The following is a 56,624-nucleotide window of genomic DNA, read 5'->3' as shown; positions in this document are numbered from 1 at the left end:
TCCTTGAAAAGTGCGACCGAGTCCTCGACACATTTATCAAATTTTGCCTGTGTGTCGGTAGTAGCAGTATCATAGCCTATCAAATCGTGATAGGCTACCATGAACCCGAAGTCAAAAAAAAGTTTAAACTCCTTTTCTGACATCCACGGTAGAAAATAACCGAAATCCTGGCCTATGTATTGGTTTTTTAATTTATCCGGCCAAGTAGCAACAGTAGTTGCATATCTTTTCTTTATTCCAGCACCATCAGTACATTGTGCGGGCTTTTCCGGATAATAAGCGTCAGAAACATACTGCTCTATCTGCGGGTCACCCTGCATACCCAAATGCCATGTAAGAATCCTATCATCAGGCAATTTAAATCTTTTAGCTATATATCTTTTATTAATCAGCGAAAATATATACTGGTATATAGCATAGCTATCGTCCGTGATATAGCTAAATACCATCTTCTTATTATACTTCAAAGGTGGAATCTCCAACGAAATAGCCTCCTTATTAACTGAGCTTGGAAGCGTAATATCAAACTCAACCACATCACCCCGGAATTTGCAATATTGAATGTGCATCAGACCGTTTACCTCTTCAGATACCGTATTCCTGCATTTCAGCACAACACACGTCTGCAATTGAGAATTAATGTAAAACCGTGTAATGTCATAATTGAAATTGAAAAACTCCTTATTCAATCCTTTTCCGGTTGAAGCAACGAATGATTCTACGTTAACATACGTCCCAAACCCTAGAGGCTCATCCGCAATCACATAATCTTTCGTTTCTCCGGCAGCCTTTGGCAAGTTGGATAAAGATACTGATCTTTCATAGATATCTATTACTTCTCCATTCATCTTATATTGACCGGCCAATTGTTCGGTACCGGAAATAACAAGAGGTTTGACGACCTTGTCGTTTAAATCCGAACTTAACTGGTTATATAAAGAGCTCTGAATCTTCGATATTTCATCCGGGAACCGTTTATCCATATTAGCTACCGCAGTATCTGCCCGCGCTGCGCCATCCAACGCCGGTTGTTTCAACGATTGAAGCCATTCTTCTTCGCTGCCGGGAAAGCCATTGTCGACTGCCTGCTGATACGCGCTTTTTCCTTGAGACGAAAGTTCGTACCAATATACCCCGTCATCTGCCGGGACTACACCGGTTGAATCTTGTAAAGCCAAATATTTGGCATTTTTATAACGCCAAATATCATTATATTCAACTTCTGTCTTATTGTTCCAGTCTCCTCTGGGAGTGATGGATATCTTGCCTAAATCTATATCATTAGCCATTTTGCTGCAATATTAGGTGTCCATTAGTTACTTTGAATTGATTCTCATAATTATTCGTTGGTACACTTAAAATCAAGTGTCCTGTGCGTACATTGATGCCCATTGTTGGATAAACAATCACGCCGTCTTTACCCTTCATTTTGTCCATTCCGATCGTTTCCCATAGAATTCCGCCTTTCTGCTTAACAAGTACTACGTCTTGGGCGTCAATATCATCTGCTCTATCTGATACATTGTCCAATCCGCCTAAAGTGCCGGTTATTCCCTCGTTTACAGGTAATTCGAGTAATGCAGTAGATAATGAACCCTCATCTCCAAGTTCTGTGATAGAGTCTTTATCCAACTCTGATAACGAATCGGATATTTGAGATTGTAATTCTGATAGTGTTTTACCAGAGCGGACAACCAAACCTCCGTTAGCTGATAATAGAAAATCGGTACTATCAGGTTGGTCCTTACGAAGAAATTTCTCATTCATCGGACTGTCTTCATCCAATTCGTGGGCCTTATCCGCATAGCCTGCTTTTACTTTCTCATGAGTAACAATCAACTCACCTGTTTCATCATCGACAGTACCAACACGCACCATCAAATATTTGTCATCTCCCTCGTCAAAACCGATACGTTCAAGAGCAGGAAGGTTTGTATGAGTATGTCTATCACAGGAAGAATTTCCTTCACCTGCTCCAGATACCAGTACAGCTGCAGAAGAGGCAGATTGTCCCTTTTCACGCATTCTTTTACTGCGTGGGACGGCCTGACGTTCTGATATGACAATATTATATTTTTCTTTCATTGCAAGCAGTTTGTTTATTCGTACTCTATTCCCTCGAAATTATCCGGAGTTATCTCCGCCAATTTCACATTACTTTCATCTTCACGTACGTCCTGAACATCCCCTACCATTAAATATGTGCCGGGTTCGCTAACATCCGTATATGTACCGAACCTGTTTAATAAGCGGACTGTGCCGGAGAGCATATTCATGCGTCTGTTATAGTTACTGTACCAAGTGCCAATCAACAGCTTTTCCAATGATGCGGATACTCCGGCACGGGTAAATATCTGTAACGTTGTACGGCTAGATACATCCAACAACATTCCCATTCCGAAATTTGTGGAGGTACATGGTGTTCCCACAATCGTTTCAATCTTCTTTTCTTCTTTTGCAGAAGAATTGAGCCATGTTTTATATTCAATATCATTACCAACCACTTCTTTTCCGTATTGATTGACCAGAGTCAATTCCGGAATTTTGAACAAAACCCAGCGTGGAATGGTATGCGAGTCAGTTGTAAGACCGTTATGTTTATGTGGATTAACCACGCGGGCGAAACAACTTATAATTGTCAGTTCCAGTGTACATCCTTGGTTTCCGGGAGGAATAGGGATAAGATCACCTTCCCCTGATGCTGTACGCGGAATATACGAGCGCAGACATCCAACCCGATTCATTTGCCAGCCACCCCTCCAACCTGTATATCCACCACTGTCATAATACCTTAGAGAAGTCATTTTAGGAGTACCATATTCTACATCTCCATCCACCCATTTACCGTTTATCTCTTTATAATGCCGGAAAAATCCTTCCTCCTCTGATTCTTTGTCATATACCCTATTTTCATAATGCATCTTTATATTTCCGTCCGTATCAATAATCCGCAAGATATATGATATATTATATTCCTTGATATCCTGCATTTTCTCATAGGCACTTTTTCCGTTTAATGCCGTCGCTTCTTCAAAAGGGTTATATCTGCCATCAATCATCGCTTCGACTTTTAATCGCAGCATTATATCAGTCAAACAGGATTTTCCATCCAGAATTACACCTGGAGAAGAATAATTAAAAACAACACGTGTTTCCGGTAATGACAAAGTACGCCGTACTTTAAAAAGCCACGGTGCTCCATAATCACTTCCGGAGGTATCTATGGGAGTTTCAGTTCCAAAAAGCGGCATCTTATATACATCCCTGATGCGCGATGCTATTCCGAAGGCCTCACTCCCGGAAAAGACAGGAATAATCCTGAAAAGTAAAGCCTTGTCAGGTCTTATCTCCAGTTCTTCACTTACCCCGGCTGTTTTTTTAAGGTCAATCATAAAGCCGATATTATTATCCACAAACGGACTTTTGCTTAGATCCTTGGCTACATAATACCGTTCCGCTCCTTCATCAAGCATTTTTTCTGTCAATGTAGTAGAATAAAGTTTCTTTTGAGGATAAGGACTGAAAGTAAGAGTCACATTCTTATATGTCTTGTCGACTCCCAATACTGCGTCATCACTTTCCCAGCGAATTTGTTCGGGTTTAAATTCTGCTTGTACGGCATTCAAATCATAGATAAACAGTTTTCCTTCACACTGGATCAGACGTAGAGCAAACGGACGAAGAATTTCGTCAAGCACTTCGCGCATCGTCAACGGCACTCCCTCCTCATCATAAAAGTTCTCACAACTGATTCCTACATTATCCAACATTTCACCGGAAACCGAGCTACAAGTAGTTGATATGTATCTTTCAATCCCCCGGTTATTTATTTTAGTCTCAGCAATAAAGTTATCAATCAAGACACTTATCGAACGTGTCCCCCTCAAAGAGAAATTCATCCGGTCAAGCAAGGAAAAGTCACTGAACGTCAGCTTCACCTCATATTCATTTTCATAAGAGAACGGTTCTTCATAAGCTTCTGTATCCAACGTACCGCTCCAGTACAACACATCATCCCGATATGCATCCATGCGGATACTTCCTGCTTCAACAGTATACAGGTCTTTATATTGCCGGTTTACCTTGCTGACTATTTCCAAGGTTGCGGCACTGCCCTGCACCGGCTCCAGTTTATCAGTTTCCGCCCATTCGAATACCAACGGGGTTTCTGCCGGAAAACGAAGTTCCGCAACAGCCGGATAAGGAACATCCGCATCCTGCCATATCTCTACACGCCACAGTACACCTGCCACACTGAAGAACTCCCCCTGATATCTTAATTGCTTTTCCATTGTCTTATCTTGTACGTTGATTATATCGGTCTACCTTATTTAAAACACCACGAAGCATTCTGCCATCTATCTTGAATTCTACAATTCCACCCATACCACCGGAAGGTTGAATCAATTGGCGGAGTTTGTTGAGTGGTGCAACTACTTCCGGATTGTTCCGGGCACCGGAATATTCACCGAAAATCCCCATTGTGGGACCGTATGCCAGTCCACCGTTTGCAAATTTGGGTAAACTCGCCAAAGCAGCCAACACACTCGCCACAGCAGCCACCGCCAGAATAGGACCGACAATAGGGATACTTGATGTAGCTGCTGCAGCACCGGAACCGGCTTGTGCGGTATTGGCTGTCACTTCCTGTCGTTGTACGCCTATTAATGCCAGTATCTGTGGAATAACAGCCCCTATGGACTGGACAACATTTCCTGCCCAGTTCAGCCATTCTCCCGCAGCTCCTCCGACAGCTTGACCTATACTGCCCATTGCACTGCCCACCGCTCCCATACTTTCAACCATATCCTGATTCTTCTGATATGCTTTGTCAACAGCTTCGTTCCATTGTTCAAAACCGGACTTCTTAGGTTCCAACTTCGGCATATCAAATTCAGGGAGTTTCATTTTCTTGATGTAGTCATGTGTTAGTATGTCCGGCTGCTGCTTGGGATGTTTGTTATTCTCTTCATTCTGAAAATCTTCCGCCATTTTTCCAAGCGTACGTCCGGCATCGGAAGCAGGAACCACACCTACATTAATCTCACCATGAGTACTCTTAAAAGCCTCCTTCTCAATCCATATTTTTACGCCTTCGATTTGACTCTTCAACCTGTCAATCTTAACCTGTAACTCTATGGAGGCTTGTCCGACAGGATTAGCGGACAGTTCTTTTTCATATTTAGACAGTTCAGTTTTCATGACATCAATACTGCCACTTATAAAAGCCGGGTCGCCTCCGATACCCATCGCTTTTTCTTTAGCCTTTTTAAGGGTCTCTAGCTGATTGATCTGAACCTGTATGTTACGGCCCTCCTCGTCCGATGCCGTTTGTTGCGCGGCTTGGAGCTCTTCTATTTTCTTCTTGATATCAGACAGAGTAAGAGACTCTTGCTTTAGGTTGTCATTTTTCTTATCCCCTTCTCCCTTCACCGTTTTCAGAGAAACTTTAGGTTCAGGAATAGTTTTGCCGAATACAGAAACAATGCGGTTATATTCTTTCTCATAGTCAGCCCTTGCCTGTTTGATTCCATTAACATACGTCATGACCGGATTAGTTGTATTAACTTCCCCCGCCTGTCCATACACTTCTATTACATCCAGTTTCTTAATAAATTTCGCCCACCGTTCAGGTATTTCCTTCTCGCCTTTACGAATGCTGTTAGCTATGCCATCAAATACTCGTGCACCGGTTTCCTCACCAAACTTTTGAGTGAGCACGCTACGCATTTTAGTCAGCATCTCGCTTTCTTTACCGGCTAATGAGTCCCCCGCAGAAGTTAATGCTTTTTCCCCGGCACGAGCTCGTGCTGTATTGATGATCGCTTCAGACAGCAAATCATACGCCTTGCGCGCATTATCTACCTTAATCTCTTCAATGCCCAATCGTTGCAAGTAATCGCCATAGGTTTCCTGTATCCGGTCACGGGCACGTTTCCATTCATCCGTTCCCTCCTTCGCATTCAACAACGGAGCGAATAGCGCATCCAGTTTCAGACGTTCCGTCGTGACTTCTTTCTGCATGCCAGACATTGCCTCATTTAACTTGTTCTGAGCCTTCTCCGCTTCACTGCTGCGTGTGGCTATTTTATAAATGGCAGCGCCCAAAGCAACGGCAGCGACAGCGGCAAGCACATACGGACTGGCTGCGATTGCTATATTCATCAACTTTGTGGCACCTGTGGTGGAGACTATTGCCGCACGGGCAGCAAGCACCTGCATCTGGTATACATAGAGGGCGCGCTTGCCCAGGTTCACAGCCCCGTTATAAGATAATTGGACTACAGTGGCAACTTTACCGGCTATTCCGACTTTGTTCAGCGCTCCAATGACTTCCCTAGCACTAACGAACATTGACATGAGCAACAGGGAGTTTTCACTTAATACAGCCGCGTAGGCAGAGAATCCTCCCAGCGTATTGGAGATACTGATTTTCAGGTCGTCTACCTTCGCGCGCATCACTTCCAGCTTGTGCGCATTGGTTTCCGTCCGTATAGCCGCCTGTTCCTGCGCAACGTTGGTTCCGGTCAGTTTATGAGTCATTTCATCAACAGCTGTTGCATTCTGAATCAGATACTGGGCGGCGGCAATATTCTCCATACCGAAAAGTTTACTCAAATAAGCGGCATCCGTCAACTTCGGTTTAAGGGCATCTAGGGCGGAAGAAAGGGATGTTTTGCTCAGGTCAACCCCCAATTCCGTATTCAATTTCAGAATGATGTTTCTCAAGGCGGTTCCGGCTTCGCTGCCTTTCAGGTTGGCTTTGGACAGTACTTCAAGCGCTCCTGCACTCTGCTCCACTGTCAGACCCATGGCGGAAGCGGCTGAACCTACTACCTTAAAGCTTTGTGAAAGCTCCCCGATTTCGGCCGCCCCATATTTACTTCCCGCCGCCAGCACATTGATAACCCGTTCCGCCTCATTGGCCGATAATCCGAACTGGTTGATCGTACCTGCCAGAGATGTGGCGGCTGCATCAATGGTCATTCCTGAGGCTTGCGCCAACGTCACGCTCTTTGCCTGCAAGTTGTTCAAACCGGACATACCGATTGTGGCAACATCTATCTGGCTGGCAAGAATCGAATATGCACGGGCGGCCGTATCAGCTCCGAGACCGGAATCTTTTCCGAGTTTACGGGCATTCTCCCTCAGTGCTTCAAGGTCATCACCAAGAATACCGGTAATAGAACTAAGGTCAGCCATAGACTGTCCGAAGGACATACCTCCTTGAGACAATTCACTAAAACTACTGCTAAGGCGTTCCGTCACTCCAAGCAAAGCGTTGACGTCAGGCATTTTCAATTTGCTGCAGAGACTTCCGAACCGGGCGGTTGTCGAACACACTGACTTCGCCGATTTATCAACGCCATCAAACATTTTTCTAACGTTGGCCAATGCACCTGAAATATTATTTTTCAGGTTCAAAACGATGTCAAATGAAACTTTTTCCATATATTTGCGTAGTTAAAGTAATGAGCCTATGACTTTTATCGGATTCTTATTAGTTGTATTCTTCGGAGGTGGAGCGTTGCTATTGCTTTTCCATAGGGAAAAGTGTGAATTAACCGAGAAGGATATCGACGAGCTCATCCACGAACTGGAAGAAGAGAAGAAAAACCTCAAGCCCCATTCCACAGAGCCTTGATTTCGTCAAACCTTTCCTGTGTACTGGGCTCTTCCTCCGCTTCCTTTGCAGGCTGTACATCCCAGGAGAACCGGCATACGTCAGTCAATTCCAGCCCTTTCTTACTGTAAGGTTTCAATATACTGCAAGCCAGAAAACGTGACTGTTCCCACTGTCTGCGTTCCGCATACGTTTCTTTTTGTTGCCAGGCTTCAAAGACGGCTGTAAACTCTAATGGGGTGAGACGGCAGAAATCATTCAGACACATCCCGACACACCCCATAGCCAGTCCTAACAGAGATTCGATTGTTACACTTTCGTCCCCTTCTTTTTTTTTGCCCCGTTTTCTTCCATAGCCATTCCATTCTGAAAAGAGGTGAAATCGTCCAGGTTGATACCGTCAGCAAACTGCTCGAAGGTCAATTGGAAATCCACCTTATCAGCACGGCAAGCGCTACGTACACAACAATACATGAACATTGTCAACTGTTCTATGTCAGCACCGATCTCATTTACATCCTTGCCCGTTTCATGTTTGAAGTCGATCATTGCCCCCATTGTAACACGGGAGGGATATTCTTTCGCGCAAATGATTACTTTATTCATTGTAAGATTCAACTATTAGAAATGACACACTATCCTTGCGGAGCCACTGTTTTAGTGGCTACCGGACCGGAGTTTTCCAACGAAATGGTATAGGTAGAATCATCATCCGAAGGCGATGTCTCGTCAAGACTGGTAATAAGGAACTTTCCTTCACGATACTTCGTTGTTTCTTCACCACGAAGCGCATAACGTACAGTTACGGGTTCACTCTTTTCCCAAAGTTCCAGGAGTTTGTCGTATCCCATTTCATCCCCATAAAATTTAAAACCTTCGGAACTGATTTCAACAGACAAACCGCTTACTGATTTTTCCTTCCACTTGCCGGCACTGGATGCCGCCGCCTTGGTTTCCAAAGTTGGCTTTACAGCACGCTCCTTGGTTTCCGCTTTATTGCTTATCGTACATGTCTTCGAGTGTCCCATAGGAGTGAAGGCATCTTCAAGCATCAGCCCCACCAGCATATCACTGCCATGTATATATCCTTTTTCCATTCTATTACTTTTTAGTTTTGTAAAATCACCGTTTGATTACTATTAGAATGAGACAGATAACGGCGATCCTTCCCGTCCATATCTGAAACCATTGCCAGCCGGTAGGTTCACGTACCACTCCCGGCGGCTTTTCTTCCTTACCGGTTTCATTACGGATCCGTGTTAATTCTTCTTCCAGAATAATCACCTGGCGCGCCAGACTGTCACAAATGGCAGTCACTTCAATATCGCCGTCATCCGTTCGTCTCACATTCACAGTAGCCCGGCCACTCCGGGTGCTATATCCCGCTCCCGTAGGAAGCATCGTTAACTTCGCTTCCGGTATCTTCATTGCCGCGGTATCCGGAGGAACAGGCATCAGGGTCAGCGCGGCTCTTTTTATGCTTTGCAGGCTGTCTGAACGGTGCATTCGTGTCAATCCGTTCGGACTTCTGCAACTCGTCACGCATAGGACAAGAAGCGAAATGAGGACAACTGGTAGCCTTCTGAATAGTCTGGTTAAGTTGCCGGACAGCTTTATACAATCGTTTATTTTCATTCTGAAGTTCGATTAATGTTCCGGAGATGTTGTCATACATATCCTTATAAATGTCATTCTTCTCTTTGGCTTCACGTGCTTTGCGCAGGTCTCTATAAAATATACATCCTATAACAGTTCCGGCACTACCTACAGGAACAAGCCATTGAAGGAGTTGCATTATTAAATCTATAGACATGCCTTCACTGTTTTATCAGATTTTACAATAAGTCCCAGCCGGCTTCCACATCCGCCGTTACTGCCGGGACTCCATTCTCTACACGGCTCATGGCAGCTGCCAGACAACACATGGTCCGCCTGTCGTCAATGTTAATTCGTTTGTCCGGATCAATCCCTGTGAGTTTGGACACAGTGGAAATGTAGCTGCGGGTGTCATTCTCACTCGGAGGAGCCCATCGGCTTATCATTGTCCGGAGCGTATGGCATCCGTTCAACCGGGAGTAATTCTGAAGCAGCTTAATCATGGCACGATAACCGTAAGCCATTGATCTGAACTGCTTGAAGCTGCGGTCGGTAGAGGGAGTTATTTCTCCCTGCCATACCGTTTTGCTGTTCCGGATATTGCCCGGATTGTTGTTGCGTAGTCCTCTCATGAATTATCGGATGCCTTATAATCAGACATAATCGCCGCAATCGCTTCCTTTTTCTTCGGCAATACGATGAAGTAATGCCGGAAGTTGATCAGACTTCTCTGGTTTTCCGGGTCTGTTTTAGCCTCACTGTAATACATCTTGGTAGAACCGGTTGCCTTGAATGTCATCTTCCCGTAGAAAGCAACGGATGCCTGGAACTCATTCGCGCCGGCTGCCGTGCCGAAAGCGACTTTCGTGCCTGCGGCCTTATAGACCGGATTGTTCACGAACTCATACACTTGGAAGCCGTACAGATTGGCAATCTTTCCCGTCGTATAGTTATAGTACTGTTCCGCAAACTTCTGGTCCTGCATAAGCAAATCGTTCACATGATCGGGACAAAGCACCAGGCGGCGGTCTTCTGTCGGAACCTGCATCACGTCAAACTTCTTCTTCAACGCTATAATGTCCGACCGTTGCATCATCCTGCGTCCGGTTGCCGCACCTCCTTCCACGTCTCCGGTAGTCTTCAGTACAGGCGTTTTTGCCGCGTTGCTGTCCGGGGCAAGTGCATGAATCGCCTTTGCGTATTTCTTCACCAATAGTGCCTGCGAATGGCGTTCCTTGACAGAAGCCATTTTGTCATAACTCAGGGCGTACAGCTCATCATCCGTAATCGAAGTCGGTTTCGTCTGGAACTTATCCAGCGAGAAGACCGCATCCGTATCCGTGAGTTGCTGGATCGCTATCGGATAAGTTGTATTATTGACCAGTACATCCGGGTCGCCACCCACGTCCACCATGTGAATCACATCATTTTCCGCATACTGGCTATAGTCGGGAAGACCGTCCAGAAAAGTTGCCTTGTCACCCGAACGGAGCGCTTTGATAAGTTCGCCTGTCCATACTTCCGTCAGTACTCCGTCCATCGCCACACCTTTGGGCATGAACCCGCCCAACATCATTGTTCCGCCCACAGCGGCCACAGCTCCCACAGCAGGAAGCACTCCCAGCACAAAGGCCAGTACAAATCCCATTACGGCATTGAAGAGCAATCCGCTCACCGCCTTTAATCTTAAATTGCGTTTCATCTTTTTACCTTAAAATAATTTCGTTAATAATTCGGGCATTCCACGCCATATTCTGCTTTATAAAGCTTCATATACGTATCCTTGTCCGTGTCTCTCAGTTCCATGAGTTTGTCTGCCGGCACATCTCCCAGCGTCTTCCACCCTTGCGCCCCGGCAAGCTGCATACTGGTTCCCCCACGTATGACATCTGTCGGTTTTACAACCGCCGCCATGGAATCCAGTGTCAGCTTTAAGCTTTCGGCACCCACTTTTTTACCCAGTTCGATAAAATGGTCCTTCTTGTCAGCCGTAAATTTTCCGGCCGTACAAGCATTATTCACCATCGTGGTGATTCCTGCCAGTTGTAGTTGTTCTTTCTCCTGCCGGAGTGTCTCATTCGCTTCCTTGTATCCCAAAAGAATTCCGATGGAAGACAGGATTTCCGTCTCCGTAGCCGTTTCAGGCAACCCTAGTTTCAGGGCAATCGCTTTAAAATCCATTTCGTTTTCTGTTTTTTGATTATTATTGAGCGGTTTTTCGTCACCGCTGTCAGTTTTCAATAAAGGAAGTTCTGGACATTCTTCACCTGCCGCCAGTTTCAGCTCCTTGCCCTGGTAGCTGAGAAGCACGTGCGCGTCATCATTGCCGCCGATATCCACCATGCTCACTTCACTCAGCCTGCATTTCGTCACCGTCGGGCGGGTCTGTCCCGGTTTCAGCATCGAGGGGTCGTCACTCAGTTCAAGCACTTCAAAGTTTGCGCTGCACATCTTCAACGTACCTTTCTCGTATTGCAGCTTCGCCATTTTGGATTCGTCCCTCACCTCGTCGAAGTAAGGTTCACCGGTGATGTCTTCGCCTTCCACCTTGACATCCTTGATGCATCCGATGATATAGCCGCGCCAGTGCATCCAGAGCAACACCGGGTTTTTCTGAAACTGCTCCAGGCTTACGCCGTCGGTTTTTACCCACGTTCCGTAGCAATTCACCTTTTCATTGCTGATTCTTATTCTTTTTGCCATTTCTCGCCTTGTTTTGACGCAAACATATAGGTAAAAGCAGAAGTCCGCAAAAAAGCGTGTAACCATTCCAGACATATACGTAACCGCTCCGTAATACTCTGTAACCGTTCCGTTATTCTTTCCATAACCCTGCGAAAGTTTACAATTTTGCTCAAAAAGTAAAGCTTATGGCAGCAAAAAAGGAACTGGATAACAAGAAGGAACTGGCGCGCATTCTCTACATGAACGGGGAAACGCAGCAAGTAATCGCCGACAATGTGGGCGTAAGCCGGATTACCGTCAACAAATGGGCGAAAGAAGCACTATGGAAAGAGCAGCGGGCGGCAAAAACAATCACCCGCCCGGAACTCATCAACAAAATGCTGCTCAATATCGACATCCTGCTGGAGAAGGCGAACAAGTCCGAAAACCCGGAAGAGATAGCCGGACTGGGGGACAAACTGGCAAAACTGGCGGCGGCAATAGAGAAACTGGACAAGAAGACCGGAGTGGTGGAAACCTACGACGTGTTTATCCGGTTCGGCCGGTGGCTGGAATTACAAATGGATCTGAACAAGGAAGTGACGGCCGAACTGGTGAAGATGGTCAACAAGTATCAGAACCTTTATATACAAAGCCAACTTAACACGCAGGAATCATGAGCAAACTCACCGAAGCACAGCAACGATGGCAGGAACACTGCAAACATGTGGAAACCATCACCTCCGAACAAAGGCAGGAATCATACGAGGAACAAGGAAATAACATACGCCGGGCGCAAAAGGATTATGCCTACTTCTGCCGTCGCTATTTTCCGCATTATTGTAAATGTGATAACGGAAAATTCCAGAATGATGCCGCCCGCTATGTCAAGGAGCATCCCAACATGAAAGGTGTATTCATGTGGCCGCGCGGTCATGCCAAGTCCACCCATTTCGATATCATGATACCGCTATGGCTGAAGTTTCAGGAAACACCTTCCATCCACGTGATGGTAGTGGTGGGTAAAAGCGAGGAAAGCGCAGACACCCTGCTGGGAGACCTGCAGGCCGAACTGCAATACAACAAGTATCTGCAAAGGGACTTTGGCGAACAGTATAATGCAGGATCGTGGGAAACCGGACAGTTCGTTACCCGTGACGGCACGGCTTTCTTTGCCCGTGGACGCGGACAGTCGCCCCGCGGACTCCGCTACCGTGAGCGTCGTCCGGACTACATTGTCATCGACGACCTCGACGACGACGAACTGTGCCAGAACGAGAGCCGTGTCCGGATTCTGACCGACTGGGTGAAAGAAGCCCTCTTCGGAGCTCTTGACGGCGGCCGGGGACGTTTCATCATGGTGGGCAACCTGATCAGCAAGAACAGCGTACTTGCCCATATAGCCAAGACACCGACTGTACATCTGAGCCGTATCGATGCCATTGACAGGAACGGCGAGCCGGTGTGGCGTGAAAAGTGGACACGCGAAGAAGTGGAAACTCAGGCCGCTTTCATGGGATACCGTGCCTTTCAGAAAGAAATGATGAATAACCCTATCACCGAAGGTGCTGTATTTCGCGCAGACTGGATACGCTGGAAAAAGCCGTGCCGCCTTCAGGATTATGACAGCATCGTACTCTATATCGACCCTTCTTGGAAAGGGACGGGCAAGAACGACTACAAGGCGTGCAAAGTATGGGCGCGTCCCCGCAAAGGGTTGAAAAACTACTCGCATACCGAACTGCATCACCTGCGTGCCTTTGTCCGCCAGTGCAGCGTCAGCGAAATGGTACGCTGGCTCTACGACTTTCATGAATCCCTGCCGGAAAACGTTGTCTGCTACTATTACATGGAAGCTAACTTCATGCAGGACATGATACTCGATGAATTTACGGCGGAAGGAAACATCAGGGGATATCAGTTGCCCATCGCTCCGGACACAAGGAAGAAGCCCGACAAGTTTGCACGTATCGAAGCGATATCGCCCCTTTGGGAACGGGGATTCGTATTCTACAGCGAAACGCAGCGGGATGACCCGGACATGAAAGCAGGCATAGAGCAGACCCTTGCTTTCGAAAAAGGTACAAGGGCGCACGATGACGGACCGGATGCAGACGAGGGAGCTGTCTACAAGCTTCAAAAACAAGTAAGACAAGAACAGTTCGTCCCGTCGTTCGGACGGCGTACGAACGCTAAAAATAGCTGGTAACATGAAACTGATTGAAAGAATCAAGAGAACAATCCTGAACTACAGGGTTAAAATGGCTATCCGCCAGGCTGTGGAGTTGGCGGAAGGTAGTGGAAGGAAACATCTGGTGCTCATGCACAAGGAACGCCCGCTGGTCATCAGCAAACAACGGCTGGGAACATTGATACGAAAACGGTATTTCCGCAAGGGAACACGCATACAGGATTTGGAACGGAACGCGTTATTTATCACACGATGACGGATATGGACGGGACAACAGGATTTGTGACCGAAGACGATTATATCGTAGTCGGCTCCGAAGCACTGAAGATTATTCAGCAAAGCAAGGCGGAGAACCGCAACCGGGCGGAATTGGCGGCACGGGAAGAGATAAGCGGTTACTTGCGCGAGCGGTATGACGTGGCGAGAATTTTTGCTGCAAAGGATATCGGACGGAACATGCAGATCGTGCTTTATTACTGCGATATCGCCCTCTATCACATGGTATGCTGGCTTCCGGGACGTGCGGGACTGGAAATACGGGAGAAACGGTATAAGCAGGCGACCGAATGGCTGGAAAAAGTGCAATCCGGAAAAACGATGCCTGACCTGCCCACATTGACAGGTCCGGCAGGAGAAGAAGATTATCATAACCCTATCCGGTATGGAGCCGGACAAAAGAATAGCTATGACTGGTAAAAGACGAACAAACAGAGAAATGACATTGGGCAATATCAACCTGTCCAAACCGTCGGATCGTACAAAACTGAAAAGTATGGTGGTAGAACTGGCACTGCAAAGCCAGGCACTCACAAAGAAGGATATCAAAAGCTGGCGCACTGCATGGCAGCAGGCTATAAACATAGAAAACCCACACCGGGGACCGTTACTCACCATTTACACGGACGCCATGATAGACCTTCACCTGGGCGGATGTATCGGACAGCGGAAAGGAATGGTCATGAAGAAGTCGTTCAAGCTTGTAGACATCAAAGGAAACGAGGAACCGGATGCCACGCAGCTGATGGAAGCGGTGTGGTTTAAAGACTTTATGGATTATGTCCTGGACAGCCGGTACTACGGCCATTCACTCATACAGCTGGGCGACGTGGTGGAAAGGAACGGAAAAATCCAATATGACCGGGTATTACTGGTGCCCCGCCACCACGTAGTCCCGGAACACGGTGTAATCCTGAAAGAAGCTTCAGATGAATGGCAAAAAGGTATCGACTACCGCACCGGGGCAATGGCGGACTGGTGTGTGGAAGCGGGAAAATGGGATGACCTGGGATTGCTTCTCAAACTTGTGCCGCAAACCATTTCGAAAAAGAACATGCTCGCTTTCTGGGATCAGTTCGGCGAACTCTTCGGCATGCCCATACGGGTAGGGAAAACGACCACACGTGATGCCAAGGAACGTAGCAAAATAGAAAATATGCTCAACGAAATGGGAGCTGCCGCCTGGGGGCTGTTTCCGGAAGGGACGGAAATAGATATCAAGGAAAGCAGTCGCGGGGATGCCTTTAACGTTTACGACAAACGGGTGGAACGCGCCAACTCTGAAATCAGCAAGGGAGTACTCAATCAGACAATGACCATTGACAGCGGGAGCAGCCTGTCGCAGAGCCAGACACACTTACAGGTATTCCAAAATGTGGTGGACAGGGATGCGGACTTTCTGCGCGACACGATAAACGGCGAATTGCTGCCCCGCATGCTCAAGCATGGATTCCCCGTAAAAGGCTTGCGCTTCGACTGGGATGAATCCATTGATTACACCCCCGAACAACAGGTGGCTTATGAAACGATGATTGCCGACCGGTTTGAAGTAGAACCCGAATATTTCATCGAGAAATACAATATCCCCATCAAAGGAAAAAAGGCTTCACCCGTGCCCGGGCAAATGCCACAGGCTAAACCTTTTTTCGACTAGGCCCCGATGAATATGCGGGGCTGCACGAAAGAGCGCGTCTGGTTTACGGACCGGAGAAAACGGACATCACGCTGGCGGCTCATGACGGGAAGCCGGAGTATGTGATGAACGCGGAATGCGCTTTCAGTGATTTGATGAAGTTCGTCTACAAGCAGAAAGGAATCACTCCCGAACTGTTGCGCAAGGCGGAAGCCATGGCTTTCACAGACGTCACGGCTTCCGCCCTCAATCAAGCCGTAGAAACAGGAATAACGCAGGCCAGGCCTTCCGCCATTATGATACAACGACTGAAAGAATCAAACTATGTATTCTCAGGATTCAAGACTTTTCACGAGATGAAGGAAACCTTTCCTCTGCTGGTGGATGAGAACGGTAATCGCAAACCCTTCAAACAGTTCCTGAAAGAAGTTCAAACGGTGAACGAGAAATACAACGCCCACTACCTGCGGGCGGAATACAACTTTGCCGTCACTTCCTCTGAAATGGCTGCCAAATGGGAACAGTTCGAAGAGGACGGCGACCGCTACGACCTGCAATACCGGACGGCAGGTGATGACAGGGTACGTGAGAGCCACCGCAAACTGGACGGGGTGACGCTGCCCCCTTCATCGAAGTTCTGGGACGAGTATTTCCCACCCAACGGTTGGAAATGCCGGTGCACGGTGGTACAAGTGCGTAAAAGCAAATACGGTTCCAGCGATGAACACCGGGCAATGGAAGACGGAAACCAGGCAACGGGCGGAAAACATGAGGAAATGATGCGGTTCAATTCAGGAAAGCGAATGGCTTGTTTCCCGGCTTATAACCCGTATACGATCAGTAAGTGCAGCACTTGTCCGAAGGGAAATATGAAGCTGGCTGCGGACATTCCAACCAATGAACTTTGCTCGGCGTGTAAGATGATACGGGAAATGAAGAAGGAAGACGTCAAAACCGCCAGAATTGCCGCTAAGCCTCTTCAGGGAACCGTTGTCTCCAATCCTGACTTCCCCCACGAAATCAGGATATCGGGAAACACCATCAAGGAATGGACCAACCAGCCGCACAAACATTTCAAGGAGAAGAACCGGATGCTGCTGGATATTAAGAAGGTGATGAAAAATGCCAAGTATTTGGGGGCGGTGGGCAATCATAAAGGAGTACCCGGACTTGAACAGTCCCATATATTTCAAGTGCTGCTGAAAGATGAACCCAGTTGGATTATTGTGCGGGAATATGCTTGGGGAGAATTTACACTTCACAGCATTGCAGACAGTGAGAAGATTGCCGGTTCTATAAAGAAAGAATAGCCCGAGAAGCCATTTCAACCGGAACTACAAATCCGGAGCTGTTCTTCTTGAGCTATTCTGATGTCACAAAGATACAACTATTTACTTAAATAGCAAACAAATGGAAGTTGAAAATTTACTTGCCCGACTGATGAGGGACACCTTGAAAGACATAAAAGTGGAGTGTGATGATGAGTTCCAACAGAACTTTCAGCGTGAAGCGTTCTTCAACGAGAAGTGGCAACGACGCAGGCATGATAACCAAAGTGGCCGTAAACTACTTCATGGTCCGGGAACCGGAGGCATACATTTGTCGCAATCTGTTTTTCCCGGAAAAATACAACGGGATACGATAACTTACACCTCAACCCTTCCTTATGCAGCTATCCATAATGACGGAGGAGTAATCATTGTCACAGCCAAAATGAAACGCTACTTCTGGGCGAAGTACATATCCGCAACCGGAGACATTACATACAGAAAGAACGGGGAACGCAGGGCAACGAAAAGAAATCGCCGCCTTGATGCTGATGCCGAATTCTATAAAGCAATGGCTCTTAAAAAAGTGGGAAGTAAAATCATCATTCCCAGAAGAAGATTTATCGGCACACATCCGCAACTGGAAAAACGCATTATAGAGATTATTGAAAAGAATCTGACAGAGTTTCTTGAAGAAAATGACTTTACAAAGTAATTACCCAATAAACAATAAGTATGAGAAAACAACTTTATTTATCTGTTATTGAAAAATTAAAAGAAATTAAGGACATGAAAGGTGATTCGCAATTCCACCATTTTGACCTATGGAACGAACAGGTGGTTTTCCTCGAGCAGGAAGAAGCGTTTGAACTTCCCGCTGCTTTTATTGAATTTCTGCCTGTCAGGTGGAAACAATTGAGTGATGGCATACAAGAGGCTGCCGTACAACTTCGAATACATATAGTTACGAACTTCAAAGGCCTGTCCGCTGACGGTTCCACTTATCAAAAGGATGCTTTGGAGTTATTTGACCTGATAGATCAGGTCAATGCAAGTCTTTCAGGAATGAAGGGGGAAAACTTCAGGGGAATGTTCCGGACAGAAAGTTATACCAATCATAACCACGAAGAAGTTATAGAAAGTATCGAGACTTTTCAGGTCAATGTGACGGATAAAAGCGGAAAACGAGATGAACCGCTTCCCGTATGGGCGCGTTAAAACAAAGACAATTGCATCTCATTTATCTTCGCCATGATATCCGGACGTACTGAAGCGTTAATAATGTTGTAAAAAGTCTTTTCGCAAATGGGATAGACAGGATAAATGAATTGCCGGAGAATCTCACGGTTGGATAATCCGCTATGACAGTGCTCATCATAAATGCGGAGTATATCAGCTACACGGCGGGCGTAACTAAGACCTGTTATTTTCTTACGTTTCTTGCACATAGACGAAAATATGAAACTACTGTGGATTTAAACAACACAAAAATACACAGTTTTTCCCGTTAATGCACCATAAACACGCAAGAAACGATACGCTCCGACAAGAATCGGCCACTTTTGCACCGTCTTTTCGCGAAAGGCAGAGTTAAACGCGACTTGGAAGCGCAGCCAAATCGTAAATTGTAAAATCGTAAATTAAAAAGATGAGTGTAAAGTATTCGCTTGCTCTGATGAGCACAAAGCCGGGAGATAACACGGCAAAGAAAATGTATTATGCCAAGGCGCAAGCCGACGGTGTGGTAACCATGGACGAAATGGCGGAAGAAATTTCGTATGCCACTTCCCTGACGGACGGTGACGTGCTGAATGTGCTCCGTGCACTGATCCGCCAAATGAAGGTGCAGCTGGCAGCCGGCAAAATCGTGAAAATGGAGAATTTCGGGACTTTTCAGATCCAGGTATGTAGCACAGGTACGGAAGCTAAAAAAGAATTCACAGCCAGTAATATCACGGCTGCACATATCCAGTTCCGTCCCGGCAAAATGGTAAAGGTGGCCACACGTAGCGAAGCGTTGAGCTTTATGAAAGTGACCGGAAAGAAAGAGGTGGTAGTGGACGACGGCTCCGAACCGTCCAATCCGGGCAGTGGCGGAAGCGGAGTTACTCCGGACCCGTCTGTATAAAAAACTACTACGTAGTAGATGAATAATTACTACGTAGAAACACGATGACTACCTGCTAGTAGCCCGGCGTTTACTAGCAGGTAGTTTTTTTGAATCTCAAACAACAAATGAACAGAAGATGAATGCCATTTATATGAGTGAACTTGCTCAACAATATTTTCCTAATTCAACACCACGAAGCGCAACGTCACAACTGCATCGGTGGATTGTATTGAACCCCGAATTGACGGCTAAGCTGGAGGAACTGCACTTCGTACCAAGGCAAAGGGCGTTGACGCCGTTGCAGCATGAGGCGATCGTGTTGTTCTTGGGGGAGCCGGGGGAATAAAATGACGAGTGCCGTCACAAACAGTATAAATTATCCTGTTGTGGCGGCACTCTCCTTATATCACGATTCAAAATTTAATCTTTTGGCTTCACTTCCAGAAATGCGTCACGAAGCATACGTAAATAAGATATATAATCGACTGATTTTATAGCATTCCCATCCCTACTCATATTTGAATAAATATAAGTGAACATTGCTTCTTCTATGGCTTTCGCAATTTCTATTGTGTCCCAATTAGTAGCCAGGTCATGCAAACCGGACATATTAAAATTATCTGTATGTGTACTCATGTCAAATAGCTTTTACTTCTTCAATGGCACCTCGCAAACTCAATAGAAAATCTACGCAATCTTTCAATTCGTAAACTTCAGAACAAACGTCATTTGTCTCGATAAACCAACGTGTTAACTGAACTATTACAGCATTGATTTCCGCTACCGTTTCTTCTGGTGTTTTTATACATTGAAAACAACCTTCCAATTCTCCTATATCGTATTTTTTTAAATTCTGTCCCATAATAAACCTCCTTACTTGATTATTACAATTCTGAAAATTGAAGTTCGAGTTGTCTCATATTCTGCATCTTGCGACTGCACGAAAGTAGCAGCATGGCTCCAGTCATAGTAATGAACCATGAAGGATGGGTATTACCGAAGATATGTATCTTCTGAGCATTCACTTCTTTTGCGTTCAACTTTTTTGCAGCCTGACTACTTTCCGTACTGCTGCCTATAGCTCTATGAAAATCGTTCATTGATAGCCATTGCTTGCCTTCAATAGTGATAGTACGGATTTCGCAGCCATTGAATAACTGTTTAGTATAAGGTATATCACGAGCATCTAAATAATTGTTAGCTTGTTTCTTGATGCCGTAGTATCCCTTTTTGCGGATAGAAGGAAGAACTTCAGAAGTAACCCATTTACGGAATGGTTTAGCTTCAGGTTTACGAGATTGAAGAATAAGAGTATACAATCCTGATTCATTTACAGCAGCCATTTTTTGCATTCCTCCAAGGGTGTCCACTTCAATTGGACATCCTTCATCATCATCCAATCGAGCAATAGCATCACGATACTTTGAAATGCCTAAAACATCGCAAACATCTTTTGCTACAAACCAAGGTTCATTGTTGATTACTTGCACACGGATAGGTGTACTGTTTTGATTGAAGGTGAATACCTCCAGCAAGCCGGTAGCTTGCGGTTCATTTGAAATTGTCATAAAGTAAAGTTTTTTTGCATGTGGATAGTTAAAAAGAACGGCATCCACTTCCCGCTGCAAAAGTACTTTACCAGTGACTTGCATAGACCATTATAATCTATGCACGGGGTTAGATGCCGCCATACTATGTATGGTTCGCATATGGGCATAAAAAAAGCCCAAACACGACGCATGGACAGATAACTCTGCCACTGGTAAAAAAATACTTTTGCGTCGCAAAGATGCGAATTCTTTTTGAATATCCAATCACGCTTGATGAATATTTTTTTGCTTTTCCACTCTATAAAGATACGAAAAAACAGGGAGAAAAGCGAATGAAAGTCCCTATTTATCGAGGTTGTAAGGAGTTTTATTATTCTTTTTTCGTTGCTGAATAGGCAGTCGGAATAAGTTAGTTCATTTCTATTCTGTTTTGAGGGTTATTTAAAAACGGTTTCCGCTTCTTCTATTAACTCCTGCATGTATCCGGCAGACAGCGCGCGGTCTTTCTCTATTTTAGCAATTTTCTGACACAATTTGATAGCCTTAGCAATTGTTCTGTCGGCTTTCATTTTATCTTTGATATGTTCCGGCAAAGCGTCTTGAGCTGCTTTGTCGAACGTAATACACTTAGTTTTATTCATTTCTTAAGGTTTGTTGTTTCAAAAAAACTTCGTATTCAGCTTCCATACGCTCAATCTCCGCCAGACATGCAGGCCACCCGGGGAAGCCGCCGATATTCTTATCATCAATATAGACGTGCGCGTATATCTTCTTTCCACCTTCACCACCGTATTTGGCCAAATTATCCGGATCGTGGTCGTTGATACGACTGAATGGAATCTGATGTTCAAGAAGCCAGTTGATAGCTTCCAACAGTCTGTCCCCAGTACGGCAAGTCCATATGATAATCTTATGACCTTGCGAATGAAGCTTTCTCAGCGATTCTCCCGCATACGGTTGTTCTCCGTCAATAGCCGGGTATTTACCCCGGCTAATCGTCCCGTCAAAGTCTACAGCTATAATCATTCCCTGAATTCCGGTTCGTTATCTGATGCCGTATACGGATAAACATCCATAATTGCCGTTTCCGTCACCGCGGGAACCTGATAATCCGCCATTGATCCCTTCATTGCTTCGTCCAGGTTCTTTTTCGCACGGTCGAGGTCGGAAGCCTGAACCAGCACATTAGTGGAAGTACATTTCTCCGCCCCGCTCTTTTCATCAAGAGTGATGAAAACCAGTTTACACTTGAACCAGCGGTCATCCTGTTCGTCATTACTGGGGAACAGTTCGCTGTAGTTGGCACGTTTAATATCCGATACTACGAATTCCCCCGATATGAAAGGTGTCATCTCTTCGATGATACGTGCTTCCGCTTCCGTGAAGCTGAGAGCATCCACCAGATAAGGTTCAGTTACTTTTTTCTGCATCCCGTTCTCCATTACTTTTTCGTAACGAATTTTGCATTCAAACCATGTGTGCATTGCCATATTTGTAAGTTATTTAATTGTTGATAAAATGTTATTTAAAATAGATTGAAACTAGTGTATGTCCGGAGCGTTTGATGAAGATGACTGTCTGTCCTTCATCCGCCACCAGTTCCGTGGTCACATTGTCTTTTCCGAGCATTCGTAAATCATCCTTGATTGACCACTCCAGCATCTCAAAGTCAAATTTCAGACCAATAGGGAAAAGACTGTTGAATTCTTCCAGTGTGTAATCCGTGATGTATTTGAGCCACTCCGGCATCCGTTCACGCCGGAGATTGCTCTTATAAATGAATTTCGTCATGACTTAGGGGCTTGATACTTCCAACCATTCAACCGATAGCATTCTTTCCGGGCTTCTTCACGGGTGAAAAACTCCGTCACTTTGTCCCCGGTGCTGATATTGCTGGACTCTTTCCAATGATAGATTGCCCAACGGCTACCAATAGGCGCATACGAATACTCAGGACGGCTGTTCGTTTTCTTTCTTGGGTTCCACATAGAATGTTTCATCTTGTACTACAACCATACCACATTTTGATAATTGCTCAGCAACTTCCTCCTTGTCACGATCGGCAAGAAGACGGTCCTTTGCCAGTTCCTCGCTCACACGGATGTAAGCGGGAAGAAATTCCTTCACCAGGTTAGTGACGGACGCCCAGGTAAACCCTTTGACGTTTTTTAATTTGGGAGTTCCTGTGCGGAAACCGAACGTACCATGAGCACTTTCATAACTCTTACGTCTGGAAAATAACTCCTCACGATGCTCGGTCGCGAATGTCTGCATGATTTCAAAATTCTTTTCTCTGATAGCCTGCTGCTCTGCCAGTACATCCGCATATTTATCACGGATGCGGGTGATTTCCATATCCATTTTGCTCTGGATATTCTGCACTTTGGCATCAGCCGTCGCAAACTCACTGAAGGCGATTTCCGCCTGCTCCGATGTAATGCCGGAAATAACGACTTTCTTTACTCTTGTCTTTGCCATAATTCTTTTCTTTTAATGGTTCATACTATGATTAATACTTGATATTAAATTTCTCGCTGGTACCCGGAGGCGGAAGGTTTTCGCGATCTTCGTCCGTCAACTCCGAAGGGGCCTTCAGCTTCGCAAGGCTCACCTTATCCCGTTCAATGCGTATTCCGGTGCTGTTCAACTCTAAAATCAAATCATCCGTTTCTTTCGATTTCTCCGAAGTGTCACGTTCCAACAAAATGTTGATGATTTCATCCAGACGGGATTCGTCACGGGTGATTCGTTCCTTCAGGCGGATGACCTCCTGAAGACGGAGGGACATGGAATCAACGGATTCCTTTTGCAAGCGTGCCATGAGTCTTCATATATTTTTTTATAGTGGTACTATTATCGATATCCTTTTTATGATAAAAGACTCTGCTCCCCCTATGGTAATAAGGAAGGACACCTTTTTTTCTCCAGTTCCTCATCAAAGATACCGGGCAACCGATATAATCGACCACCTCTTTAGAAGTCATATACCCCAAATCCTCATCCCTTACCGTCAAATTTATTTTCTCCGATAAAAGAGCAATCACATGCTCCAGTTCAGCAACACGTTCCTCCAACCTCTTCATCCTATCCTTGCCCGATGAATCTTTCAGTTCTTTTTCTGCTATCGGATACTGTTCCGCATCAGGTATCAGTTCTGCCAACTCAAGTTTCCCACTTAGGAATAACGCAGCATCGCGAGCCGCACAATAAGTCGCTTCGTCCCGACATTCAGCCGATACGTTCTGAACATAGTGCTCAAACACCCATACTTCCGAATGACGTCCACTCAAGACTTCCGCTTGATTCAGACTAGTCTTATCCCCTTTTTTACGCAGAATGACAATCGCCTTATTTACTTCCTGACTCTTTCTCATGATTTCTTATTTTTATGTTTATTATTTTCGTTATAGACAATCGCTTCCAGTTGTCTTTTGAAGGCTTTCAACTCAGATAAACTCATTTCCGTTACATTCTTATGTGAAGCACTCTTATTACGGGAAAACACATTGAGTTTCGCCTTATTCATTTCAAACTCCTCTTCCGTATCGTTACTGAATCCTTTGTTCAGGAAAGAGATCTCAAAAGAGAGAAAGAAAATCGCCTTCAACTGCTTCTTGGCTTCCGCCTGTTCCCGTTCTTTCTTTTTCTTATCAGACTCATTCAACCGTTCAAGCATCAGCCTTGCCTCATTAAATGTCAGTTCCTTTGTGCTACTGACACGTCCTTCTGTAAACCGACTGATAAAATCATGGCGATCTTCTTCATCAAATCCCTTACTGCGAAATGTGGCGTGCAACGCTTTCATCTGTTGTGGACTGATTGTCTTGTCTTTCGTTGTTCTCATGATGTTATTTTAATGATTAGAAAACTTCTCCCCAATATTTGGAGGCTTCCTCCGGCCATGCGTCAATCTGCATCTTCGGCCCGTTGAACCGCCCTTTGCTGAATGCCCTGTACCCTTCCACATATACCTTTTGAGATGCGTCATACATCACACTGCGGGCACTGCGTCCGGACGGGAGCTTTCCATCGGCATGACTGACGAAAATAATAAGCTTATCCTTGTGCTTCTCCTTGAAGGCTATATACTGTCTATAGTTCATCTGCGTGTATTGAAAGCTGTCGATAACGACTATTCCCGGAGACTTCCGCCGTAGCAACCGTTCGCTCAATTCATCTATCGGCTCATTGTCCAGAAGAAGAAAACGACGGTTTACTTCCAGCATTCCGCATCGCACCAATGTATTTTTCATCGTCAGACTGGCACCTTCCTCCAAACTATTGTATATCACCCGTTCAAACTGACAGAGATATTTACAGAGCTGAACGACGAAGGTTGTTTTTCCATTGCCGGAATTTCCCCATACAAGCCAGACACCTTTACGTTCCGGTTCTCCGAAGGCATCGTACCATTCGTTCTTGAAGGGAAATGTTTCCACTTTCGTGGCAAGCAACTCACTCACCGACTTGGCTCTACCCATTATTCCGCTTCTCCCTTCCTTTTCAGTTCATCTATGCGGCGTTTGCGGGAATGGACAAAACGTTTCACTCTGCGAAGGTCGTTTTCGCTGGCTTCCGCATCTTTCAACACCTTTTTTATCTCTGTTTCATCGGTCAGTCCATTCGCACGGCAAATGGCGAAAATATCATTCCGGGTGGTAGCTGTAAGGTCAAAGAATCGACGGCCGATGCGGGAATTGATTTCCTTATAACCTTTCTTATTATACCGCAATCCGTTTTCCATGCGCCGCTTAATGTAGTCCGTTGAGAAAAAGACTATTCCCGAATGACCTTCCAAGCGGTTGTAAATGGAGATAAAGTAGTTGAACACAGAATCTGTCAGTTTGTCGCCTTCATCAAAGATGAGCAGCGGGTTATTCAGAAAGGCGATCATGCTGATAGCATACTCAAGCATATCGCGAAGGTTGGTTCCGTCGGTCGGCGCACCTACCTGCTTGGCAATTTCACGAACGAAGTCGCTTTTCTTCATGTCTTCCGAACAAAGGATATAGAACACGTTGCGGTGTTTTTTACGGTAGTCAATAGCCGCGGTAGTCTTTCCGCATCCGGCATCGCCGACCACCCAGGTGACGTTCTTGTACAATTGGGCATCCGCCAGCACAAAAGTAATATCCTTGAATGTCTCGCTTTCATGCAGTGCCCAGTGCTCGAAGCTAAAGCCGATCTGCGTGGCGATACGTACAAACATATCATCGGAGATGTTGGTATATTTGCTGTTCAAGATTGTGGAGACGGTGGCGGCACTCACACCATTCAGGCTTTCCGCTGCACGATTGCGTGACAAGTAGTTGTCACAATAGGCGCTCAATGCGTCGCGGATAGCGTTTTTATCTTCCAGGCTTAAATCTTTCATTGTTTGAGTATTATTTAAATGATTATTGATTACTAATCAAGGGGCGGATGCTACATCCGGTCGTAACGGGAAGAGATTACATCCTCGAAGGTCAGATTTGAAGTGACCTTGGTATATTCTCCGGTTGTGGAATAGCCCAGTTCCGTATCTTCCTCTTCTTCGTCCATAGCGAGCTTCTCAGGCAGGGAAATGGGAGCTTTCAATACGCCCGCTTCGTATTTCTCGCGTACCTCGTCCAGCTTCTTCTTACCCACATTCTTCGGTTTGGGAGTGGAAAGTCCGAACAATTCGGCTGCAATGGCTTCGTTCAAGTCAAAATCTTCGGTACTGAACTGCACCAGAGCCATTGTCTCTTTGTTCAGATTGACGGTCCGGCGCATGAACGAGGTTTCTTCGGAAGTACGCTCCTGTGTCGCACGGCTGATGACAACCCGCGGAGTGGCGCTTGCACTGAATTTCAGTCCCGATGCGGTGACTTCCCATAGTTCTACGGTGGACATATCCATCGGGTCGTACAAGACACGGAATTTTCGTCCGGTGTTGCGAAGCGCCCATTGCTCGTTGCGCAGACCGTCTTCTCCGTAGACTTCGTACTCATATCGCTGCTTGTCAATTTCTATTCTCAGTCCGGCATTGGTGTAGGTCACCTCTTTGGCACTTGTCAGCCAGAACATCTGTATCACGTCTACGGGCTGAACGGGCGTAGTCTCCGGATTCTCGCTCATGCGGTACATGTCGATGCGGGCGATACCGGTAGCCGGATGGGCAGCGTTGTTCCATTCTTCACGGCATTGACGGTAGATTTCTTTTACCTCTGCCAGTGTGGGCAATGCGTAGGCGTTTTGCTCGATGAATTCAAGGTTCGGCTTGCTGCTCATCTTAACTGCTGTCACGTTCTGTCCGGTGAAGTACCATATCTTATGGAGTATCTGCTGCTGGAAACGTCCGAAGACGCTTTCAATCGTCTTGCTCTGTCCGTTGTAGGGCATTGTAGGTTTGTGCAGAATGGCAATCTTATCAAAAAAGCCCTGTGCGGCAAGTTTATTGTGTCCGCCCTGATTGTCGTTTACTATTTCGTATGGACGGACACCTGCGAATTCTACCGCCTGGCGGAATGCCCGGTACTGGCTGTCGAATGTTTCTTTCGGAGCGATGTCATAGCCTATCAATGTTTCGCTGTAGGCATCCATCACTTCGTAGACGGAAGTGGTGCACATCTTTCCTGCTTCGTTCCGGTAGTAAAGGTTCAGTTTCGTACCGTCAGAATACCAAAGGGCATCACGCATCTGCGGAAGCTGTGTCTTCAGCAATGAAGAATATTTCGATTTCCACTTTTGCATACCATATACGGCAGCAAACCAAAGTGGCATTACGGCAGGATCATTCAAGTAATTGCGCAAAGTAGTCATTGATTTGATTGGTTTCAACCCGCGTTCGATTGCTTGGCGGTTATATTCGTCAAATATCTGCGAATCAGTATAGATAGGGAACTTGCTACGTTTCAGTTTCAGCAGCAGACGCCCTTCCATTGGTCCGATCTTGCGGGTATTCTGATTTCCGTTCTTGCGGCTGACCAGGACTTCATACCCATATTTCTTATATGCAACAAACTTTTCACGAAGACGGGCAGCGTTGGATGGAAGTGTATGCTGATACATACCACGAAGTTTCTCACATGTGCCCAGCACGGTTTCCCAAACTTCCTTCGGATGTGAATAACCGCTTTTCCTGTGGCGCGACACCATTTCGCTTTCCACACGGATCATCTCATTCATCACTTGTGCATTCAGCACATATTCTGCCTGCTTTTTATCTGTCAGCCCGCTACCGTCGGCAAGCCTGTACCTGTCACGATAGAACTCAACAGCCTTGCTGTCACTTCTTAATGTGTCATTCATGATTTCTGCTTTGATTTGTTCTTTCATCCGTTGTTCCGCATCCGGGAATTTGGCGTCGTAAGCGTCTTTGATAGGTTTGTAGAGGGAAACGTAGTCAATAAGAGCACAAGCACCTTTCCCTTTACCGGGACGAAGCACCCGAATCTTCCCTTCACGTACTTTCTTCTTATAGTTCGGCTCACTCAGGATTCCTCCCTGAGTCACCAGCTCAGCGAAAGTCACGCACCGTATATTACCAAACATTTCCATAATCAAAATATTTTTAGATTTGCGCAAGCGTCCGGCATCGAACCGAACCCGTAAGCCACATTGCTGTTCTTATCTTGCATGTGAGAAAAACACTATCCCTATTCATCCCGAACCGGAATAGTTTGCTACCTTTGTAGTCATCAAAACCAAAAAAAATATATAATCATGAACTATTTCTCTATTATTTTTTATTCGCACAGTCGAGGTCCACTTGATGATGTTCGCACAATTTATAAAGATCATCTAAGGAAATTGAACCTGAGATACAGTAGTGACATTTATTTTCCTGAATCCGGATGGTCAACCCCTGCATTTGGAGTTCCTTTGGAATTGAATTTTTTAGTAAAAATTCCAAAAGACCGGCTAACCGAAGATAAGGCTCTGCTGAAGAGTCTTGTATCGCTTTTTGATAATATAAAGAAGGATGTTCCTGGGATAATAGAGGTGTCCATAAAAACGAATTGTCAGTCATTTCGTTAATTGATTCCAAACAGCCTGCTTTTAATAGTGACAGTTCGGTTTCATTCCTTAGAATCGTAAGTTCCTCAATGCGTTGCTCTAAATTTTTTCTATGCATCATTCTTTCGTCACCCATCACTCAACCCTCCTTTCCTCTTCCAAGGCCCGTCCCAACAGCATAGCAACCGAAAGAACTAATAACACACCAGCCGTACACGCATCCTTAAAAGATATCTCCAACCCATCCGCCAAGTTTAGAGCCAACACCAAAGCCGCTATAGCAGCCAAATTCTGAATCCATCTGATCACTTTCATACTATCTTATTTAAGTCGTTAAACATCTGTTTCATCCCATAAAGCGCACTTTCCTTGCGCCACTCCAACTCTTTCTCATATCCGTCCAGTGTCCAAGCCGGATGATATTCCTCCAGACGTTTCGAAAGAAGCAGAATTTCATGATTGTGGTCAAAACTTATCGTAGCCAAAATAAAAGGGAACGTCACAGCATTACATTCATCACTTAGCGGCTCGTCAAACGTTACACTCCAGTAGGAGTTCTTGCCACTACGACTACCACCGGCAGACTGTGCCCGCCGGATTGCGAACACAGGAACTCTGTTCTCATCGTAGTGATCAACCACTACTACCACCGACTGCGAGTTCACCAAGCGGGCGCATTCTTCTTTCCAGTATATCATATCTTCAATTCTTTAAAGTTTATATTCAAAAAGCCTATCCCTATTCATCCCGAACCGGGATAGTTTTGCTACTTTTGTAGCTATCTAACTAAAATTAATATAATCATGATTAATGAAGACTGGATTAAAAACTTCCATAAACTAACAGAGTTAACCAACCTATCTACAGACAAGCAAGCTGAGTTCTATCGAAGTATCCTTGTGGCAGGAGCCAGTGTTTTGGGCATTCTGATAAGCCTTCATTCCACACAGACATCTTGCCTATATACCCGTCTGGTATTTGCTCTGTCGATATGTCTACTGCTACTAGGAGTCCTGCTTTCTGCAATAGTGCTACGTGATTTGTCATTGCTTCCAGAGCGGACAAAGAAAGCCTTTGTGGAAGAACTTCAAAAAGTATTATCGGAAAACAGGAACCCGAATCTGGTAAATACCCCGAAGAAAAAAAGAACCCTACACTGCGAAAAATGGAGCTTAATAGTCTTGTTATCTTCATTGTTCTTACTTGTTATTTATACAATACTTTCACTTTTTGTAAACTAGTATTATTCATTTTATGTAATCCAGGCATATTTTTAGTTATAAGGTTATTGTTTCACGATACGGATTCTCAACTTTCTTCAAATAAGATTCTCTCAATGCGTGAACAGAAAGACCTTTTGATCTAAACTCGGCGAATATCCGGATAACTTCTTGCATATGTTTACTATAAGGAGTTATACCGGATGCTTTTCTTTTCATACTTTATATTATTTAATAGTTACTACTTAACTACTTCCGTTTTTACCGGTTTGCCATACAGCTCCTTATAGACTTGCATAACCTTATCACTCTGCGGACCTCTCAATCCACCTTTAATAGCGTTATACACTGTTTTCTCACTAACTCCAGCAGCCTTTGCTACAGCCTTTTTATATCCAGTAGGCGGTACCAGTGGCAATTCGTACTCTTTGATTATTACTGTCTTCATATATCACTATTTTGATTTTCTTTCGTATATTTGTGGCGTTACCTATTTTGGTAACGGCAGCAAAGTAAACCATTTTGGTTTATATATACAAGAAAATATAAATCTTTTTGCGTTATAAATGGAAAATATATCCTTATTAAAAGAGAAATGGTTCAAGAAAGAAGTTGAACGATTGTCTAAAGAAGGTGTATCTAAAGCGGATATATCAAGAGCATTAGGCATTAAGCCTCAATATCTTAACTCTGTATTAAATGGTAGTAGAGGACTAGCAGATACTTTTCTTGATAAATTTATTGAAGTATATAGTATAAACCAATTTGATTTATCACCATCATTAACAGATTCTAATATATCTGCTATGTCGTTACGCCTCATGGAAAAACTTGACGAAAAAGATGCTCAAATTGATAAGCTCCATATAGAACTACGATTAATAGAAAAAGAACTAGCCGAAACAAAAGCTAGACTTTCACATTATGAGCCGAAAACAGAAGAAGCTAAAGAACATCCTAAGGGTTTAGGAACTGCGAAGGATGCTTCTACAAAGAAACCTTCTTCGCCCAATGCCGACAATGCGGCCTCTGCCACTGCCCAATAAAAAAAGAGATACAAGAATATGATAATTAGATATATAATAAACGAGGCGACAAAATAATGCCGCCTCGTTTATTATTGAAATTCAAATTTCAACTGCCATTTATCTTTTTCTTTTCGCAAATCAGCCTTTACTCCTCTAATTCGCCTATCAGCTTCCTTCATTCGATAAAGCTTCATACTAACATACCAAACTCCCAATACATATATATACTCGGTAGGGAAATGACTTTTCAAGCCAAAGAAGCTATGATAACTACATTCAAGCGTCCGGCAATAATCACTTTGACTGATATAATTCTTTCCATCAAAAGGAAGAACATCAGATACAATCTTTTCTCCGTTAGCAATTTGAACTAGTAAACTATCTACTTGAATACTATATTTCATATCTAACCATTGTGCAAATCGCATAGCAATACGATAATCCGTACACCATGTTCCTTGTTCTTGAGGCGTCCCTCCCTGTCTAACTATCACTAAATCAGCCGTTCTGCATTTATGCATAACGGAAAGCGCTGCAAGATACTCATGTGCCTCTTTAGTTCTAAGCCATTGAGTAGGTAATTTGTTTTTTCCAAATGGTATAGCCATCTGAGTCATATTCACCCATACATTATCACTCCGGCGTTCAATAGCCATCTCTTTACCATCGACAACAATAGTCTCGATTACATTTTTAATTTCGCCCATCAGTCTTTCTTTAATATAAAAAGAAAGCCCTCCGTAGGAGTGACTGACACTTTCTACATAGGGCGAAGTCGCTGTTTCTTTCGTTACAGCCTCCATAAAGGGCATTCTTTTCTGTTTTTTAATAGATATATCCCTATGTTATTGTCTCAGTCACTACAAAAGTATAGTAAAAACCTGAAGAATGAACAACTATTTTATAAGGAAATAATGTCTATCTTATGCGTAAAAGCACACACACGCACTTTTTCATCGCTAAATTACATATAATTCCCAATATACACACTATAAATCAATGACTTACCTCATCTTTGTATTGCCATAAACCGTCGCAATAATGGTATTATCCCCCTCTTAAAACGCATAAATGAGGCAAAAAACGTATCAAAAAAGGTATTATCTATATCTCAACACGCAAAAAAAAGTCTTGAAAAGGTATCCCTAAACTTGATAATTCCTTCTATTTACGGAAAAATATAGTATCCCTAAACAGTATCTTTAATGGTATCCCTAAAGTCGATTTTAACATTTTAGTAACTTCCAATATTTTATTCAAAAACGTCTTCTCAAAACTGTGAATTGACAGCTTTTGAACGGCTTCTCAAACAGCAACAATAAAACCGCTAACCTCAAACACAAAGTGCTGAAACTAGCGGTATATAAAGGTTTTCCCTCAATCACATTAGATTATCTCTTGAATAATGTCAACCAGTAGTCTATAGTTAACGTTTTGTTGCCTTCAAACTGTTCAAATGGTAGTTGAATGGAAGTCAAATGTAAACCAATGTAACGCGTTGTTTTGATATTGGCATCTTATCGAAAATAACGTCAATCCCCTTATTCATCGGATATCCAACATATTTTTGCGGCCGCCGTAGTTTACACACATCGTTCTGTGCCCCCTAAGAGCTTATATATAGCTAAACATGGCGGGTTTAAATTGTTAGAAATTAGCAGTATAGAAACAAAGTTATGTAACATCAGGCAAGAGGAACGAGAACGAAAAGAAGAGGACGAAAAACAAGTAAAAAAGAGAGTAGAGAATAAGCGTTGACAAAAATAATTGTGCAGAAGAAACAAAAGATATACTTTCGCAGCCGTTTCTAGCCGACTAAAGACAACGTATATCTATCTTCAAAAATAGTGACGCTATAACAATTAAACAGTATCACTATAATGAAAGGATAGCGACCCTATAATAATCATATACCGTCACTATCCTGAAGGGGAGATTTTATTCGTAAAAAAACAAATATTAAAAAAAACAGAAGAAAAAAGATGAAAAGAAAAATAGACAAAAGCAAGTTAGAAGCCTGCAAGTTAGTATGGAAAAAACGTATTGCCGCCGAAAAGGGTATTTCGGAAAAATGTGCAGAAAAAACTGCGCAAAGCTGTATAGAGCTTATTGAACGAATGTTATATGGAAATGCCATGATAGCTTTCCATAAGCAAGACGGCACATTCTGTATGGAACAAGGAACCTTGGTTGGATATGAAAAAGATTTTCACCGGGAGTTCAAGATCACTTCCCGACAGATGTCTGTGGTCTACTGGAGTATGGAGCAACACGCGTGGAGACGGTTTATGATCGGAAACCTGTTGGAATGGAAAGCGATTGTATAACATTTAATAAAAAATATTGAACTATGAGTATGATTAATAAAGGAATCCCCTATTTCCCCACACCTGCAAATTTTTTCGACGAAGAAATAATGGAACTGTTAGAAGCTAAATTCGGAATCTTATCCTCTTATATTGTCATGAGACTACTCTGCAAAATCTATAAAGAAGGGTATTATATTTCTTGGGGAAAAGAACAGAGTCTTATCTTCGTCCGTAAAGTAGGCGGAGGTATTAAAGAGGAAGTAATGGAGAAAATTATAGAGTTACTGCTGGAAAAGGAATTTTTCAATAAAGATATTTATGAGAAATATGGGGTCCTGACCTCAGAGCAGATTCAGAAAGTCTGGCTGGAAGCTACTGTACGAAGAAAGATTGATTTCTCTAAATTACCTTATTTGTTGGAAGTCCGGCCAGGAAATGGTAAACAAAAAGGAGGCACGAATAAAAAAGATGCAGACATTTTTAAAGCTGACGCGGAGGTGAATCCGGAAAATGAGGACATTTCCGGACAAACTAAACCAAACCAAAATAAACTATCTTCTGAGGAGGAAGAAACAAGTAATGCTTCGTTTGAAATTCCGGGGTATGCTTACAATCAGACTACACACAACGTAACCGGACTGCTGGAAAGCCTGGAACGCCATAAAGTGACGGATCTGAAAGAAAAGCAGGCAATTATGAAGTTGTCGGATTACGGTAGGAAAGGCACGCAGATATGGAGGCTGTTCAGCAATACGACGTGGGGCAAGATCGGGGCACCGGGAAAGTATATCATTGCCGCATTGACCAACAAGCAGAAATAAACGCCGAATGATAAAAAAAGGTACGAAAAAATCTGTGCTATTCACAAATTCTTCGTACCTTTACGCTCCGGTAAAACAAGTTCTATCCACATAAAATATAACAAAATGGAAAACAGAAGTTTAGTAACCATTGCCGAACATTCTAAAGAAAAAATCCTCTACATGCTCGAAATGGCGAAGCAGTTTGAAATGAACCCCAACCGCCGGTTATTGCAAGGAAAGGTAGTAGCAACCCTGTTCTTCGAACCTTCTACCCGCACCCGCCTGAGTTTTGAAACAGCCGCCAATCGTCTAGGAGCACGTGTGATCGGATTCTCCGACCCCAAAGCTACCAGCTCGTCAAAGGGGGAAACACTAAAAGACACGATTATGATGGTGAGCAATTATGCAGATATTATCGTCATGCGTCACTATCTGGAAGGAGCTGCCCGCTATGCAAGTGAAGTCGCTCCTGTGCCCATTGTCAATGCCGGAGACGGAGCGAACCAACATCCGTCACAGACAATGCTCGATCTATACTCTATCTACAAAACGCAAGGCACGCTGGAAAACCTGAATATTTTCCTGGTAGGTGACTTGAAATACGGGCGTACCGTGCACTCCCTGTTAATGGCAATGCGTCACTTCAACCCCACTTTCCACTTCATCGCTCCCGATGAACTGAAAATGCCGGAAGAATACAAACTCTATTGTAAAACGCACCAGATAAAATATGTGGAACACACGGATTTCAGCGAAGAAATCATTGCAGATGCAGATATCCTGTATATGACCCGTGTGCAACGTGAACGCTTCACCGACCTAATGGAATATGAACGGGTGAAAAACGTTTATATCCTGCGCAACAAGATGTTGGAAAATACTCGCCCGAACCTGCGCATTCTGCATCCGCTACCCCGTGTCAACGAGATTGCATACGATGTGGACGATAACCCGAAGGCATATTATTTCCAACAGGCACAAAATGGTCTGTATGCCCGTGAAGCCATTCTTTGCGACGTATTAGGTATCACATTAGAGGACGTTAAAAACGATATTTTATTATGAGCGAAAATAAACAAGCATTGCAAGTAGCCGCCCTGAAAAACGGGACAGTGATTGACCATATTCCTTCTGAAAAGCTCTTTACCGTAGTGCAACTGCTCGGCGTGGAGCAAATGACAAGCAATATCACTATCGGTTTCAACCTCGACAGCAAGAAGCTGGGAAAGAAGGGGATTATCAAGATCGCGGACAAGTTTTTCTGCGATGAAGAAATCAACCGTATTTCGGTTGTGGCTCCGAATGTGAAACTGAACATTATCCGCGACTACGAGGTAGTGGAAAAGAAAGAAGTAAGAATGCCGGATGAGCTTCGCGGAATCGTGAAATGCGCGAACCCGAAATGTATCACGAACAATGAGCCAATGGCTACGTTATTCCATGTGACGGACAAGGATAATTGCATCGTAAAATGCCATTATTGCGAGAAGGAACAGAAACGTGAGGAAATCACCATTCTTTAATTTTCATTTTTCCAATAAAGAAGTGAAACAGGACTGGAAACCAGGAACGATGATTTATCCGCTGCCGGCTGTGCTGGTCAGTTGCGGAAAAGAAGAAAGTGAATATAATATTATCACTGTAGCATGGACGGGTACGATTTGCACAAACCCGCCCATATGCTATATATCCGTACGCCCGGAACGACATTCTTATGAGATTATCAAGCGGAATATGGAGTTTGTCATTAATCTGACGACAAAAGACATGGCTTTCGCCACCGACTGGTGCGGAGTTCGTTCAGGACGCGATTATCATAAGTTTGACGAGATGAAGCTAACCCCGGGGCAGTGCACCGTAGTCAGTGCGCCTTTGATTGAGGAATCTCCCCTCTGCATCGAATGCCGCGTAAAAGAGATCGTATCTCTCGGTTCGCATGATATGTTTATAGCAGATGTAGTAAATGTACGTGCCGACGACCGGAATCTGAATCCTGAGACTGGGAAGCTCGAACTGGCGGAAGCTAATCCTCTGGTATATGTTCACGGAGGATACTATGGTCTGGGAGAAAAAATCGGAAAATTCGGTTGGAGTGTTGAAAAGAAAAAATCATAAAGACAAAGGATTGTATAACCATGAATATGCTGCGTAAAATACTATTTTTCGGTTTGATGACGGTAGCCGGTACGGTTTTCGGGCAGAATCGCAATACCGCAGACAAGGTGGACCGTCCCAATACGAAGAAAATAAACTTCGGTGTCAGGGCAGGGTTCAATTCCTCCATGTTTATGGTTTCCGAGTTGAAAATCAAAGATGTGACTATCGACGAGGTGCAGAATAATTATAAAATCGGTTATTTCGGTGCTCTCTTCATGCGTATCAATATGAAGAAACATTATATCCAACCGGAAGTGTCATACAATGTAACCAAATGCGAGATTACATTCGATAAACTCGGCTCTCAACATCCGGCTATCGAGCCGGATTATGCTTCGGTTCAATCTGTATTGCACAGTATTGACTTTCCCGTTCTGTATGGCTATAACGTAGTGAAGAAAGGTCCTTACGGAATGTCTATCTTTGCCGGTCCCAAGCTCCGTTATTTATGGGGAAAGAAGAACGAAATAACTTTCAGCAATTTCGACCAGAAAGGTATCCATGAGAAACTCTATCCGTTTAATATAAGTGCAGTGATTGGCGTGGGAGTCAATATTTCCCGTATTTTCTTTGATTTCCGCTACGAGCAGGGAATTGGAAATATCTCCAAGTCTATTACCTATGACAATATCAACTCGGACGGCAGCACAGGAATCAGCCGGATTATATTCGACCGCCGCGACAGCGCCTTGAGTTTTTCGCTCGGTTTTATCTTCTGACCATTTTCTACTAAATTCCATTTTTGACTAACATTTTTCTTGTACTTCCTTCTTTCTTTATTTATTTTCATTAACTTTGTACGCTTAAAATAAGGTATCTCGAATTAGAAATTTAATCTTATTATAAAAGAATGAAAAGAGACGACTTAATTTTCGACATCATCGAAAAAGAGCACCAACGTCAGCTGAAAGGTATCGAGCTGATTGCATCTGAAAACTTTGTGAGTGACCAGGTAATGCAGGCAATGGGTTCTTGCCTGACTAACAAGTATGCAGAAGGTTATCCGGGCAAACGCTATTACGGAGGTTGTGAAGTTGTAGACCAGAGCGAACAAATCGCTATCGACCGCCTGAAAGAAATCTTCGGAGCCGAATGGGCAAACGTACAGCCGCATTCCGGAGCACAGGCTAACGCAGCCGTTTTTCTGGCTGTCCTGAATCCGGGCGACAAATTCATGGGATTGAATCTTGCACATGGCGGGCACCTTTCTCATGGTTCATTAGTAAATACTTCCGGTATTATCTATACTCCCTGCGAATATAATCTGAATAAGGAAACAGGACGCGTTGACTACGACCAAATGGAAGAAGTCGCTCTACGCGAAAAACCGAAAATGATCATTGGCGGCGGTTCCGCTTACTCTCGTGAATGGGACTACAAGCGTATGCGTGAAATCGCAGACAAAGTAGGTGCTATCCTGATGATCGACATGGCTCATCCTGCCGGTCTGATTGCTGCCGGAGTACTGGAAAACCCGGTTAAATATGCACATATCGTCACTTCTACTACACATAAAACACTTCGCGGGCCTCGTGGTGGTGTCATCATGATGGGCAAAGATTTCCCTAATCCTTGGGGAAAGAAAACTCCGAAGGGTGAAATCAAAATGATGTCTCAACTGCTGGATTCAGCTGTTTTCCCAGGTATCCAAGGCGGACCGCTGGAACACGTGATTGCTGCCAAAGCTGTGGCTTTCGGCGAAATCCTGCAACCTGAATTCAAGGAATATGCAAAACAAGTACAAAAGAATGCTGCCGTACTTGCACAGGCATTGATTGACCGTGGTTTTACGATCGTTTCCGGTGGCACTGATAATCACTCTATGCTGGTTGACTTGCGTAGCAAATACCCTGATTTGACAGGTAAAGTGGCAGAGAAAGCATTGGTTTCTGCTGATATTACCGTTAATAAGAATATGGTTCCGTTCGACAGCCGTTCGGCTTTCCAGACTTCCGGTATTCGTCTGGGGACTCCAGCTATTACAACTCGTGGTGCTAAGGAAGATCTGATGCTTGAAATCGCAGAAATGATTGAGACTGTGTTATCCAACGTAGACAATGAAGAGGTTATCGCACAAGTTCGTGCACGTGTCAATGAGACAATGAAGAAATATCCTCTTTTTGCTTATTAAGAGGCATACTTTATTTTAGGTCTGATATTCGGATTATCGGATACTGTAACTTATCAGGTCTGTTCTTTTCAAAAAGGACAGACCTCTTTTTGTATTTATTAACTTTTCTATCCGAACTATCTGTCAGGAATTTCGTTTTTCCTATTACAAAAAAAAGATATGGAATATCTCTTCAACAAAAAACGAATTCAATCGTACGGTACGCCGGAAGAGATATAAAAAGGTGTACCGGACTCTATATACAAGCATCCCCGTCTTTCCCTATTGGTTTATAAGGAAAGACGGGGATTTACTCATTGAAGCAGGGATTCCTGCGGTCCGATTGTTTTTTAGCTCAAACCTTCTATTTCTCCATCCACAATATCAATGTGCAACGCCTGCGGTTCTTTAGGAAGTCCCGGCATGCGGAGAATTTCTCCGGCTATCGCAACAATCATTTCAGCTCCGTTATTAATGACTATATCTTTGATATGGAACTCGAAATTATTCACTGCACCATAAATCTTAGGATCGGCAGAGAATGAATATTGTGTTTTTGCAATACAGACCGGATAATGGGTAATTCCCATTTTCTCAATCAGTTTGATGCGGTTACGGGCAATGCTGCTGTATGTGATAACGCTTGCTCCATAAATATTGGTAGCTACCTTTTCAATCTTCTGCTGTATGCTGTCTTCTTCTTTGTAAGTATAACGCAGAGAACCGGACGGATTATTTTCGATAGTATCTACCACCAGGCGAGCCATATCTACTGCGCCCTCTCCTCCTTCAGTGAATGCATTGTTGATAGCGAAACCTACGCCTAACTGCTCGCAATGCTCGCGCAACAGTTCCATTTCTTCATCTGTATCTGTAGCAAACTTATTGAAAGCTACAATCACTGTTTGACCGAAAGAACGAAGATTACGGACATGCTTGTCCAGATTGCGCAATCCTTCTTTCAATCCTTCCATATTCGGTTCTTTAATGCGGTCGAGACTGACACCACCATGCATTTTCAGTCCCTGTGCCGTAGCCACGATTACAGTCAGACGTGGTTGGAGTCCGCTCTTACGGCATTTGATATTGTAGAACTTCTCCGCACCGAGGTCGGCACCGAATCCGGCTTCCGTAATCACATAATCGCCGAATGACATAGCCAGCTTGGTTGCCAGAATAGAGTTACATCCGTGAGCTATATTAGCGAACGGGCCGCCATGTACGAAAGCAGCAGTTCCTTCGGTCGTCTGCACTAAGTTGGGATGAATGGCGTCTTTCAACAGTACGGTGATAGCTCCCGCCACTCCCAAATCTTTGACTGTAAAAGGTTTATCATCGTATGTAAAGCCTAACAGGATATTTTCGATACGGCGGCGCAAGTCATCCACATCTTTAGAAAGACAAAGGATAGCCATAATCTCCGACGCCGGAGTAATATCAAAACCGGATTCTTGAGTGATACCGTTTGATTTTGGCCCCAGACCTACGACAATACTACGCAAAGAACGGTCGTTCACATCGAGCACCCGGCGCCATAGGATTTCCTTCAGTCCGAAACCTTTCGCCTGATTCTGATAAAGATAATTATCAAGCAAAGCGGAAATCATGTTATGCGCAGAAGTGATAGCATGAAAGTCTCCGGTGAAATGAAGATTAATCTTTTCCATGGGGAGCACTTGGGCATATCCTCCTCCGGCCGCACCGCCTTTCATACCGAAACAGGGTCCGAGAGAGGGTTCACGTAAAGCAACGATAGCTTTCTTTCCAATTTTATTGAGTCCCAAAGCGAGACCGATAGATACAGTGGTTTTGCCGATACCCGCTTTTGTTGCTGTAATGGCAGTTACCAGGATGAGGTTACTTTTCTTCACCTTCTCCTCATCAATCAGTTGTTCGGGAATCTTTGCGATGTAGCGACCATAATTTTCTACTTCTTCACGAGGGATTCCGATACTTTCGGCAACTTGCTTTATCTTCTTCAATTCAATGCTGCGAGCAATTTCTATGTCTGATTTCATACAGGATATGATTAGTTTTATTTTGAAAGTGCAAAAGTAACAAATCTACGTGAAGCAACAAACTCTTTGCGTACAATAACTGTTGTTATTGGCATAACCTAAAACAACAACTTAATTATGGAATGGATTATCAATCAACTAAGGGTACACCCTGAACTTGCTATCTTCCTCACACTTTTCGCGGGATTCTGGCTGGGAAGACTGAAAATAGGGAAATTCTCTTTAGGTACAGTGACCAGCGTCCTTCTGGTAGGAGTATTGGTAGGACAATTGAACATTACAGTAGACGGTCCGTTAAAAGCCGTATTTTTTCTACTCTTTTTGTTTGCCGTTGGCTACAAGGTAGGTCCGCAATTCTTTCGCGGACTGAAAAAAGACGGACTGCCACAGGTGGGGTTCGCCGTATTGATGTGTATCGTCAGTCTGGTAGCACCATGGATACTTGCCAAGATTATGGGATATCATATCGGAGAGGCTGTCGGATTGCTGGCAGGCTCACAAACGATATCTGCCGTTATCGGCGTGGCAAGCGATACGATCAACCAGTTGGGCATCAGCGAAGCACAGAAGGCAACATATATTAATGCCATTCCTGTGTCTTATGCCGTCACTTATATTTTCGGTACAGCTGGTTCTGCCTGGATTCTGGCTTCTCTCGGTCCGAAGCTTCTCGGCGGATTGGATAAAGTAAAAGCTGATTGTAAAGAACTGGAATCTAAAATGGGGACTTCAGAAATGGATGAACCCGGATTCTCCCCTGCCCTTCGTCCGGTAGTGTTCCGTGCGTACAAGATCACAAATAAATGGTTTGGCAAAGGAAAAAAGGTGAGTGAACTGGAAAAGTATCTATCCGAACAGGAGAAACTGTTATTTGTAGAACGAGTCCGACAACGGGGAGTTGTAAAAGAGGTCAAACCGGATATGCTTCTTCAGCCGGAGGATGAAATCGTACTAAGCGGACGACGCGAATTTGTGATTGGCGAAGAAGACTGGATCGGCCCGGAAGTGATCGATGCGCAACTACTGGACTTTCCGGCGGAAACTCTGCCGGTTATGGTGACACACCGGACTTTCGCAGGCGAAAAGGTATCGACAATCCGGGCACAGAAATTTATGCACGGGGTTAGTATCCGTAGTATCAAACGTGCGGGTATCAATGTCCCGGTACTTGCCCGGACAGTGGTGGACGCCGGTGATATTCTGGAACTTACCGGAATGAAACATGAGGTGGAAACTGCCGCTAAACAAATGGGATATGTTGATCGGCCGACGAATCAGACAGATATGATTTTTGTCGGACTCGGTATTCTGGTCGGTGGCCTTGTCGGTGCGTTGACTATGCATCTGGGAGGTGTCCCTATCAGTCTTTCCACCAGTGGAGGTGCATTGATTGCAGGACTGATATTCGGTTGGCTGCGCAGTAAACATCCTACTTTCGGAGGTATTCCCGAACCTTCACTCTGGGTATTGAATAATGTAGGATTGAACATGTTTATTGCAGTAGTCGGCATTGCCGCAGGTCCCAGTTTTGTAGCCGGATTTAAGGAGGTCGGTTTCAGCTTGTTCATTATCGGGGCATTGGCTACGGCCATTCCTCTTCTCAGCGGGTTACTAATGGGCAAATATCTGTTCAAATTCCACCCTGCACTGACATTAGGATGTACGGCGGGAGCACGTACTACCACTGCTGCATTGGGAGCTGTTCAGGATGCGGTGGAGAGTGAGACCCCGGCTTTAGGATATACCGTAACGTATGCTGTCGGCAACACACTGCTGATTATCTGGGGAGTATTTATCGTATTGCTGATGTAAACGTGAAACCAATACTTTTGACAACTTATTTACTATTCTAACTAATATAGATTTCATTATGGAAAAAAAAGACAATAGCCCGGCTATTACTAAAAGTTATGCCAGGAAAATGGAAACGATCAGTCCGTTCGAACTGAAAAACAAGCTTATTGACATGGCGGATGAGAGTGTCAAGAAGATAGCACATACCATGCTGAATGCAGGACGGGGTAATCCGAACTGGATTGCTACCGAACCACGTGAAGCTTTTTTCCTGTTGGGACAATTCGGACTTTGTGAATGTCGCCGGGCGTTTTCACTGGAAGAAGGAATCGCCGGTATCCCTCAAAAGGCAGGGATCGCTGCCCGTTTTGAGGCGTTCCTGAAAGATAATGAGAAGGCTCCCGGTGCCAATCTGCTGAAAGAGGGTTACAACTATATGCTAATGGAGCATGCTGCCGACCCGGACACACTGGTACATGAATGGGCGGAATCCGTCATCGGTGACCAGTATCCTGTGCCCGACCGTATTCTGTATTTTACGGAACAGATCGTACAGGATTATCTGGCACAAGAGATGTGTGACCGACGTCCGCCGAAAGGGACATTCGACTTGTTCGCCACCGAAGGAGGCACAGCCGCCATGTGTTATCTGTTCGATTCGCTGGAAGAGAATTTCCTGTTGAACCAGGGAGATTCTATTGCACTGATGATTCCGGTTTTCACTCCTTATATAGAGATCCCGCAGCTACGACGTTATCAATTTAACGTGACTGAAATATCCGCCGATCAGATGACAGCCGACGGATTACATACATGGCAATATAAGGATGAAGACATTGACAAACTGAAAAATCCGCAGATTAAAGCGCTCTTCATTACGAATCCGAGCAATCCGCCCAGTTATGCGCTTAGCCCGGAGACTGCCGCACGGATTGTCAATATCGTAAAAAATGATAATCCGAACCTGATGATTATTACGGACGATGTGTATGGAACATTTATACCTCATTTCCGGTCATTAATGGCGGAATTGCCTCACAATACTCTTTGCGTTTATTCTTTCTCCAAATATTTCGGTGCAACAGGCTGGAGAAATGCCGTAATCGCGCTACACGAAGACAACATCTACGACAAAATGATTGCCCGCCTGTCGGAGGAGCAAAAAGCAATCTTGAACAAACGTTACTCCAGTATCGATTTGCATCCGGAAAAGCTGAAGTTTATTGACCGCATGGTGGCAGACAGCCGCCAGATCGCATTGAATCATACCGCAGGTCTTTCTCTGCCACAGCAGATGCAGATGAGCCTGTTCTCGCTTTTTGCTATTCTGGATAAGGAAAACCGTTACAAAACCAGAATGCAGGAAATCATTCACCGCCGCCTTCATGCATTATGGGACAATACGGGTTTCACACTGGTAGAAGACCCTCTACGTGCCGGATATTACTCGGAAATTGATATGCTGGTATGGGCGAAAAAATTCTATGGGGATGATTTTGTTGCTTATCTGCAAAAGACATATAATCCGTTGGATGTGGTCTTTCGCCTGGCAAATGAGACTTCGCTCGTATTGCTGAACGGTGGTGGCTTTGCCGGACCGAAATGGAGTGTCCGTGTATCACTTGCCAACTTGAACGAAGCTGATTATGTAAAAATCGGGCAGAGTATCAAGCGTGTACTGGAAGAGTATGCTAATGTATGGAAGGCTTCCATACGCTAAAAGGTATTTCCTCCCTCGTTCCTTTTTATGAATGAGGGAGGAAAGATACGAACTTTGCTCAATGTCATGTCTTTTGTTACTTGAAACGGGAAGTATCCACGTTAATTGCTACTTAAACGTATGTACAAATGTTGTCATCCTATTTTTAAAGAGTTTTTCTCTAAGAAAATATAACAGAAACAAATAGTCAGGATGAAAATTTCTATCTTTGTCATAAATCAACCTTTACGAAGATGAAAAAACTGATTTTATTTCTTTCGCTGATATTATCGGTCGGTTTTGCATCCGCACAGTCAGAAATCCCTTCCGATAGTATTCGTCGTGCCCCCTCGGCTAATATTAAGGAGTTTGGCGGCTTTTTATTGGATATGGGATTGATGAATGTAGCTCCTCCCAAACTTCCTAAATTCAGCCTGGATGTGCCGAATATGAGTAAAGACTATAATCAACTGTTCCGTCTGAATACGGATGCCACATACTCACAAGGATTCTCTGATGCTTTTTCTCCTTCTGCCTTTTCCGGTTTCGGATACGGGTATGGCTTGGGGCTGTCGTCTTCTCCACAGTTCATGCAAATGGGATCTTTTAAGCTGAAAAACGGTATGAGGATTAATACATACGGAGATTATGACAAAGACGGTTGGAGAGTGCCCAACCGAAGTGCCATGCCTTGGGAAAAGAATAATTTCCGGGGAGCATTCGAACTAAAATCCGCAAACGGTAATTTCGGTATACGGATTGAAGTACAGCAAGGACGAAACGGTCCTTACTAAATATATGAAGGCTAGGTTTACTATTTGCCTGATTTAAAAGCCTTATCCGCAGCGTACATTGCATCCGCTATCCTATCACACCACTTATCAAACTCCAGATCAGGCGTTTGACTCTCAGGATGTGTAAGCATATAATGCACGGATTGTCTCAGACCGTCCACCATTGATACAGTACAGATAAAATCCGGGACAAGTCTCTTGATCTTCGAATTATCAAAAACGACTGTGGCAGCCTTGTCACCTAATAGTTCCCCTCTGAAATCATAAGTTTCTCCATGTCCGGCAAGAAAATCCGAAGCTACGTGTAACGCATTCAGCGGTTTTCCTAATGCATCGGCAATGGTTTCATAAATCTGATTCCAAGTCATACTTTCGTCGGTTGTGATATGGAAAGCATTCCCGATAGCATGAGGGTTTGCCATTAAACCGACATATCCTTTGGCAAAGTCCTTAGAATGTGTCAGTGTCCATAACGAACTTCCGTCACCAGGGATAATCACAGGCTTTCCGTCAAGGATACGCTTTAAGATCTGCCAGTTTCCTTTAGCTCCATGCACAGATACGGGAGGCTTCGTTCCATTGTAGGTATGGCTCGGACGAACGATAGTCACGGGAAAGCCGGTTGTCCGGTAAGCAGTCATCAGCACTTCTTCCGCTTCAATTTTATTACGCGAGTACTCCCAAAAAGGATTTACTAATGGAGTACTTTCCGTAATGCGGTAATCTGTCTGCGGTTTTTGATAGGCAGAAGCACTACTGATGAAAATATATTGTTTTGTCTTATGCTGAAACAGACGGATATCTCGTTCTACATCTTTCGCCGTATAACCTATAAATTGGGCAACGACATCATAGCTTTCGTGTGCTATAGCTTTCGCCACCGCCTGTTCGTCATGGATGTCCGCCACGATGCTACGCATACCTTCCGGCAGTTTTTTCGAACCTCTATTGAGCAGCGTAATCTCCCACCCTCTCTGTTGTGCCAATGCTACGACATCGGTACTGATCGTACCTGTTCCGCCAATAAATAATGCTTTCATAAAAGTAGGTATTAAAATTTTTGGAACAAAGATATTAATTCTGCCTTTGACTACCAACGTTGTATACAAATTACTGATTCTTGTACCTATATTACTGTTTTGCAAATATGATATAGATAAGATATTCTTAAAAGTTTTATCTTTGCCTATGATAAAACTGTAAGCCGTATGGATGAAATTACCAAAATTGAAACTATTGATCAGTACGACCAATTGTTCGGACTGGAAACTTTGCACCCTTTAGTGAATGTGATCGACTTTTCAAAAGCGACAAAAACAGTAGAATACTATCACATGAATATCGGATTCTACTCTCTGTTTTTGAAAGACATTAATTGCGGAGACCTTAAATATGGGCGTAACTATTATGACTATCAGGAAGGAACGGTCGTCTGTATGGCCCCAGGTCAAGTGATTGGTATAGATAACCGGAAGAAAACTCCTCAACGTACAAAATCGATCGGGGTCTTGTTTCATCCCGACCTGATCCGGGGAACTTCTCTGGGACAGAATATCAAGAATTATTCTTTCTTTTCTTATGAAGTTAATGAAGCCTTGCATCTATCCGAACAGGAAAAAGAAATTGTAACGGACTGTATACATAAAATACAAATCGAACTGGAACATGCTATCGACAAGCATAGCAAACAACTTATTGTCCGCAATATCGAACTATTACTCGATTATTGTATGCGTTTCTATGAACGGCAGTTTATCACACGCAATCAGGTAAACAAAGACATTATCGTGCGGTTCGAACATCTATTGGATGAATATTTCCAAGGGCAGGTAGCATTGACCGAAGGGTTGCCTTCCGTGAAATATTTTGCAGACAAGGTATGCCTTTCTCCTAATTACTTCGGCGACTTGATAAAAAAAGAAACTGGTAAAACTGCGCAGGAATATATTCAGTGCCGTATCATTGAACTTGCCAAAGAACGAATATTGGAAGGTTCGCAAACGGTCAGCCAGATAGCTTATGAACTGGGATTCCAGTATCCTCAACACTTCAGCCGGCTATTTAAAAAACATGTCGGATATACACCGAATGAATATAAACAGCAGAACTAAGAACATACACCGGAGAGATCGTTAACGTCATGGGAGATAAAGTACTCAAAATAGGAACCGTGCATCAATGTAATTGTTGCCTGGGAAGTAAGACACTGCATCCGCTAGTCAGTGTCATCGACCTTTCGAAGGCTGACTTATCTCCTCATACGGACATTAAATTCGGATTCTATACGATTCTGTTGAGTGAATGTAAGTGTGAGGCCTATGCATACGGGCACCAATATTGTGATTTCTCGGACGGAACTCTCGTTTGCCTGACTCCCGGAGAGTCAATCAGTATGAAGGAGAACAACAAGGAATTTCCTTCCAAGGGATGGATATTGGCCTTTCACCCCGACTTGATTTGCGGGACTCCGCTCGGACTCAATATACACAATTATACTTTCTTCTCTTATTGTCCGGAGGAAGCACTGCATCTCTCTCTACGCGAAAAACAGATTATTCTGGAGTTCCTGGAGAGGATTCGGCAAGAGCTTGAGCGCTGCATTGACCGACACAGCAAAAAAATCATTTCAAAATACATTGAACTTTTGCTGGATTATTGTACCCGCTTCTACGAACGCCAGTTTATCACACGTAGCGAAGTCAATAAAAAGGTGTTCAGAGAATTCAATCATCTGCTTGATAATCATTTCAATGTGAAAGTAAGCCTATCAACTGATGTGTTATCCGATGAATATTGTGCTAATCTCCTGCATTTATCGCCTGCATATTTTAATGATTTACTGAAATATGAAATAGGAAAAGAGTTCAAAGAGTATATCCAGTTCAAACGTTTCGAGATAGCCAAAGGATGGTTGGTAAATACGGATAAAACGCTCGGCCAGATTGCACAAGAACTAGGGTTCTCTAATTCACAGTATTTCAGCCGCTTATTCAAGAAAATCACAGGGTGTTCGCCAAATGAATTCAGAATGCCCAACTAAAATTATTTAGTTAACGGCAGAAATCCTTAATAAAAATAGAATCGGGAAATAAAACTCTTAATCAATGTTATAAAACATACTTTTTTTCTTGGATTATTTGCAGATTTCACAAAAGTGCGTACATTTGCAATGTGTTTTTCATAGTATTAGATTTAAGGTTAACAAAGGTTGGAGCAAGGCGTTGCTCCTTTTTTTATGTCTATACCTCACAGAAATCCTACAATCAGTTGTAGAAATCACTATTTTTTCAGTAGTTTTGCAGAAACTCTGATAATTTAATTCAAGAAACAAAATGAAGACAAAGCAAAAATATTATCATCTTATAAAACCAATCATCTTTGTGCTATTTCTATCTTTTAGCATGGCTTCGTGTGAAAAAGAAGATATTATTCCTGAATCGCCGGATATAGAAGATACAGAAAATCCTACGGATACTGATCCCAATGAAATTGTTCCTCCTATTGTACGGGCAAATAATGAGCAAACGATATTTATGTATCTCCCTTGGTCGAACAATCTGACTTCTAACTTCTATCAGAATATCAGTGACCTGGAGAGTGTAATCGAAAAGAATATACTAAAAAATGAACGTGTCATAGTATTTATGTGTACCGAAGCTACAGAAGCTACTCTTTTTGAACTCGTTTATGAAAACGGTAAAAGCGTGCGCAAGACCTATAAGCAGTATACTGATCCCGTATATACAACAGCCGAAGGAATTACATCTATCCTTAATGATGTTCGGGAATGTACACCAGCCCAACGTTACTCTATGATTATCGGTTGTCATGGTATGGGATGGATACCTGTATCAAATGCCCAATCACGCAGTAACCTTTGTGTCAACAAAATGCACTGGGAGTATGAGAATGTACCTATGACACGTTATTTCGGAGGATTATATCCCCAATATCAAACCGACATAACCACACTTGCTCAAGGTATCTCCAATGCCGGATTGAAAATGGAATATATACTTTTTGATGATTGTTACATGTCGACAGTAGAAGTTGCTTATGATCTTAAAAATGTGACTAATCATCTGATAGCGTCTACCTGTGAAATAATGGCGTACGGTATGCCATACGCAAAGATCGGACAGTATTTGATAGGAGAAATTAATTATGAAAAGATCTGTAATGGATTCGATGACTTTTATTCAAATTATGAGATGCCATGCGGCACTATCGCTGTCACGGATTGCGCAGAATTGGATCATTTGGCAACTATAATGAAGGACATAAATAGCCAATATACATTTGATACGACATTAACCGGGTCACTGCAAAGATTAGACGGCTATTCTCCTGTTATATTCTTTGATTGCGGAGATTATGTATCAAAGTTATGTTCCAACCAGGAATTACTGGCTCAATTCAACGAACAACTTAACCGCACTGTTCCATTCAAAAGAAATACAGATTATTTCTATTCTATGAGTAGAGGAAAGGTAAAAATAGAAACTTTCTCCGGTATCACCATTTCCGATCCCAGTACTAATGACCTCGCTTCCGCAAAAGAAAAAACAGCATGGTATGCAGCTACTCATTAAATCTATTAAAAGAGATATTTTCTAATTTGTAGATATTCAAGAACAACAGCTCTATACATCTTATAAAAAATCATGAGAAATATATTAATCATCGGTGCTAACGGATTCACCGGACGCCAATTACTGAAGGATTTATCTGCCCATAAACAATATAATGTGACCGGCTGTTCCCTGCACTCGGATATCTTTCCAGCTTTAGAGAATACAAAGAAGTATCGTTTCATTGAAGTTGATATACGGAATGAAGCGTCCGTAAAAGAGTTGTTCAAAGCAATTTGTCCGGATGTAGTTATCAACTGTTCCGCTTTATCTGTTCCCGATTATTGTGAAACACACCATGAAGAGGCTTACCTCATAAACGTTACCGCGGTAGAACAACTGGCACACCTTTGCAAAGAATACCAAAGCCGTTTCATCCATTTATCCACTGATTTCGTATTTGACGGAAAGATAAATGAGAGAACCGGACAGCTATATACAGAAGAAATACTCCCCGCTCCTGTCAACTATTACGGATTCACCAAATGGAAAGGAGAAGAAAAAGTTGCCGATATTTGTAGTAATTATGCCATTGCACGTGTAGAGATTGTGTATGGAAAAGCACTGCCCGGACAGCATGGAAATATCGTTCAATTAGTAATGAACCGTTTGAAAGCCGGACAAGAGATTCGTGTTGTATCCGACCAATGGCGCACGCCAACTTTTGTAGGAGATCTATCAGACGGGATACAACGCCTGATAGAAAATACGGCCAACGGAATCTTTCATATCTGTGGTGACGAATGTTTGACTATTGCAGAAATAGCTTATCAGGTAGCAGACTACATGAAATTAAACCGCGCGCTCATTCATTCTGTTACGACAGAAGAAATGCAAGAATCCACTCCCCGCCCGCGTTTTAGCGGAATGAGTATCGAGAAAGCACGAACAATACTCGGATACAATCCGCGAAAACTAAAGGAAGTCCTTCTGGATTGGAACAGTATATAATTATTGCATATTTATTTTGAAAATATACAAAAAGTTCATATCTTTGCACCAAAATTAAGAAGACCAATGATGAATCAGAGATTACAACTACATAACACTGCTTACTTTCTTGCGGAAATCCCCAATTTCTGTAAGTCATGTTGCGTGCATGTACATTGGTTCAGTGGATTCATCTAAATTCCCCTTTCTTTGATTATAGGAGCTACTTGCTGATTCACTCTGTTGCTCACAAGTAGCATTTATCCTGACTTTCAATAAGATAAATTATCTTTTTGGAGAATTATTCGTGTGGCTTATTCAAATGTATAACCTGACCTAAATATATACAATATGTTTTCTATTATATCTACCATGTTTCTAGGAATCGGAATCGGCTATGTATTGCGTAACTGGACTATTTTACAAAAGACAGAAAAGACGATTTCTCTTACAATATTCCTCTTACTCTTTATACTTGGCGTATCTATCGGATCTAATAGTCTGATAGTAAACAATCTTGGTAAGTTCGGTAAACAAGCAATCATTCTTGCCATATCGGGTGTATTGGGAAGCTTGATTGCTGCCCGGCTGGTTTTACAACTATTCTTCAAGAAAGGAGGCGAACAATGAAAGGAAGTCTGATTGTAATATTATTCTTTTGTGTAGGCTGTATCATGGGAGCTCTCAATAAGTTTCAATTTGACACGCATACTATTTCTATGTACATACTATATGCGCTAATGCTTCAAGTAGGAGTTAGCATCGGTTCCAACAAAAATCTGAAAACAATCATTTCACACCTGCATCCCAAGATGTTACTAATTCCGTTGGGAACTATCATCGGAACATTATTATTCTCTGCTTTGGCAAGCATACTGGTAAGTCAATGGAGCGTGTTCGACTGTATGGCAGTAGGAAGCGGATTTGCCTATTATTCACTCTCTTCCATTCTTATCACCCAGTTCAAAGAACCGTCTATCGGACTGCAACTTGCCACAGAACTAGGCACAATCGCCCTACTGACTAATATCTTCCGTGAAATGATGGCACTTCTCGGCACTCCGCTTATCAAAAAGTATTTCGGAAAATTGGCTCCTATCTCTGCGGCAGGAGTCAATTCCATGGATGTATTATTGCCTTCTATCAGCAGATATTCGGGAAAAGAAATGATTCCGATTGCTATACTACACGGCATTCTCATTGATATGAGTGTTCCGGTATTCGTTTCTTTCTTCTGCAAATTCTAAGAGCTTCAACGCCTAGCATCATCGGCTGCGAATACAAATCTGATATCGGCATAGGAGACCTCGTCTCCTAACGCCGCTTTTATTCCTGCCACTCCGGAATTCTCGTTCTTTTGCTGATACCGACGAATCTTCTCTATCTTTTCTACAGCTACTACTTGCTCCAGTTTAATCTTTCCCATACGAACATAATGTTCTAAGTGCGTAGCAATTGTTCCCGTCACCAAATCACGTGATTTAGCTATCTCCTCCATACTCATTCCCTTACAAAACATCTCATAGCTCATCTGTTTCGTATCTTTCTTCGGTTCCTTTTTTTCTCCCCTCTTACTTTTTTCCGGAAGAAATATCTCTTTGATTTCCGGTCGTTTCACTTGATTCTCCCTCATATACTTACGGACAATCCCCAAAATTTCAAGTCCATATTTCTCCACTCCTTTCGCTCCAAAATAAGGTACAGCTTCCAAAGCTTGCGGAGTATCCGGCAAAAGATTTACAATGCCCATTAATGCTTTCTGTTGCATAATGACATAAGCAGGCATATTGGTTTCACGCGTCTTTTCTGTTCTCCATTCCGATAAAGTGCGATAAAGCTCCGGATGCAGAATATCCGTAGGAACTTCTACTTTTACTTTTGTAAAACTACTACGTGTACGTTCTACCCGTTCTTTTCTCTCTCTCAATGTTTTAGCGGTAGGAGAAGGAGAAGAAGAGTTGTCCTCAAGACTTAACATCACCTTAGCTTTCAATTTCAAATATTCAGCAACAATAAAAGGTTGCACACACATAGCTTTCAATAAGGACTCTTTAATCCACAATGCATCATCCAACGCTTGCAAACGTTCATTCAGTTGTTTCCTCAACTCCCTGTTATCAAGAGGTATATTAGTCTTTGCAAACAAAACACGAATAGGTTCCAGCTCTTTATGAAAATACACCGCACCGGAACGAATCCGTTCCTGCAACTCCTGGTCCGAAGCATAATCTTCACTCTCATTAATCAAACGTGTATACTGATTGCGGAAACGGTGGGCAACTTCCACTATCTTTTCCTTAATATGAGGCTCCAATAGCTTATATTCGGTAAGTAATTTAGGGTAAAGTTTATACAAATCTTCATCCAGCATACGAAGCAACCGTTTATAAGCCTGCTCGAGGGAATAGAAGTTAAACAAATCACTCAACAAATCGAAGAAATAAGCCTTCTGCATATCACTTAGCTGCTTGTTTCCCGGTTTATTCCGTTCCACCTCTTTTGTGAAGTTATCAACCACACTGTCACTAATAATAGCCTCCTTACGCAATGGAGACTCCAATACCAAGCCCTCCAAAGTCTTACAACGACTCAAAGCTACATATGTCTGTCCATGCGCAAAGGAATTGCGTGCATCAATAATTGCACGTTCAAATGTCAATCCCTGACTCTTATGTATCGTGATAGCCCATGCCAATCGAATAGGATATTGACGGAATGTTCCTTCTATCACCTCAGTGATTTCCTTCGTTTCCTCATTTAACACATACTTATAGTTTCCCCATTCCTCCGGCAACAACAGAAAATCCTCCTCACTCCCTTTTTCTTTCACATATATCTCAGAATCATTAACGGCTACCACCTCTCCGATCATACCATTATAATACCGTTTTTCCAAAGAAACATCATTTTTGAGAAACATGATCTGGGCACCCTCTTTAATAGTGAGAATTTCATCTGCGGGATATGTGTATTCAGGAAAAGTCCCCGTCACTTCAGCTCGAAAATGATAAGGCTTTCCCGGTAGAGAAGCCAATTCACGATCATTTACTTGCTGTGCTTGATTGTTATGTGTTGTCAAACGGATATATCCTTCTTCTTTGGGCGGTTGGAAGCCTTGCTGATATCGCCGATTCAACTCATTCAACACTTCATCATCTGCTTTGTTCTCACGTATTTTATTCAACAGAGAAAGAAAAAAAGTATCGTTCTGACGGTATACCTTTTCCAGTTCAATTGTCATATAGGTCGTTTCTCTCAATGCACGGCTGGCAAAAAAATAAGGCGTTTCGTAATAATTCCTCAACAAACTCCATTCGCTGTCCCTCACAACAGGAGCTAACTGCTGCAAATCTCCAATCATCAACAGTTGTACACCTCCAAAAGGCTTTTCGCGATTGCGATAACGACGTAAAGTCGCATCTACTGCGTCTAGCAAATCCGCACGTACCATACTGATTTCATCAATCACTAATAAATCCATGCTTCGGATAATGTTACGTTTCTCTTGACTGTATCGGTATTGTATTTGCGCAGAGTTAAAAGTCGTTTCCGGCACAAATGGAGCAAAAGATATCTGGAAAAAAGAATGAATCGTCACCCCTCCGGCGTTAATTGCTGCAATACCCGTCGGAGCCAATACGACCATGCGTTTGGGGGTATGCTCTCTCAATCGTTTTAGAAATGTAGTTTTTCCGGTTCCGGCTTTTCCGGTAAGAAACAGGTGTGTGCCTGTATTTTCAATGAACTGCCAAGCAAGTTGTAGTTCAGGATTATTTTCCATGAAAGTATATTATTTTGTGCAAAGGTACGGAAAACTATATAGAGATTGAAATAAAAGTACTAAACTTTTCCGCATAAAATAGTCAAATGAGAATCAGACAAAAAGTCCCGGCTGTTTTTCCCGCTAGAAAGCAACCGGGACGACGGATCAAATTAGAACACTAAGTGATGTGCTATTATGTCCGAAAACTACTTCGTATATTTGTTTTGCTTGAATATAAATAAAAATTCAAGACTATTTCCAACGCAAATATATATATATAAATTCCCGTTTTTAAGTTTCACCTTAAAAACGGGATATTGAATCAAAAAATAATGTTATTAATTGTCGTAATTACTGCATCGAACCACCCACAATATCCAGCAATTCGTTCGTAATCGCCTGTTGGCGACTCTTGTTATATTGCTTGGTAAGGTCTTGAATCAATTCGTTGGCATTGTCCGTAGCTACTTGCATTGCTAATGTACGTGCTGCGTGCTCGGAAGCATTAGAATCCACAGCAGCAGTAAAGAGCTTCTGGCTTAATACAGTAGGTATCAAGTCGGCAATCAATTGCTCAGCAGAAGGTTCTACTATATAGTCATTCACAACTTCACGTTCTTCTTCTTTCTGTTTTTCCAGTTCTTTACCTTCTTCTACTGCACGTGTAAGGTCAATAGGCAGATAAGTCTCACGAAGTAGAATCTGCACACCCATTGATTTAAAATGATGATAAATCAATTCCACACGGTCAATTTCTCCCGCCACATACATTTTCATTAGAAGATCCGCCAGGTCGGAAGCTTCTTGATAAGTTGGTTTATCGGAAAGTGTCGGAGGTATTTCCCCTGGCTGGAATCCCATTCTCTTCACAGCTTCCTCCACCTTCTTTCCTATGGGAAAGATCAAAATATTATCCTGTCCCAGCGTACGGTATTCGCTGACAGTTTGCAATAACATCTTTATGACATTTGCATTAAAAGCACCACAAAGTGATGTATTCGAAGAAAAAGCAATAATCGCCACACGCTTCACTTCCCGTGCTCGTATGTAAGGAGACTCTATCGGAAGATCAGCGCTCAAAAAGTTAGTCAGAATCTTGTTCAACTTCTTCTGATAGGGCAACATATTCTCAATGGCTCCTTGTGCCTTATGTAGTTTGGCAGAAGCCACCATCTTCATTGCTGAAGTGATTTTTCGGGTACTTTTAACCGAATTTATTCTGGTTTTTACTTCTTTCAGTGAAGCCATAGTTTTCTTGAATTACAAATATTGTTTAGCGACCATAGCAGCAGTTTCTTCAATAGCCTTAGTCACATTATCATCAATAACACCCGTTCTCAATACATCCAACACATCCTCCTGATGATTCAATTGCAGAGACTCGATGAAACTGCGTTCAAAATCCTGCACGTTGTTCAATGGCACATCACGGAGCAAACCATGTGTACCACAATAGAGGATAGCAATCTGTTGTTCCACAGGCATCGGACTGTATTGAGGCTGAATCAGCAACTGCGCATTCTTACGCCCTTTGTCAATTGTCAATGCCGTAATCGGGTCCATATCACTGCTGAACTTGGAGAATGCTTCCAATTCACGATACTGTGCCTGGTCTATCTTCAATGTTCCTGCCACTTTTTTCATCGCCTTAATCTGAGCATTACCACCTACACGGGATACAGAGATACCGACATTGATAGCCGGGCGGACACCCTGATTGAACAAGTCCGTTTCGAGGAATATCTGTCCGTCAGTGATAGAAATCACGTTCGTTGGAATATAGGCCGAAACGTCTCCTGCCTGCGTCTCAATGATAGGCAAGGCAGTCAGTGAACCACCCCCTTTCACAATACCTTTCAGGCTTTCGGGAAGGTCATTCATTTCGCGCGCCACTTCCTCCTGATTGATAATCTTAGCCGCACGTTCCAACAAGCGGGAATGCAGGTAGAAGATATCACCCGGATAAGCCTCACGTCCGGACGGACGGCGAAGGATCAATGAGACCTCACGATAGGCAACCGCCTGCTTGGAAAGGTCATCATAAACCACTAGCGCGTGACGGCCGGTATCACGGAAATATTCGCCGATAGCAGCCCCTGCAAACGGCGCGTAATACTGTAATGCAGCCGGATCGCCAGCCGTGGCAGCTACCACAACGGTATAATCCATAGCACCATACTCACGGAGCGTATTTACAATAGAAGCCACGGTAGAACCTTTTTGACCGATAGCCACATAAATACAATATACAGGATCCCCTGCCAGGAAGTTGGTACGTTGGTTGATAATCGTATCAATCGCAATGGCCGTCTTTCCTGTCTGACGGTCACCGATAATCAGCTCACGTTGTCCACGCCCAATAGGAATCATGGCATCCACAGCTTTCAGTCCTGTCTGCAACGGCTGGTTGACAGGCTGACGGAAGATTACTCCCGGCGCTTTGCGTTCCAACGGCATTTCATACAAATCACCACCA

At 43.6% G+C, this 56,624-nt stretch carries 67 protein-coding genes (2 of these 67 running past the window's edge); 29 read left to right on the top strand and 38 right to left on the bottom strand.

The genetic code is table 11. The annotated features are described in order from the left end of the window. The 4 genes from CGC64_RS12955 to CGC64_RS12940 all read right to left on the bottom strand — a co-directional run. Positions 1-1,289: the 5' end (the start) of a polysaccharide deacetylase family protein gene (locus CGC64_RS12955; RefSeq protein WP_005676004.1), read on the bottom strand. It extends 2,560 nt beyond the left edge of the window; 1,289 of the gene's 3,849 nt are visible here — the first part of the coding sequence; it begins with the start codon at positions 1,287-1,289; the stop codon falls past the left edge of the window. Next, positions 1,282-2,025 (bottom strand): hypothetical protein, encoded by a 744-nt coding sequence (locus CGC64_RS19020; protein ID WP_193900894.1) that lies wholly within the window; start codon positions 2,023-2,025, stop codon positions 1,282-1,284. The genes CGC64_RS12955 and CGC64_RS19020 overlap by 8 nt, the downstream gene beginning before the upstream one ends. A 74-nt stretch (positions 2,026-2,099) precedes the next feature. Next, positions 2,100-4,292, bottom strand: coding sequence for a hypothetical protein (locus CGC64_RS12945; protein ID WP_005676006.1), 2,193 nt, complete (start codon positions 4,290-4,292; stop codon positions 2,100-2,102). A 4-nt stretch (positions 4,293-4,296) separates the two neighbouring features. Beyond that, positions 4,297-7,452 carry a phage tail tape measure protein gene (locus CGC64_RS12940; protein ID WP_005676008.1) on the bottom strand — a complete coding sequence of 1,052 codons (3,156 nt, stop codon included), beginning with the start codon at positions 7,450-7,452 and terminating at the stop codon, positions 4,297-4,299. A 28-nt stretch (positions 7,453-7,480) separates the two neighbouring features. Between CGC64_RS12940 and CGC64_RS18980 the strand changes: the two genes are divergently transcribed. Continuing rightward, positions 7,481-7,645 (top strand): hypothetical protein, encoded by a 165-nt coding sequence (locus CGC64_RS18980; RefSeq protein WP_005676011.1) that lies wholly within the window; start codon positions 7,481-7,483, stop codon positions 7,643-7,645. On the opposite strand, the gene CGC64_RS12935 is transcribed toward CGC64_RS18980, so the two are convergent. From CGC64_RS12935 to CGC64_RS12900, 8 genes are read right to left on the bottom strand one after another with little or no spacing between them, the layout of a single operon-like run. Further along, complete coding sequence (locus CGC64_RS12935) at positions 7,620-7,907, bottom strand: hypothetical protein (RefSeq protein ID WP_236588791.1); 288 nt, start codon at positions 7,905-7,907, stop codon at positions 7,620-7,622. The genes CGC64_RS18980 and CGC64_RS12935 overlap by 26 nt on opposite strands. Before the next feature lie 26 nt (positions 7,908-7,933). Next, entirely contained in the window at positions 7,934-8,230 is a 297-nt protein-coding gene (locus CGC64_RS12930; protein WP_055256307.1) for a hypothetical protein, read from the bottom strand. Between the two features lie 29 nt (positions 8,231-8,259). Next, positions 8,260-8,721: a phage tail tube protein gene (locus CGC64_RS12925; protein ID WP_005676013.1), complete on the bottom strand. Its 462-nt coding sequence runs from the start codon at positions 8,719-8,721 to the stop codon at positions 8,260-8,262. Positions 8,722-8,746: 25 nt separating this feature from the next. Continuing rightward, complete coding sequence (locus tag CGC64_RS12920) at positions 8,747-9,052, bottom strand: hypothetical protein (protein WP_032854973.1); 306 nt, start codon at positions 9,050-9,052, stop codon at positions 8,747-8,749. Then, complete coding sequence (locus CGC64_RS12915; protein ID WP_005676016.1) at positions 9,000-9,437, bottom strand: hypothetical protein; 438 nt, start codon at positions 9,435-9,437, stop codon at positions 9,000-9,002. Before CGC64_RS12915 ends, CGC64_RS12920 begins: the two co-directional genes overlap by 53 nt. Before the next feature lie 22 nt (positions 9,438-9,459). Then, a complete protein-coding gene (locus tag CGC64_RS12910; protein WP_005676017.1) occupies positions 9,460-9,852 on the bottom strand; it encodes a hypothetical protein in 393 nt (130 codons plus the stop codon). Next, complete coding sequence (locus CGC64_RS12905) at positions 9,849-10,922, bottom strand: phage major capsid protein (protein ID WP_005676018.1); 1,074 nt, start codon at positions 10,920-10,922, stop codon at positions 9,849-9,851. The genes CGC64_RS12910 and CGC64_RS12905 overlap by 4 nt, the downstream gene beginning before the upstream one ends. A gap of 23 nt (positions 10,923-10,945) precedes the next feature. Further along, complete coding sequence (locus CGC64_RS12900; protein WP_005676020.1) at positions 10,946-11,923, bottom strand: HK97 family phage prohead protease; 978 nt, start codon at positions 11,921-11,923, stop codon at positions 10,946-10,948. Between the two features lie 167 nt (positions 11,924-12,090). Between CGC64_RS12900 and CGC64_RS12895 the strand changes: the two genes are divergently transcribed. From CGC64_RS12895 to CGC64_RS12860, 8 genes are all read left to right on the top strand, one after another. Beyond that, positions 12,091-12,564 (top strand): terminase gpP N-terminus-related DNA-binding protein, encoded by a 474-nt coding sequence (locus CGC64_RS12895; protein ID WP_005676021.1) that lies wholly within the window; start codon positions 12,091-12,093, stop codon positions 12,562-12,564. Then, positions 12,561-14,093, top strand: coding sequence for a hypothetical protein (locus CGC64_RS12890; protein WP_005676022.1), 1,533 nt, complete (start codon positions 12,561-12,563; stop codon positions 14,091-14,093). Before CGC64_RS12895 ends, CGC64_RS12890 begins: the two co-directional genes overlap by 4 nt. Position 14,094: 1 nt before the next feature. Further along, positions 14,095-14,331, top strand: a complete 237-nt coding sequence (locus CGC64_RS12885; protein ID WP_005676023.1) for a hypothetical protein — start codon at positions 14,095-14,097, stop codon at positions 14,329-14,331. Continuing rightward, positions 14,328-14,771 carry a phage protein Gp36 family protein gene (locus CGC64_RS12880; protein ID WP_005676024.1) on the top strand — a complete coding sequence of 148 codons (444 nt, stop codon included), beginning with the start codon at positions 14,328-14,330 and terminating at the stop codon, positions 14,769-14,771. The genes CGC64_RS12885 and CGC64_RS12880 overlap by 4 nt, the downstream gene beginning before the upstream one ends. Next, positions 14,737-16,005 (top strand): phage portal protein family protein, encoded by a 1,269-nt coding sequence (locus tag CGC64_RS12875; protein ID WP_236588793.1) that lies wholly within the window; start codon positions 14,737-14,739, stop codon positions 16,003-16,005. Before CGC64_RS12880 ends, CGC64_RS12875 begins: the two co-directional genes overlap by 35 nt. Before the next feature lie 104 nt (positions 16,006-16,109). After that, a complete protein-coding gene (locus CGC64_RS12870) occupies positions 16,110-17,294 on the top strand; it encodes an LPD3 domain-containing protein (protein ID WP_005676028.1) in 1,185 nt (394 codons plus the stop codon). A 100-nt stretch (positions 17,295-17,394) separates the two neighbouring features. Next, on the top strand, positions 17,395-17,967 hold the full coding sequence (locus CGC64_RS12865) for a hypothetical protein (protein ID WP_005676029.1): 573 nt from the start codon (positions 17,395-17,397) through the stop codon (positions 17,965-17,967). Positions 17,968-17,987: 20 nt separating this feature from the next. Continuing rightward, a complete protein-coding gene (locus CGC64_RS12860; protein WP_005676030.1) occupies positions 17,988-18,470 on the top strand; it encodes a hypothetical protein in 483 nt (160 codons plus the stop codon). Here the strand turns inward: CGC64_RS12860 and CGC64_RS12855 are convergent. Further along, complete coding sequence (locus CGC64_RS12855; protein ID WP_005676031.1) at positions 18,467-18,700, bottom strand: hypothetical protein; 234 nt, start codon at positions 18,698-18,700, stop codon at positions 18,467-18,469. The genes CGC64_RS12860 and CGC64_RS12855 overlap by 4 nt on opposite strands. 200 nt (positions 18,701-18,900) lie before the next feature. Between CGC64_RS12855 and CGC64_RS12850 the strand changes: the two genes are divergently transcribed. Beyond that, positions 18,901-19,380, top strand: coding sequence for an HU family DNA-binding protein (locus CGC64_RS12850; RefSeq protein ID WP_005676033.1), 480 nt, complete (start codon positions 18,901-18,903; stop codon positions 19,378-19,380). A 118-nt stretch (positions 19,381-19,498) separates the two neighbouring features. Continuing rightward, a complete protein-coding gene (locus tag CGC64_RS12845) occupies positions 19,499-19,708 on the top strand; it encodes a DUF4248 domain-containing protein (RefSeq protein ID WP_005676036.1) in 210 nt (69 codons plus the stop codon). A 74-nt stretch (positions 19,709-19,782) separates the two neighbouring features. Here the strand turns inward: CGC64_RS12845 and CGC64_RS12840 are convergent, their stop codons facing one another. The 18 genes from CGC64_RS12840 to CGC64_RS12750 all read right to left on the bottom strand — a co-directional run bounded on the left by CGC64_RS12840 (position 19,783) and on the right by CGC64_RS12750 (position 29,590). Continuing rightward, complete coding sequence (locus CGC64_RS12840; RefSeq protein WP_005676037.1) at positions 19,783-19,998, bottom strand: hypothetical protein; 216 nt, start codon at positions 19,996-19,998, stop codon at positions 19,783-19,785. Between the two features lies 1 nt (position 19,999). Further along, positions 20,000-20,224 carry a hypothetical protein gene (locus CGC64_RS12835; RefSeq protein WP_005676038.1) on the bottom strand — a complete coding sequence of 75 codons (225 nt, stop codon included), beginning with the start codon at positions 20,222-20,224 and terminating at the stop codon, positions 20,000-20,002. Between the two features lie 22 nt (positions 20,225-20,246). Then, a complete protein-coding gene (locus tag CGC64_RS12830; protein WP_081447293.1) occupies positions 20,247-20,930 on the bottom strand; it encodes a BRO-N domain-containing protein in 684 nt (227 codons plus the stop codon). A gap of 419 nt (positions 20,931-21,349) precedes the next feature. Continuing rightward, positions 21,350-21,553, bottom strand: coding sequence for a hypothetical protein (locus tag CGC64_RS12820; protein WP_005676044.1), 204 nt, complete (start codon positions 21,551-21,553; stop codon positions 21,350-21,352). Then, positions 21,546-21,938: a Cof-type HAD-IIB family hydrolase gene (locus tag CGC64_RS12815; RefSeq protein WP_005676045.1), complete on the bottom strand. Its 393-nt coding sequence runs from the start codon at positions 21,936-21,938 to the stop codon at positions 21,546-21,548. The genes CGC64_RS12820 and CGC64_RS12815 overlap by 8 nt, the downstream gene beginning before the upstream one ends. Then, entirely contained in the window at positions 21,935-22,402 is a 468-nt protein-coding gene (locus tag CGC64_RS12810) for a DUF4494 domain-containing protein (protein ID WP_005676046.1), read from the bottom strand. The genes CGC64_RS12815 and CGC64_RS12810 overlap by 4 nt, the downstream gene beginning before the upstream one ends. A 31-nt stretch (positions 22,403-22,433) precedes the next feature. Then, positions 22,434-22,703 (bottom strand): hypothetical protein, encoded by a 270-nt coding sequence (locus CGC64_RS12805; protein ID WP_005676047.1) that lies wholly within the window; start codon positions 22,701-22,703, stop codon positions 22,434-22,436. Continuing rightward, positions 22,700-22,900, bottom strand: coding sequence for a hypothetical protein (locus tag CGC64_RS12800; RefSeq protein WP_055171045.1), 201 nt, complete (start codon positions 22,898-22,900; stop codon positions 22,700-22,702). Before CGC64_RS12800 ends, CGC64_RS12805 begins: the two co-directional genes overlap by 4 nt. After that, positions 22,863-23,390, bottom strand: coding sequence for a host-nuclease inhibitor Gam family protein (locus CGC64_RS12795; RefSeq protein WP_005676048.1), 528 nt, complete (start codon positions 23,388-23,390; stop codon positions 22,863-22,865). The genes CGC64_RS12800 and CGC64_RS12795 overlap by 38 nt, the downstream gene beginning before the upstream one ends. A 31-nt stretch (positions 23,391-23,421) precedes the next feature. Then, complete coding sequence (locus CGC64_RS12790) at positions 23,422-23,733, bottom strand: hypothetical protein (protein ID WP_232286810.1); 312 nt, start codon at positions 23,731-23,733, stop codon at positions 23,422-23,424. Further along, positions 23,705-24,286 (bottom strand): helix-turn-helix domain-containing protein, encoded by a 582-nt coding sequence (locus tag CGC64_RS12785; protein ID WP_005676050.1) that lies wholly within the window; start codon positions 24,284-24,286, stop codon positions 23,705-23,707. Before CGC64_RS12785 ends, CGC64_RS12790 begins: the two co-directional genes overlap by 29 nt. Continuing rightward, the gene (locus CGC64_RS12780) at positions 24,283-24,756 is read right to left on the bottom strand and encodes a hypothetical protein (protein WP_005676051.1); all 474 of its coding nucleotides are present in this window, start codon (positions 24,754-24,756) and stop codon (positions 24,283-24,285) included. The genes CGC64_RS12785 and CGC64_RS12780 overlap by 4 nt, the downstream gene beginning before the upstream one ends. 16 nt (positions 24,757-24,772) lie before the next feature. Further along, entirely contained in the window at positions 24,773-25,393 is a 621-nt protein-coding gene (locus CGC64_RS12775; protein WP_005676052.1) for a DNA repair protein RadA family protein, read from the bottom strand. Then, a complete protein-coding gene (locus CGC64_RS12770) occupies positions 25,393-26,286 on the bottom strand; it encodes an AAA family ATPase (protein WP_005676053.1) in 894 nt (297 codons plus the stop codon). The genes CGC64_RS12775 and CGC64_RS12770 overlap by 1 nt, the downstream gene beginning before the upstream one ends. A gap of 50 nt (positions 26,287-26,336) precedes the next feature. Further along, positions 26,337-28,433, bottom strand: a complete 2,097-nt coding sequence (locus CGC64_RS12765) for a DDE-type integrase/transposase/recombinase (protein WP_005676055.1) — start codon at positions 28,431-28,433, stop codon at positions 26,337-26,339. Between the two features lie 181 nt (positions 28,434-28,614). After that, positions 28,615-29,028 (bottom strand): SH2 domain-containing protein, encoded by a 414-nt coding sequence (locus CGC64_RS12760; protein WP_005676057.1) that lies wholly within the window; start codon positions 29,026-29,028, stop codon positions 28,615-28,617. After that, complete coding sequence (locus CGC64_RS12755; RefSeq protein ID WP_005676058.1) at positions 29,028-29,207, bottom strand: hypothetical protein; 180 nt, start codon at positions 29,205-29,207, stop codon at positions 29,028-29,030. Before CGC64_RS12755 ends, CGC64_RS12760 begins: the two co-directional genes overlap by 1 nt. Next, entirely contained in the window at positions 29,204-29,590 is a 387-nt protein-coding gene (locus CGC64_RS12750) for a hypothetical protein (protein WP_005676059.1), read from the bottom strand. Before CGC64_RS12750 ends, CGC64_RS12755 begins: the two co-directional genes overlap by 4 nt. Positions 29,591-29,695: 105 nt before the next feature. On the opposite strand from CGC64_RS12750, the gene CGC64_RS12745 reads away from it, so the two are divergent. Then, positions 29,696-30,133, top strand: coding sequence for a hypothetical protein (locus tag CGC64_RS12745; RefSeq protein WP_005676060.1), 438 nt, complete (start codon positions 29,696-29,698; stop codon positions 30,131-30,133). Between the two features lie 220 nt (positions 30,134-30,353). Here the strand turns inward: CGC64_RS12745 and CGC64_RS12740 are convergent, their stop codons facing one another. After that, entirely contained in the window at positions 30,354-30,560 is a 207-nt protein-coding gene (locus CGC64_RS12740; RefSeq protein ID WP_005676061.1) for a hypothetical protein, read from the bottom strand. A gap of 118 nt (positions 30,561-30,678) precedes the next feature. On the opposite strand from CGC64_RS12740, the gene CGC64_RS12735 reads away from it, so the two are divergent. Continuing rightward, complete coding sequence (locus CGC64_RS12735) at positions 30,679-31,158, top strand: helix-turn-helix domain-containing protein (RefSeq protein WP_005676063.1); 480 nt, start codon at positions 30,679-30,681, stop codon at positions 31,156-31,158. A gap of 71 nt (positions 31,159-31,229) precedes the next feature. Here CGC64_RS12735 and CGC64_RS12730 read toward each other — a convergent pair whose 3' ends face one another. After that, positions 31,230-31,943, bottom strand: a complete 714-nt coding sequence (locus CGC64_RS12730) for a KilA-N domain-containing protein (protein ID WP_157448281.1) — start codon at positions 31,941-31,943, stop codon at positions 31,230-31,232. A 1,179-nt stretch (positions 31,944-33,122) separates the two neighbouring features. Here CGC64_RS12730 and CGC64_RS12725 point away from each other — a divergent pair. The 7 genes from CGC64_RS12725 (at position 33,123) to glyA (ending at position 38,540) form a co-directional block, all read left to right on the top strand. Then, complete coding sequence (locus CGC64_RS12725; protein WP_005676065.1) at positions 33,123-33,467, top strand: SH3 beta-barrel fold-containing protein; 345 nt, start codon at positions 33,123-33,125, stop codon at positions 33,465-33,467. 23 nt (positions 33,468-33,490) lie between these two features. Continuing rightward, complete coding sequence (locus CGC64_RS12720; RefSeq protein WP_005676066.1) at positions 33,491-34,270, top strand: DUF4373 domain-containing protein; 780 nt, start codon at positions 33,491-33,493, stop codon at positions 34,268-34,270. A gap of 105 nt (positions 34,271-34,375) precedes the next feature. Continuing rightward, positions 34,376-35,317, top strand: a complete 942-nt coding sequence (gene pyrB / locus CGC64_RS12715) for an aspartate carbamoyltransferase (RefSeq protein ID WP_005676067.1) — start codon at positions 34,376-34,378, stop codon at positions 35,315-35,317. After that, complete coding sequence (gene pyrI, locus CGC64_RS12710) at positions 35,314-35,775, top strand: aspartate carbamoyltransferase regulatory subunit (protein WP_005676068.1); 462 nt, start codon at positions 35,314-35,316, stop codon at positions 35,773-35,775. The genes pyrB and pyrI overlap by 4 nt, the downstream gene beginning before the upstream one ends. Before the next feature lie 22 nt (positions 35,776-35,797). Then, positions 35,798-36,367 carry a flavin reductase family protein gene (locus CGC64_RS12705; RefSeq protein WP_032854975.1) on the top strand — a complete coding sequence of 190 codons (570 nt, stop codon included), beginning with the start codon at positions 35,798-35,800 and terminating at the stop codon, positions 36,365-36,367. A 20-nt stretch (positions 36,368-36,387) separates the two neighbouring features. Continuing rightward, the gene (locus CGC64_RS12700) at positions 36,388-37,128 is read left to right on the top strand and encodes a porin family protein (RefSeq protein ID WP_005676071.1); all 741 of its coding nucleotides are present in this window, start codon (positions 36,388-36,390) and stop codon (positions 37,126-37,128) included. Positions 37,129-37,259: 131 nt separating this feature from the next. Then, positions 37,260-38,540: a serine hydroxymethyltransferase gene (gene glyA, locus CGC64_RS12695; protein ID WP_005676072.1), complete on the top strand. Its 1,281-nt coding sequence runs from the start codon at positions 37,260-37,262 to the stop codon at positions 38,538-38,540. A gap of 329 nt (positions 38,541-38,869) precedes the next feature. Here glyA and CGC64_RS12690 read toward each other — a convergent pair whose 3' ends face one another. Next, a complete protein-coding gene (locus tag CGC64_RS12690; protein ID WP_005676073.1) occupies positions 38,870-40,537 on the bottom strand; it encodes a formate--tetrahydrofolate ligase in 1,668 nt (555 codons plus the stop codon). Between the two features lie 117 nt (positions 40,538-40,654). Between CGC64_RS12690 and aspT the strand changes: the two genes are divergently transcribed. The 3 genes from aspT to CGC64_RS12675 all read left to right on the top strand — a co-directional run bounded on the left by aspT (position 40,655) and on the right by CGC64_RS12675 (position 44,824). After that, positions 40,655-42,349, top strand: a complete 1,695-nt coding sequence (gene aspT, locus CGC64_RS12685) for an aspartate-alanine antiporter (protein ID WP_005676074.1) — start codon at positions 40,655-40,657, stop codon at positions 42,347-42,349. 58 nt (positions 42,350-42,407) lie between these two features. Continuing rightward, the gene (gene aspD, locus CGC64_RS12680) at positions 42,408-44,051 is read left to right on the top strand and encodes an aspartate 4-decarboxylase (RefSeq protein WP_005676075.1); all 1,644 of its coding nucleotides are present in this window, start codon (positions 42,408-42,410) and stop codon (positions 44,049-44,051) included. A gap of 233 nt (positions 44,052-44,284) precedes the next feature. Continuing rightward, on the top strand, positions 44,285-44,824 hold the full coding sequence (locus CGC64_RS12675; RefSeq protein WP_005676076.1) for a hypothetical protein: 540 nt from the start codon (positions 44,285-44,287) through the stop codon (positions 44,822-44,824). A gap of 20 nt (positions 44,825-44,844) precedes the next feature. Here CGC64_RS12675 and CGC64_RS12670 read toward each other — a convergent pair whose 3' ends face one another. Further along, positions 44,845-45,864: an SDR family oxidoreductase gene (locus CGC64_RS12670; protein WP_005676077.1), complete on the bottom strand. Its 1,020-nt coding sequence runs from the start codon at positions 45,862-45,864 to the stop codon at positions 44,845-44,847. A gap of 168 nt (positions 45,865-46,032) precedes the next feature. Between CGC64_RS12670 and CGC64_RS12665 the strand changes: the two genes are divergently transcribed. From CGC64_RS12665 to CGC64_RS12640, 6 genes are all read left to right on the top strand, one after another. Next, positions 46,033-46,935: a helix-turn-helix domain-containing protein gene (locus tag CGC64_RS12665; RefSeq protein ID WP_005676079.1), complete on the top strand. Its 903-nt coding sequence runs from the start codon at positions 46,033-46,035 to the stop codon at positions 46,933-46,935. A gap of 29 nt (positions 46,936-46,964) precedes the next feature. After that, positions 46,965-47,864, top strand: coding sequence for a helix-turn-helix domain-containing protein (locus tag CGC64_RS12660; RefSeq protein ID WP_005676080.1), 900 nt, complete (start codon positions 46,965-46,967; stop codon positions 47,862-47,864). 292 nt (positions 47,865-48,156) lie between these two features. Then, positions 48,157-49,416, top strand: a complete 1,260-nt coding sequence (locus CGC64_RS12655) for a clostripain-related cysteine peptidase (protein WP_005676081.1) — start codon at positions 48,157-48,159, stop codon at positions 49,414-49,416. Between the two features lie 72 nt (positions 49,417-49,488). Next, entirely contained in the window at positions 49,489-50,406 is a 918-nt protein-coding gene (locus CGC64_RS12650; protein ID WP_005676082.1) for an SDR family oxidoreductase, read from the top strand. 330 nt (positions 50,407-50,736) lie between these two features. After that, positions 50,737-51,015, top strand: coding sequence for a LysO family transporter (locus CGC64_RS12645; protein ID WP_005680927.1), 279 nt, complete (start codon positions 50,737-50,739; stop codon positions 51,013-51,015). Then, a complete protein-coding gene (locus CGC64_RS12640) occupies positions 51,012-51,632 on the top strand; it encodes a lysine exporter LysO family protein (protein ID WP_005676084.1) in 621 nt (206 codons plus the stop codon). Before CGC64_RS12645 ends, CGC64_RS12640 begins: the two co-directional genes overlap by 4 nt. Before the next feature lie 5 nt (positions 51,633-51,637). Here CGC64_RS12640 and CGC64_RS12635 read toward each other — a convergent pair whose 3' ends face one another. The 3 genes from CGC64_RS12635 to atpA all read right to left on the bottom strand — a co-directional run. Continuing rightward, entirely contained in the window at positions 51,638-54,166 is a 2,529-nt protein-coding gene (locus tag CGC64_RS12635; protein ID WP_005676085.1) for a helix-turn-helix domain-containing protein, read from the bottom strand. A 333-nt stretch (positions 54,167-54,499) separates the two neighbouring features. After that, complete coding sequence (locus CGC64_RS12630) at positions 54,500-55,396, bottom strand: F0F1 ATP synthase subunit gamma (protein WP_005676086.1); 897 nt, start codon at positions 55,394-55,396, stop codon at positions 54,500-54,502. A gap of 12 nt (positions 55,397-55,408) precedes the next feature. Then, positions 55,409-56,624 carry the 3' portion of a F0F1 ATP synthase subunit alpha gene (gene atpA, locus CGC64_RS12625; protein WP_005676087.1) on the bottom strand. Its footprint extends 368 nt past the window's final position, so 1,216 of the gene's 1,584 nt are visible here — the last part of the coding sequence; the start codon falls outside the window, past its right edge; the stop codon is at positions 55,409-55,411.

Origin of the sequence: Bacteroides caccae (assembly GCF_002222615.2) — a bacterium.
In the GTDB taxonomy this organism is placed as follows: domain Bacteria; phylum Bacteroidota; class Bacteroidia; order Bacteroidales; family Bacteroidaceae; genus Bacteroides; species Bacteroides caccae.
The sequence above is the reverse complement of the archived record's forward strand: the minus strand, read 5'-3'. Positions and strand labels throughout refer to the sequence as shown.

Coding starts and splice junctions, on each gene's coding strand:
- CGC64_RS12875 (WP_236588793.1), top strand. CDS start 14,737: ATGGAGCCGGACAAAAGAATAGCTATGACTGGTAAAAGACGAACAAAC.
- CGC64_RS12690 (WP_005676073.1), bottom strand. CDS start 40,537: ATGAAATCAGACATAGAAATTGCTCGCAGCATTGAATTGAAGAAGATA.
- CGC64_RS12925 (WP_005676013.1), bottom strand. CDS start 8,721: ATGGAAAAAGGATATATACATGGCAGTGATATGCTGGTGGGGCTGATG.
- CGC64_RS12800 (WP_055171045.1), bottom strand. CDS start 22,900: ATGTGGAACCCAAGAAAGAAAACGAACAGCCGTCCTGAGTATTCGTAT.
- CGC64_RS12650 (WP_005676082.1), top strand. CDS start 49,489: ATGAGAAATATATTAATCATCGGTGCTAACGGATTCACCGGACGCCAA.
- CGC64_RS12645 (WP_005680927.1), top strand. CDS start 50,737: ATGTTTTCTATTATATCTACCATGTTTCTAGGAATCGGAATCGGCTAT.
- CGC64_RS12865 (WP_005676029.1), top strand. CDS start 17,395: ATGGAAGTTGAAAATTTACTTGCCCGACTGATGAGGGACACCTTGAAA.
- CGC64_RS12635 (WP_005676085.1), bottom strand. CDS start 54,166: ATGGAAAATAATCCTGAACTACAACTTGCTTGGCAGTTCATTGAAAAT.
- CGC64_RS12790 (WP_232286810.1), bottom strand. CDS start 23,733: ATGGCACGCTTGCAAAAGGAATCCGTTGATTCCATGTCCCTCCGTCTT.
- CGC64_RS12630 (WP_005676086.1), bottom strand. CDS start 55,396: ATGGCTTCACTGAAAGAAGTAAAAACCAGAATAAATTCGGTTAAAAGT.
- CGC64_RS12840 (WP_005676037.1), bottom strand. CDS start 19,998: ATGAGTACACATACAGATAATTTTAATATGTCCGGTTTGCATGACCTG.
- pyrB (WP_005676067.1), top strand. CDS start 34,376: ATGGAAAACAGAAGTTTAGTAACCATTGCCGAACATTCTAAAGAAAAA.
- CGC64_RS12730 (WP_157448281.1), bottom strand. CDS start 31,943: ATGGAGGCTGTAACGAAAGAAACAGCGACTTCGCCCTATGTAGAAAGT.
- CGC64_RS12775 (WP_005676052.1), bottom strand. CDS start 25,393: ATGGGTAGAGCCAAGTCGGTGAGTGAGTTGCTTGCCACGAAAGTGGAA.
- CGC64_RS12655 (WP_005676081.1), top strand. CDS start 48,157: ATGAAGACAAAGCAAAAATATTATCATCTTATAAAACCAATCATCTTT.
- CGC64_RS12880 (WP_005676024.1), top strand. CDS start 14,328: ATGACGGATATGGACGGGACAACAGGATTTGTGACCGAAGACGATTAT.
- glyA (WP_005676072.1), top strand. CDS start 37,260: ATGAAAAGAGACGACTTAATTTTCGACATCATCGAAAAAGAGCACCAA.
- CGC64_RS12670 (WP_005676077.1), bottom strand. CDS start 45,864: ATGAAAGCATTATTTATTGGCGGAACAGGTACGATCAGTACCGATGTC.
- CGC64_RS12810 (WP_005676046.1), bottom strand. CDS start 22,402: ATGGCAATGCACACATGGTTTGAATGCAAAATTCGTTACGAAAAAGTA.
- CGC64_RS12750 (WP_005676059.1), bottom strand. CDS start 29,590: ATGATATACTGGAAAGAAGAATGCGCCCGCTTGGTGAACTCGCAGTCG.
- CGC64_RS12735 (WP_005676063.1), top strand. CDS start 30,679: ATGGAAAATATATCCTTATTAAAAGAGAAATGGTTCAAGAAAGAAGTT.
- CGC64_RS19020 (WP_193900894.1), bottom strand. CDS start 2,025: ATGCGTGAAAAGGGACAATCTGCCTCTTCTGCAGCTGTACTGGTATCT.
- CGC64_RS12725 (WP_005676065.1), top strand. CDS start 33,123: ATGAAAAGAAAAATAGACAAAAGCAAGTTAGAAGCCTGCAAGTTAGTA.
- CGC64_RS12905 (WP_005676018.1), bottom strand. CDS start 10,922: ATGAAACGCAATTTAAGATTAAAGGCGGTGAGCGGATTGCTCTTCAAT.
- CGC64_RS12785 (WP_005676050.1), bottom strand. CDS start 24,286: ATGAGAAAGAGTCAGGAAGTAAATAAGGCGATTGTCATTCTGCGTAAA.
- pyrI (WP_005676068.1), top strand. CDS start 35,314: ATGAGCGAAAATAAACAAGCATTGCAAGTAGCCGCCCTGAAAAACGGG.
- CGC64_RS12820 (WP_005676044.1), bottom strand. CDS start 21,553: ATGAATAAAACTAAGTGTATTACGTTCGACAAAGCAGCTCAAGACGCT.
- CGC64_RS12815 (WP_005676045.1), bottom strand. CDS start 21,938: ATGATTATAGCTGTAGACTTTGACGGGACGATTAGCCGGGGTAAATAC.
- CGC64_RS12900 (WP_005676020.1), bottom strand. CDS start 11,923: ATGGCAAAAAGAATAAGAATCAGCAATGAAAAGGTGAATTGCTACGGA.
- CGC64_RS12830 (WP_081447293.1), bottom strand. CDS start 20,930: ATGACAATTTCAAATGAACCGCAAGCTACCGGCTTGCTGGAGGTATTC.
- CGC64_RS12910 (WP_005676017.1), bottom strand. CDS start 9,852: ATGAGAGGACTACGCAACAACAATCCGGGCAATATCCGGAACAGCAAA.
- CGC64_RS12860 (WP_005676030.1), top strand. CDS start 17,988: ATGAGAAAACAACTTTATTTATCTGTTATTGAAAAATTAAAAGAAATT.
- CGC64_RS12890 (WP_005676022.1), top strand. CDS start 12,561: ATGAGCAAACTCACCGAAGCACAGCAACGATGGCAGGAACACTGCAAA.
- CGC64_RS12755 (WP_005676058.1), bottom strand. CDS start 29,207: ATGAAAGTGATCAGATGGATTCAGAATTTGGCTGCTATAGCGGCTTTG.
- CGC64_RS12780 (WP_005676051.1), bottom strand. CDS start 24,756: ATGAGAACAACGAAAGACAAGACAATCAGTCCACAACAGATGAAAGCG.
- CGC64_RS12855 (WP_005676031.1), bottom strand. CDS start 18,700: ATGTGCAAGAAACGTAAGAAAATAACAGGTCTTAGTTACGCCCGCCGT.
- CGC64_RS12700 (WP_005676071.1), top strand. CDS start 36,388: ATGAATATGCTGCGTAAAATACTATTTTTCGGTTTGATGACGGTAGCC.
- CGC64_RS12745 (WP_005676060.1), top strand. CDS start 29,696: ATGATTAATGAAGACTGGATTAAAAACTTCCATAAACTAACAGAGTTA.
- CGC64_RS12760 (WP_005676057.1), bottom strand. CDS start 29,028: ATGGGTGACGAAAGAATGATGCATAGAAAAAATTTAGAGCAACGCATT.
- CGC64_RS12935 (WP_236588791.1), bottom strand. CDS start 7,907: ATGGGGTGTGTCGGGATGTGTCTGAATGATTTCTGCCGTCTCACCCCA.
- CGC64_RS12885 (WP_005676023.1), top strand. CDS start 14,095: ATGAAACTGATTGAAAGAATCAAGAGAACAATCCTGAACTACAGGGTT.
- aspD (WP_005676075.1), top strand. CDS start 42,408: ATGGAAAAAAAAGACAATAGCCCGGCTATTACTAAAAGTTATGCCAGG.
- CGC64_RS18980 (WP_005676011.1), top strand. CDS start 7,481: ATGACTTTTATCGGATTCTTATTAGTTGTATTCTTCGGAGGTGGAGCG.
- CGC64_RS12640 (WP_005676084.1), top strand. CDS start 51,012: ATGAAAGGAAGTCTGATTGTAATATTATTCTTTTGTGTAGGCTGTATC.
- CGC64_RS12850 (WP_005676033.1), top strand. CDS start 18,901: ATGAGTGTAAAGTATTCGCTTGCTCTGATGAGCACAAAGCCGGGAGAT.
- CGC64_RS12660 (WP_005676080.1), top strand. CDS start 46,965: ATGGGAGATAAAGTACTCAAAATAGGAACCGTGCATCAATGTAATTGT.
- CGC64_RS12720 (WP_005676066.1), top strand. CDS start 33,491: ATGAGTATGATTAATAAAGGAATCCCCTATTTCCCCACACCTGCAAAT.
- CGC64_RS12930 (WP_055256307.1), bottom strand. CDS start 8,230: ATGAATAAAGTAATCATTTGCGCGAAAGAATATCCCTCCCGTGTTACA.
- CGC64_RS12765 (WP_005676055.1), bottom strand. CDS start 28,433: ATGGAAATGTTTGGTAATATACGGTGCGTGACTTTCGCTGAGCTGGTG.
- CGC64_RS12895 (WP_005676021.1), top strand. CDS start 12,091: ATGGCAGCAAAAAAGGAACTGGATAACAAGAAGGAACTGGCGCGCATT.
- CGC64_RS12805 (WP_005676047.1), bottom strand. CDS start 22,703: ATGACGAAATTCATTTATAAGAGCAATCTCCGGCGTGAACGGATGCCG.
- CGC64_RS12835 (WP_005676038.1), bottom strand. CDS start 20,224: ATGGGACAGAATTTAAAAAAATACGATATAGGAGAATTGGAAGGTTGT.
- CGC64_RS12870 (WP_005676028.1), top strand. CDS start 16,110: ATGAACGCGGAATGCGCTTTCAGTGATTTGATGAAGTTCGTCTACAAG.
- CGC64_RS12945 (WP_005676006.1), bottom strand. CDS start 4,292: ATGGAAAAGCAATTAAGATATCAGGGGGAGTTCTTCAGTGTGGCAGGT.
- CGC64_RS12675 (WP_005676076.1), top strand. CDS start 44,285: ATGAAAAAACTGATTTTATTTCTTTCGCTGATATTATCGGTCGGTTTT.
- CGC64_RS12920 (WP_032854973.1), bottom strand. CDS start 9,052: ATGAAGATACCGGAAGCGAAGTTAACGATGCTTCCTACGGGAGCGGGA.
- CGC64_RS12915 (WP_005676016.1), bottom strand. CDS start 9,437: ATGTCTATAGATTTAATAATGCAACTCCTTCAATGGCTTGTTCCTGTA.
- CGC64_RS12795 (WP_005676048.1), bottom strand. CDS start 23,390: ATGGCAAAGACAAGAGTAAAGAAAGTCGTTATTTCCGGCATTACATCG.
- CGC64_RS12940 (WP_005676008.1), bottom strand. CDS start 7,452: ATGGAAAAAGTTTCATTTGACATCGTTTTGAACCTGAAAAATAATATT.
- CGC64_RS12665 (WP_005676079.1), top strand. CDS start 46,033: ATGGATGAAATTACCAAAATTGAAACTATTGATCAGTACGACCAATTG.
- aspT (WP_005676074.1), top strand. CDS start 40,655: ATGGAATGGATTATCAATCAACTAAGGGTACACCCTGAACTTGCTATC.
- CGC64_RS12740 (WP_005676061.1), bottom strand. CDS start 30,560: ATGAAGACAGTAATAATCAAAGAGTACGAATTGCCACTGGTACCGCCT.
- CGC64_RS12770 (WP_005676053.1), bottom strand. CDS start 26,286: ATGAAAGATTTAAGCCTGGAAGATAAAAACGCTATCCGCGACGCATTG.
- CGC64_RS12845 (WP_005676036.1), top strand. CDS start 19,499: ATGAATGCCATTTATATGAGTGAACTTGCTCAACAATATTTTCCTAAT.